At 71.0% G+C, this 55,526-nt stretch carries 55 protein-coding genes (2 of these 55 only partly in view); 26 read left to right on the top strand and 29 right to left on the bottom strand.

Annotated features, from left to right (window positions below):
* Positions 1–437 carry the 3' end of a glycoside hydrolase family 32 protein gene (locus tag ABH923_RS12740; protein ID WP_370057359.1) on the top strand. Its footprint begins 928 nt before the window's first position, so the window shows 437 of its 1,365 coding nt (coding positions 929–1,365); its start codon lies off the left edge, out of view; its stop codon occupies positions 435–437.
* A gap of 42 nt (positions 438–479) precedes the next feature.
* On the opposite strand, the gene ABH923_RS12745 is transcribed toward ABH923_RS12740, so the two are convergent.
* Entirely contained in the window at positions 480–1,118 is a 639-nt protein-coding gene (locus tag ABH923_RS12745; RefSeq protein WP_370055741.1) for a hypothetical protein, read from the bottom strand.
* Between the two features lie 54 nt (positions 1,119–1,172).
* Positions 1,173–2,354 carry an ROK family protein gene (locus ABH923_RS12750; protein WP_370055742.1) on the bottom strand — a complete coding sequence of 394 codons (1,182 nt, stop codon included), beginning with the start codon at positions 2,352–2,354 and terminating at the stop codon, positions 1,173–1,175.
* A 361-nt stretch (positions 2,355–2,715) separates the two neighbouring features.
* Here ABH923_RS12750 and ABH923_RS12755 point away from each other — a divergent pair, with 361 nt between their 5' ends.
* The 3 genes from ABH923_RS12755 (at position 2,716) to ABH923_RS12765 (ending at position 6,426) form a co-directional block, all read left to right on the top strand.
* Positions 2,716–3,717 carry an ABC transporter permease gene (locus tag ABH923_RS12755; RefSeq protein ID WP_370055743.1) on the top strand — a complete coding sequence of 334 codons (1,002 nt, stop codon included), beginning with the start codon at positions 2,716–2,718 and terminating at the stop codon, positions 3,715–3,717.
* The gene (locus ABH923_RS12760) at positions 3,711–4,661 is read left to right on the top strand and encodes a carbohydrate ABC transporter permease (RefSeq protein ID WP_370055745.1); all 951 of its coding nucleotides are present in this window, start codon (positions 3,711–3,713) and stop codon (positions 4,659–4,661) included. The genes ABH923_RS12755 and ABH923_RS12760 overlap by 7 nt, the downstream gene beginning before the upstream one ends.
* Positions 4,662–4,743: 82 nt before the next feature.
* Positions 4,744–6,426 carry an ABC transporter substrate-binding protein gene (locus tag ABH923_RS12765; RefSeq protein WP_370055746.1) on the top strand — a complete coding sequence of 561 codons (1,683 nt, stop codon included), beginning with the start codon at positions 4,744–4,746 and terminating at the stop codon, positions 6,424–6,426.
* A 76-nt stretch (positions 6,427–6,502) separates the two neighbouring features.
* Here the strand turns inward: ABH923_RS12765 and ABH923_RS12770 are convergent, their stop codons facing one another.
* From ABH923_RS12770 to ABH923_RS12780, 3 genes are all read right to left on the bottom strand, one after another.
* Complete coding sequence (locus ABH923_RS12770; protein ID WP_370055747.1) at positions 6,503–7,420, bottom strand: acetylxylan esterase; 918 nt, start codon at positions 7,418–7,420, stop codon at positions 6,503–6,505.
* A gap of 131 nt (positions 7,421–7,551) precedes the next feature.
* Positions 7,552–10,140, bottom strand: coding sequence for a X2-like carbohydrate binding domain-containing protein (locus ABH923_RS12775; protein WP_370055749.1), 2,589 nt, complete (start codon positions 10,138–10,140; stop codon positions 7,552–7,554).
* 89 nt (positions 10,141–10,229) lie between these two features.
* On the bottom strand, positions 10,230–12,440 hold the full coding sequence (locus ABH923_RS12780) for an alpha-galactosidase (RefSeq protein ID WP_370055750.1): 2,211 nt from the start codon (positions 12,438–12,440) through the stop codon (positions 10,230–10,232).
* Between the two features lie 146 nt (positions 12,441–12,586).
* Here ABH923_RS12780 and ABH923_RS12785 point away from each other — a divergent pair, with 146 nt between their 5' ends.
* Both ABH923_RS12785 and ABH923_RS12790 read left to right on the top strand, forming a co-directional pair.
* Entirely contained in the window at positions 12,587–15,004 is a 2,418-nt protein-coding gene (locus ABH923_RS12785) for a glycoside hydrolase N-terminal domain-containing protein (protein WP_370055751.1), read from the top strand.
* A 7-nt stretch (positions 15,005–15,011) separates the two neighbouring features.
* On the top strand, positions 15,012–16,184 hold the full coding sequence (locus ABH923_RS12790) for an ROK family protein (RefSeq protein WP_370055752.1): 1,173 nt from the start codon (positions 15,012–15,014) through the stop codon (positions 16,182–16,184).
* 33 nt (positions 16,185–16,217) lie between these two features.
* Here the strand turns inward: ABH923_RS12790 and ABH923_RS12795 are convergent, their stop codons facing one another.
* The 9 genes from ABH923_RS12795 to ABH923_RS12835 form a co-directional block, all read right to left on the bottom strand.
* Entirely contained in the window at positions 16,218–16,643 is a 426-nt protein-coding gene (locus ABH923_RS12795) for a GNAT family N-acetyltransferase (RefSeq protein ID WP_370055753.1), read from the bottom strand.
* Between the two features lie 34 nt (positions 16,644–16,677).
* Entirely contained in the window at positions 16,678–17,595 is a 918-nt protein-coding gene (locus tag ABH923_RS12800) for an NADP-dependent oxidoreductase (RefSeq protein WP_370055754.1), read from the bottom strand.
* Positions 17,596–17,667: 72 nt separating this feature from the next.
* Complete coding sequence (locus tag ABH923_RS12805; protein WP_370055755.1) at positions 17,668–18,294, bottom strand: TetR/AcrR family transcriptional regulator; 627 nt, start codon at positions 18,292–18,294, stop codon at positions 17,668–17,670.
* A gap of 78 nt (positions 18,295–18,372) precedes the next feature.
* The gene (locus tag ABH923_RS12810) at positions 18,373–18,969 is read right to left on the bottom strand and encodes a TetR family transcriptional regulator (RefSeq protein ID WP_370055756.1); all 597 of its coding nucleotides are present in this window, start codon (positions 18,967–18,969) and stop codon (positions 18,373–18,375) included.
* Between the two features lie 272 nt (positions 18,970–19,241).
* Entirely contained in the window at positions 19,242–19,769 is a 528-nt protein-coding gene (locus ABH923_RS12815; protein ID WP_370055757.1) for a putative immunity protein, read from the bottom strand.
* A gap of 47 nt (positions 19,770–19,816) precedes the next feature.
* Positions 19,817–20,137 (bottom strand): ATP-dependent DNA ligase, encoded by a 321-nt coding sequence (locus ABH923_RS12820; protein WP_370055758.1) that lies wholly within the window; start codon positions 20,135–20,137, stop codon positions 19,817–19,819.
* Positions 20,138–20,391: 254 nt separating this feature from the next.
* On the bottom strand, positions 20,392–21,486 hold the full coding sequence (locus tag ABH923_RS12825) for a fatty acid desaturase (RefSeq protein WP_370055759.1): 1,095 nt from the start codon (positions 21,484–21,486) through the stop codon (positions 20,392–20,394).
* Between the two features lie 145 nt (positions 21,487–21,631).
* Positions 21,632–21,838, bottom strand: a complete 207-nt coding sequence (locus ABH923_RS12830) for a cold-shock protein (RefSeq protein ID WP_369961448.1) — start codon at positions 21,836–21,838, stop codon at positions 21,632–21,634.
* A gap of 635 nt (positions 21,839–22,473) precedes the next feature.
* Complete coding sequence (locus tag ABH923_RS12835; protein WP_370055760.1) at positions 22,474–23,955, bottom strand: PQQ-binding-like beta-propeller repeat protein; 1,482 nt, start codon at positions 23,953–23,955, stop codon at positions 22,474–22,476.
* 54 nt (positions 23,956–24,009) lie between these two features.
* Between ABH923_RS12835 and ABH923_RS12840 the strand changes: the two genes are divergently transcribed.
* Both ABH923_RS12840 and ABH923_RS12845 read left to right on the top strand, forming a co-directional pair.
* Positions 24,010–24,651 carry an NADPH-dependent F420 reductase gene (locus tag ABH923_RS12840; protein ID WP_370055761.1) on the top strand — a complete coding sequence of 214 codons (642 nt, stop codon included), beginning with the start codon at positions 24,010–24,012 and terminating at the stop codon, positions 24,649–24,651.
* 80 nt (positions 24,652–24,731) lie between these two features.
* Entirely contained in the window at positions 24,732–26,582 is a 1,851-nt protein-coding gene (locus ABH923_RS12845; protein WP_370055762.1) for an alpha-amylase family glycosyl hydrolase, read from the top strand.
* Positions 26,583–26,597: 15 nt separating this feature from the next.
* Here the strand turns inward: ABH923_RS12845 and ABH923_RS12850 are convergent, their stop codons facing one another.
* From ABH923_RS12850 to ABH923_RS12860, 3 genes are all read right to left on the bottom strand, one after another.
* Complete coding sequence (locus ABH923_RS12850) at positions 26,598–26,891, bottom strand: DUF2277 domain-containing protein (RefSeq protein WP_370055763.1); 294 nt, start codon at positions 26,889–26,891, stop codon at positions 26,598–26,600.
* Positions 26,892–27,152: 261 nt separating this feature from the next.
* The gene (locus ABH923_RS12855) at positions 27,153–27,638 is read right to left on the bottom strand and encodes an FBP domain-containing protein (RefSeq protein WP_370055764.1); all 486 of its coding nucleotides are present in this window, start codon (positions 27,636–27,638) and stop codon (positions 27,153–27,155) included.
* Between the two features lie 296 nt (positions 27,639–27,934).
* Complete coding sequence (locus ABH923_RS12860) at positions 27,935–28,369, bottom strand: hypothetical protein (protein WP_370055765.1); 435 nt, start codon at positions 28,367–28,369, stop codon at positions 27,935–27,937.
* 137 nt (positions 28,370–28,506) lie between these two features.
* Between ABH923_RS12860 and ABH923_RS12865 the strand changes: the two genes are divergently transcribed.
* The 3 genes from ABH923_RS12865 to ABH923_RS12875 are packed head-to-tail and all read left to right on the top strand — an operon-like array spanning position 28,507 to position 31,216.
* The gene (locus tag ABH923_RS12865) at positions 28,507–30,066 is read left to right on the top strand and encodes a phospholipase D family protein (RefSeq protein WP_370055766.1); all 1,560 of its coding nucleotides are present in this window, start codon (positions 28,507–28,509) and stop codon (positions 30,064–30,066) included.
* Positions 30,067–30,108: 42 nt separating this feature from the next.
* The gene (locus ABH923_RS12870; RefSeq protein WP_370055767.1) at positions 30,109–30,624 is read left to right on the top strand and encodes a GNAT family N-acetyltransferase; all 516 of its coding nucleotides are present in this window, start codon (positions 30,109–30,111) and stop codon (positions 30,622–30,624) included.
* A gap of 31 nt (positions 30,625–30,655) precedes the next feature.
* Positions 30,656–31,216, top strand: a complete 561-nt coding sequence (locus tag ABH923_RS12875; RefSeq protein ID WP_370055768.1) for a GNAT family N-acetyltransferase — start codon at positions 30,656–30,658, stop codon at positions 31,214–31,216.
* A gap of 22 nt (positions 31,217–31,238) precedes the next feature.
* Here ABH923_RS12875 and ABH923_RS12880 read toward each other — a convergent pair whose 3' ends face one another.
* From ABH923_RS12880 to ABH923_RS12895, 4 genes are all read right to left on the bottom strand, one after another.
* Positions 31,239–31,970 carry a hypothetical protein gene (locus ABH923_RS12880; protein WP_370055769.1) on the bottom strand — a complete coding sequence of 244 codons (732 nt, stop codon included), beginning with the start codon at positions 31,968–31,970 and terminating at the stop codon, positions 31,239–31,241.
* A 104-nt stretch (positions 31,971–32,074) separates the two neighbouring features.
* Positions 32,075–32,761 (bottom strand): SDR family oxidoreductase, encoded by a 687-nt coding sequence (locus ABH923_RS12885; RefSeq protein ID WP_370055770.1) that lies wholly within the window; start codon positions 32,759–32,761, stop codon positions 32,075–32,077.
* 9 nt (positions 32,762–32,770) lie between these two features.
* A complete protein-coding gene (locus tag ABH923_RS12890) occupies positions 32,771–33,433 on the bottom strand; it encodes a GntR family transcriptional regulator (RefSeq protein ID WP_370055771.1) in 663 nt (220 codons plus the stop codon).
* Entirely contained in the window at positions 33,433–34,107 is a 675-nt protein-coding gene (locus tag ABH923_RS12895) for a GntR family transcriptional regulator (protein ID WP_370055772.1), read from the bottom strand. The genes ABH923_RS12890 and ABH923_RS12895 overlap by 1 nt, the downstream gene beginning before the upstream one ends.
* A gap of 295 nt (positions 34,108–34,402) precedes the next feature.
* Between ABH923_RS12895 and ABH923_RS12900 the strand changes: the two genes are divergently transcribed.
* Positions 34,403–35,347, top strand: a complete 945-nt coding sequence (locus ABH923_RS12900) for a helix-turn-helix domain-containing protein (protein ID WP_370055773.1) — start codon at positions 34,403–34,405, stop codon at positions 35,345–35,347.
* 32 nt (positions 35,348–35,379) lie between these two features.
* Here the strand turns inward: ABH923_RS12900 and ABH923_RS12905 are convergent, their stop codons facing one another.
* On the bottom strand, positions 35,380–36,099 hold the full coding sequence (locus ABH923_RS12905) for a GntR family transcriptional regulator (protein ID WP_370055774.1): 720 nt from the start codon (positions 36,097–36,099) through the stop codon (positions 35,380–35,382).
* 136 nt (positions 36,100–36,235) lie between these two features.
* Between ABH923_RS12905 and ABH923_RS12910 the strand changes: the two genes are divergently transcribed.
* The 7 genes from ABH923_RS12910 (at position 36,236) to ABH923_RS12940 (ending at position 45,044) form a co-directional block, all read left to right on the top strand.
* On the top strand, positions 36,236–37,588 hold the full coding sequence (locus ABH923_RS12910) for an ABC transporter substrate-binding protein (protein WP_370055775.1): 1,353 nt from the start codon (positions 36,236–36,238) through the stop codon (positions 37,586–37,588).
* Positions 37,589–37,592: 4 nt separating this feature from the next.
* Positions 37,593–38,567, top strand: a complete 975-nt coding sequence (locus tag ABH923_RS12915) for a carbohydrate ABC transporter permease (protein WP_370055777.1) — start codon at positions 37,593–37,595, stop codon at positions 38,565–38,567.
* Positions 38,564–39,376: a carbohydrate ABC transporter permease gene (locus ABH923_RS12920; RefSeq protein WP_370055778.1), complete on the top strand. Its 813-nt coding sequence runs from the start codon at positions 38,564–38,566 to the stop codon at positions 39,374–39,376. The genes ABH923_RS12915 and ABH923_RS12920 overlap by 4 nt, the downstream gene beginning before the upstream one ends.
* Positions 39,377–39,429: 53 nt before the next feature.
* The gene (locus ABH923_RS12925) at positions 39,430–40,236 is read left to right on the top strand and encodes a 6-phosphogluconolactonase (protein WP_370055779.1); all 807 of its coding nucleotides are present in this window, start codon (positions 39,430–39,432) and stop codon (positions 40,234–40,236) included.
* Positions 40,237–40,302: 66 nt separating this feature from the next.
* On the top strand, positions 40,303–41,604 hold the full coding sequence (locus ABH923_RS12930) for a hypothetical protein (RefSeq protein ID WP_370055780.1): 1,302 nt from the start codon (positions 40,303–40,305) through the stop codon (positions 41,602–41,604).
* 2 nt (positions 41,605–41,606) lie between these two features.
* On the top strand, positions 41,607–42,626 hold the full coding sequence (locus ABH923_RS12935) for a BadF/BadG/BcrA/BcrD ATPase family protein (protein WP_370055781.1): 1,020 nt from the start codon (positions 41,607–41,609) through the stop codon (positions 42,624–42,626).
* 45 nt (positions 42,627–42,671) lie between these two features.
* Positions 42,672–45,044, top strand: coding sequence for a beta-glucosidase (locus tag ABH923_RS12940; protein ID WP_370055782.1), 2,373 nt, complete (start codon positions 42,672–42,674; stop codon positions 45,042–45,044).
* Between the two features lie 15 nt (positions 45,045–45,059).
* On the opposite strand, the gene ABH923_RS12945 is transcribed toward ABH923_RS12940, so the two are convergent.
* Positions 45,060–45,203 (bottom strand): hypothetical protein, encoded by a 144-nt coding sequence (locus ABH923_RS12945; protein WP_370055783.1) that lies wholly within the window; start codon positions 45,201–45,203, stop codon positions 45,060–45,062.
* Between the two features lie 48 nt (positions 45,204–45,251).
* On the opposite strand from ABH923_RS12945, the gene ABH923_RS12950 reads away from it, so the two are divergent.
* The 3 genes from ABH923_RS12950 to ABH923_RS12960 all read left to right on the top strand — a co-directional run bounded on the left by ABH923_RS12950 (position 45,252) and on the right by ABH923_RS12960 (position 47,486).
* Positions 45,252–46,052, top strand: a complete 801-nt coding sequence (locus ABH923_RS12950; RefSeq protein WP_370055784.1) for a thioesterase family protein — start codon at positions 45,252–45,254, stop codon at positions 46,050–46,052.
* Positions 46,053–46,404: 352 nt separating this feature from the next.
* Positions 46,405–46,839, top strand: a complete 435-nt coding sequence (locus tag ABH923_RS12955) for a VOC family protein (protein WP_370055785.1) — start codon at positions 46,405–46,407, stop codon at positions 46,837–46,839.
* 5 nt (positions 46,840–46,844) lie between these two features.
* Entirely contained in the window at positions 46,845–47,486 is a 642-nt protein-coding gene (locus tag ABH923_RS12960; protein WP_370055786.1) for a winged helix-turn-helix transcriptional regulator, read from the top strand.
* A gap of 98 nt (positions 47,487–47,584) precedes the next feature.
* Here the strand turns inward: ABH923_RS12960 and ABH923_RS12965 are convergent, their stop codons facing one another.
* A complete protein-coding gene (locus ABH923_RS12965) occupies positions 47,585–48,121 on the bottom strand; it encodes a dihydrofolate reductase family protein (RefSeq protein ID WP_370055787.1) in 537 nt (178 codons plus the stop codon).
* Between the two features lie 84 nt (positions 48,122–48,205).
* Between ABH923_RS12965 and ABH923_RS12970 the strand changes: the two genes are divergently transcribed.
* Positions 48,206–48,526 carry a hypothetical protein gene (locus tag ABH923_RS12970; RefSeq protein ID WP_370055788.1) on the top strand — a complete coding sequence of 107 codons (321 nt, stop codon included), beginning with the start codon at positions 48,206–48,208 and terminating at the stop codon, positions 48,524–48,526.
* Positions 48,527–48,783: 257 nt separating this feature from the next.
* On the opposite strand, the gene ABH923_RS12975 is transcribed toward ABH923_RS12970, so the two are convergent.
* Entirely contained in the window at positions 48,784–49,566 is a 783-nt protein-coding gene (locus tag ABH923_RS12975) for an alpha/beta fold hydrolase (RefSeq protein WP_370055789.1), read from the bottom strand.
* Positions 49,567–49,683: 117 nt separating this feature from the next.
* On the opposite strand from ABH923_RS12975, the gene ABH923_RS12980 reads away from it, so the two are divergent.
* Complete coding sequence (locus ABH923_RS12980; protein ID WP_370055790.1) at positions 49,684–50,712, top strand: alpha/beta fold hydrolase; 1,029 nt, start codon at positions 49,684–49,686, stop codon at positions 50,710–50,712.
* Between the two features lie 54 nt (positions 50,713–50,766).
* Positions 50,767–51,474, top strand: a complete 708-nt coding sequence (locus ABH923_RS12985) for a class I SAM-dependent methyltransferase (RefSeq protein WP_370055792.1) — start codon at positions 50,767–50,769, stop codon at positions 51,472–51,474.
* Here ABH923_RS12985 and ABH923_RS12990 read toward each other — a convergent pair.
* Positions 51,434–51,829, bottom strand: coding sequence for a hypothetical protein (locus ABH923_RS12990; protein ID WP_370055793.1), 396 nt, complete (start codon positions 51,827–51,829; stop codon positions 51,434–51,436). The two genes, ABH923_RS12985 and ABH923_RS12990, sit on opposite strands and share 41 nt — an antisense overlap.
* A gap of 108 nt (positions 51,830–51,937) precedes the next feature.
* Between ABH923_RS12990 and ABH923_RS12995 the strand changes: the two genes are divergently transcribed.
* The gene (locus ABH923_RS12995; protein WP_370055794.1) at positions 51,938–53,125 is read left to right on the top strand and encodes an MFS transporter; all 1,188 of its coding nucleotides are present in this window, start codon (positions 51,938–51,940) and stop codon (positions 53,123–53,125) included.
* 12 nt (positions 53,126–53,137) lie between these two features.
* Here ABH923_RS12995 and ABH923_RS13000 read toward each other — a convergent pair whose 3' ends face one another.
* The 3 genes in view from ABH923_RS13000 to ABH923_RS13010 are tightly spaced (each overlapping or abutting the next) and all read right to left on the bottom strand, a layout consistent with a single transcriptional unit that may run on beyond the window.
* Positions 53,138–54,766 (bottom strand): CDP-alcohol phosphatidyltransferase, encoded by a 1,629-nt coding sequence (locus ABH923_RS13000; protein WP_370055795.1) that lies wholly within the window; start codon positions 54,764–54,766, stop codon positions 53,138–53,140.
* Positions 54,763–55,458, bottom strand: a complete 696-nt coding sequence (locus ABH923_RS13005; RefSeq protein ID WP_370055796.1) for a RibD family protein — start codon at positions 55,456–55,458, stop codon at positions 54,763–54,765. Before ABH923_RS13005 ends, ABH923_RS13000 begins: the two co-directional genes overlap by 4 nt.
* Positions 55,455–55,526 carry the final stretch of a lysylphosphatidylglycerol synthase transmembrane domain-containing protein gene (locus tag ABH923_RS13010; protein ID WP_370057361.1) on the bottom strand. Its footprint extends 918 nt past the window's final position, so the window shows 72 of its 990 coding nt (coding positions 919–990); the start codon falls outside the window, past its right edge; it ends in the stop codon at positions 55,455–55,457. The genes ABH923_RS13005 and ABH923_RS13010 overlap by 4 nt, the downstream gene beginning before the upstream one ends.

The following is a 55,526-nucleotide window of genomic DNA, read 5'->3' on the forward strand; positions in this document are numbered from 1 at the left end:
TGGGGCCCGCGCGTGCGGCGGACGGCGCGAGGATCGGCGCCCAGGCCGAGATCGTCGTCCCCGCCGTCTCCGGAACCGTCCGCGTGCAGTACGGTGACGGCGCGTGGCTCGACGTGATCCTGGACCTCGAAGCGGGCACGCTCACGCTCGACCGCACCGCGGCCGGCCAGGACAGCGGCATCGACACCGAGCCGGCGACGAGCGTACAGGCGTTCAGCGACCGGGCCGACTGGGCCGCGCGGATCTTCCTCGACGGCTCCGTCGTCGAGGTCTTCACGAGCGCCGGGCGCTCGATCACCAGCCGCGTGTACCCGACGACACCGCCGCCGTGGCGCATCCACGCACCGGCCGGCGTGGTCGCATGGGAGCTGGCGAAGGCGATGTCCACTGCGGATGAGGAAAGGCCCGTTCGGATGGAGTCGCTCCCCGTCGGCTAGGCGACCGGCGGCGCCGACCGCGGCCCGCGTCGACCACATCGCCTAGCGCGGATCCGGCAGGTCGAGGTTCCAGTGCCGCGACACGACGATGACCCACTCCTCGTCCCGCTCACCATGCCCCGGAGGCCCGTGCGAGATGAAGAACCGCGACACCACGCGTTGCGAGCCCTCGGCATCGCCGTAGAGCACGTCGACGCAGAACCCCTCGCCCGAAGCCCCGGAGCGGGCAACCTCGAAGTCGGACGACTCGGGTTCGCGGATGGCCACCTGGCAGAAACCGGGGTCGTTCGTCGGCACGTAGATGTCGCGGGTGAGCCGGTGGAAGTCGTCGACGGAGGGGACGGGCGCCCGCGCATCCGCGGTCAGGCACCAGCCGTGCAGGATCGCGACGCCGGCCCCGGCGTTGCGCACGGACATCACGAGGTAGACGGCCTCATCGGTGATCTCGAGGGCCGCCCGGCCGCCCTGCACTGTCAGCCACCTGCCGTCCGCGAACCGCACCTTCTGGGGTGGGTCGGACCAGTTGGAGGGAAGCAGGATGGGGCGGATCCCCTCCAGGAGCGCCCGTTCGGCGACGCGGGCGGACCGGTTGGCGGAGCGCGTCGAGGCGAAGGTCGCGACCGCCAGCACGGTGGTTCCCACAGCGGTGCCGAGGTCGGCGACGAGAACCCAATCGAACACAGGCGACATTCAACGCCTCCGGGAGTCGCCTTCGGAAGGGGGTGATCCGACCGCTCAGTCGCCAACCCCGCCGGGCGCCACGCTGATCGCCTCCCGCAATGCCGCGACCGCCGCCCCGCGCGCCCAGTCCACGAACGTGTGCCGCCGCACGATCAGGCGGCAGTTCGCCGCGGTCCCGAAGACGTGTGCCAGGAACTCTTCGCGGAAGCGGCGCTCGTAGAGGTCGTAGTCCATGACCCCTTCTCCGGCGATCACGACGACCTCCGGGCCGAAGAGGTTCACCGTGGTGGCGACGGCGGCGCCGATGGCCGTGCCCGCCCGCTCGAAGGCGTCGACCGCGACGCGGTCGCCTTCGTGGGCGAGGCGGATCGCGTCGGCCAGGGTGAGGGTCGGGTCGTCGTGGCCCTGCCGGACCGCGTCGCGGATGGCGTGGGAGGAGGCGACGGCCTCCACGCAGCCGCGGCGGCCGCAGACGCAGACCGCGTCCTTCGGGCCCAGGGGGAGGTGGCCGATCTCGCCGGCGACGCCGTGGGCGCCGACCACGACGTCGTCGTTCACGTAGATTCCGCATCCAATTCCTGCGCCGATCGTGATGATGGCGAACGAGTCGGCGTCCGTTCCCACGCCGAACCACTGTTCCGCCTTGGCGAGGGCGCGCACGTCGTTCTCGACGATGACGGGGAGGCCGAGCCGGGCGGAGAGCAGGCTGCCGAGCGGGACGTGCGTCCAGCCGAGCAGGGGGGAGTCGCGGACGACTCCGTCGGTGTTGTCGATGTCGCCGGAGACCGAGACTCCCACTCCGGTGAGGAAGCGGGCGTCGTCGCCGAGCTGGTCGATCAAGGTCTCCACCGACTTCGCGATGGCGGTGATCGTCGCGTCGGGGGCGTGGCTCGTGAGGCGACGGCGGGTGGAGGCGATCACCTCGTTGCCCAGGCTGACCGTGACGGCGAAGATCTCGTCGGCGTTCACCTTCACCCCGACGGCGATCATGGAGCGGGGGACCACGCTCAGCGGGCGGACGGGCCGCCCGGGGAACGCGTGCTCGGCGTGCTCGCCGACGGTGACGAACCCGTCCGCGATGAGCGGGCTGACGGTCTTGGTGACCTTCGCCTGCGACAGGCCGGTGAGGCGTCCGATGTCGAGTCTGCTGACGGGGCCGTGCGTGATGATGCGCGTGAAGATCTCGGCGGACGCCGCCGTGCCCAGCACAGGTCGGCGTGCTGTGTGTTCGGACATGCTCAAGCTCATCGTGCACCTGATCTGTGTGGCGGGTCGTCAACCGGGCCCCGCACCCCCGTACGTGCCGACAGTGCTGTTCGGCGTGCGACAAGGCTAGTACACATCCGGGCTCTTCCGTGCGCTGATTTGGATATCTTGTTTCCGCTGTGTTGTAACTCCTACCAGTGCTTTCTGCCGTCTTTTCAAGGGACTATGGCGGTTGGCGCGCGACGAGAGCGACACAAGTGGCAGAGATTATTGACAGCGGCAAAGAAATAGGTTTTGCTATAGACCACCCCCTCGGGACCGCTGTTCCGACCGAGGCGAGGAACCAGATCATCTCTTGTTGGGAGTCTTCGATGACGAAGGATGCGGCCTCATGACGAGCGCGCCGCCCGTGGCCCCGGCGCCGCCGGCCGCCCGAGTCGCCGACGCGGCGACTCCGCGACGGGTGCCGCGCAACCGGCTGACCCTCGGGCAGCGCTGGCGGGTCGCCCTCCGCCGCCACTGGCAGCTCTACCTGCTCACGATCCTCCCGCTCGCGTACTTCGTGATCTTCAAGTACGTCCCGATCTCCAACGCGATCATCGCGTTCAAGGACTACAGCCCGGTGCTCGGCGTCTGGGGCAGTCCCTGGGCCGGCTGGACCAACTTCGCCACGATGCTCCAGAACCCGGTGTTCCCGACGCTGGTCCAGAACACCCTGCTGCTGTCCGGCTACGCGATCCTGGCGAGCTTCCCCATTCCGCTGATCCTGGCTCTCGCGCTCAACGAGGTCCGGCACCGGTGGTTCCAGAAGACCGTCCAGATGGTCACCTATGCCCCGTTCTTCATCTCGACCGTCGTCGTGGTGTCGATGCTGATCCTGATCATGGCCCCGCGGCTCGGCGTCCTGAGCCAGGTGTTCGGCTTCTTCGGGGTCCAGTCGCCCGACTTCCTGGGCGACCCGAACTACTTCCGGCACATCTACGTCTGGTCGGACGTCTGGCAGACCGCCGGATACTCCGCGGTGATCTACATGGCGGCTCTCTCCGGGATCGACCCGGCGCTGTACGAGGCGGCGCGAGTGGACGGCGCGTCCCGGCTCCGCAAGATCTGGCACGTCGACATCCCCGGCATCATGCCGACGGCGATGATCGTCCTGATCCTCAGCGTCGGCAACATCATGTCGATCGGGTTCGAGAAGGTCTTCCTGCTGCAGAACCCGCTGAACCTCGGTCAGTCCGAGATCATCGCGACCTACGTCTACAAGCTGGGCATCCTCAACGCCGACTTCGGCACGGCGACCGCCGTCGGCCTCTTCAACTCTGTGATCAACCTTGTGCTGCTGCTCGTCGTGAACTGGGTGGCAAAACGTATCAGTGGGAGTGGACTGTGGTAACCATCGAGAGCTCGAGAGTGCGCCGCCGCACCCGCCCCGCCGCTGCATCCAAGAAGACGCGTCGCATCCGGGAGTCCGCATCGGACCGCGCGCTCCTGGTCGTCATCTACCTCGGACTGACGCTGGCCGTCCTCGTCGTCCTCCTGCCGCTGCTGTTCATCCTGGCCAGCTCCTTCTCCTCGCCCCAGGCCGTCACGGCCGGGCGCGTCCTGCTCTGGCCCGTCGACTTCACGCTCAAGGGGTACCAGACGGTGCTGGCCGACCCGCAGGTGCTCCTGGGTTACGCCAACTCGCTGTTCTACATGGTCGCGGGCACACTCATCAGCACCACGCTGACGGTCTGCCTCGCCTGGCCGCTCTCGCGCCGCACCTTCATGGGACGAAACGTGATCATGGGCCTGCTGCTGTTCACGATGCTGTTCAGCGGTGGACTGATCCCCACGTACATGGTCGTCCAGAACCTCGGGATGCTGGACACCCGGTGGGCGCTGCTGCTGCCCCAGGCCATCGCGGTCTGGCAGGTCATCATCGCCCGCACCTTCTTCAAGTCGGCGATCCCGGAGGAGCTGGTGGAGGCGGCGTCGCTCGACGGCTCCAGTGATCTGCGCTTCCTCTGGAGCGTCGTGCTCCCGCTGTCGAAGCCGCTGATCGCCGTCATCGCGCTCATGTACGCGATCGGCCAGTGGAACGGCTTCTTCGACGCCCTGCTCTATCTGAAGAGCTCCGACCTGTTCCCGCTCCAGCTCGTGCTCCGCAACATCCTCGTGCTCAACGCCACCAACGGCGGCACGAACGACCTGGCCGCGCAGGCGCAGAACCAGGAGCTGGTCAACCTGCTGAAGTACTCGCTCATCGTCATCACGAGCGTCCCGGTCCTCGTCATCTACCCGTTCGTCGCGCGCTACTTCAACAAGGGCGTGCTCATCGGGTCGGTCAAGGGCTGACCCGCTGCCGGTCGCACCGGCCCCACAGACCCACCACGCGCACCATTCGCTTTGCACTGCATTTCCAAAGGAGGAAAGACACATGCTACCCATCACCGACAGTCACACCCGTCGTCGGCGCCGGCTCATGCGCACGATCACCGCCGCGGCGAGCGGCCTCGCGCTGCTGGCGATCACGGCCTGCACCAGCACGCCCACGAACGCCGACGACAAGGTCGGAGGCACTGCGAACATCTCGGTGTTCGCTCAGCAGGGCACCGGGCAGGACCTCGCCACGAACGCGTTCACCAAGCAGCTCGAGAAGAAGTTCAACATCAAGTTCTCCTGGCAGACGACGACGCAGGACTCCTCCGTCGCGCCCGAGAAGCGCCAGATCCTGATGGCCAGCGGCGACTACCCGGACATGTTCCTGCTCATACCGTGGGTGGACCAGTTCAACCCGGTGGATGTCGAGAAGCTCGCGCAGCAGGGCGTCGCGCTGCCGCTGAACGACCTGATCAAGCAGTACGCCCCCGACATCCAGAAGGTGATCGACACCAACCCGGACTACAAGGCGATGGTGACGTCGCCGGACGGCAAGATCTACGGCCTTCCCCAGCTCGCCGAGACGCTGCACATCCAGTACCCGTCGAAGCTCTGGATCAACACGGACTGGCTGAAGAAGCTCAACCTCCAGATGCCCAAGACCACGGCCGACATGACCAAGGTCCTGCAGGCGTTCAAGACCGGCGACCCGAACGGCGACGGCAAGGCGGACGAGATCCCGCTCAGCGGCGACTCCCACGACACGCTCATCCCGTTCTTCATGAACGCCTTCATCTACGACCCGCAGAACCCGGACAAGGGCATCCAGTCGACGACGGTGCTCAACAAGGGCAAGGTCGACATCCAGGCGAACAAGGAGGGCTGGAAAGAGGGCCTGAAGTACATCAAGTCGCTGTGGGACGCCGGCCTGATCGACAAGGGCGCCTTCACCCAGAACCCGGCGGCGCTCGCCCAGGAGGGCAACAACAACGGCTCGGTGCTGCTGGGAAGCGCCAGCGCGCTGCACCCGTACATCTTCGTGAGCCCCGGCGCCAAGGACGGCCGTGACAAGCAGTACGACGCCGTGCCGCCGCTGACCGGGCCGAACGGAGCGAACTTCGCGACCTATGCGTTCGGGAGCACGCCGGGTGCGACCTTCCTGCTGACCAACAAGGCGTCGAAGAACGACCAGGTGGCCGCGATCAAGATGGTTGACTACCTCTTCACGAACGAGGGTCAGCTCGACGGCAACTTCGGTCCGGAGGGCCAGGGCTGGTCCGCTCCCGCAGCGGGCGACCAGGCGCTCGACCCGGCCGACAAGCCGCTGTTCAAGAACCTGCAGCTCTCGCAGGACGCCGCCAACGCCGTCCAGTGGGGCGCGCTCTCGACCTACAACCAGAACGAGAAGTTCCGCGGAGCGCAGGTCGAGCCGACCGACATCTACGACCCGTCCGGGTACGAGCGCCGGCTGTTCCAGGCGACCCAGCTCTACAAGGGCCACGAGGACACCAGCGCGATCTACCCGACGTGGAAGGTCTGGCCGGACGCGGCGAAGGCGACGCAGGTCGCCACCGAGCAGACGAACATCGACAACTACGTGACGCAGAACGCGCTGGCCTTCATCACGGGCTCCAAGAACCTGGACACGGACTGGAACTCGTACGTTGCGGGCTTCAACGGTCTCGGGCTCAAGGACTACCTGAGCACGCTGCAGACGGCGTACGACAAGAGCAAGAAGTAGGAAGCTGACGAACTCCGGCCCGGTCCCGACGATGTCGGGGCCGGGCCGTAGTCGTTAAAAGAGGGGTGCTGGCGGCTCAGTGGATGGCGAACTGCTGACGCAGAGCGCGCAGGGCGGCCTCGACATCGCCGCTGCCGCCGGCCTCGTGCCCGGCGCCCGGCCACTCGCGGAACAGCACCGGAGCCGCGTACGCGGCGACCGCGGTGCGCGTCGTCTCGGGAGGGCAGATGTCGTCGGCCAGCCCGTCGGAGATCCAGCCGGGGGCGGTCGCGTGGCGCGCCGACGTGACACCGTCGACGTAGGAGAGCGTGCGGGCGACCGCGTCCGCGCGCTCGGGATGCTCGGTCAGGTAGCGGCGCAGTTCCGTCCACGGACCCTGTGCGGCGAGCTGCAGCGCGGTCGGCGCGTCGGTGAGGAACGGAGACTGGGCGAGTACGGCGGCCAGGCCCGTCGCGAGCGCTCCGACACCGAGGGCGATTCCGCCGCCCTGGCTGTTGCCGATCATCGCAACACGCGACGCGTCGACCGCGTCGAGCTCGCGCACCGCATCCACCGCGCGTGTCACGTCGACCAGTACATCGCGGTAGTAGTAGCGCCGGGGGTCCTCGATGCCGTCCAGGAGGTGGCCGGTGCTGCCTCCGCCCTGGCCGTGCGTGTTCACCACGAGGTGCGCGTAGCCGGCGGACGACCAGGTCAGGTCGTCGAGCGGGGAGAGCCGGCCGGCGCCGTAGCCGTTGGCATGGACGACCGCGGGGAGGGCTCCCTCCCGGAGTCGGGGGAGGCGCAGCCAGCCGGTCACGGTGCGTCCGCGGGAACCGGCGAAGGAGAAGTCGTAGACCTCGATCGTGGTCAGGAGGGTCTCGACCGGGACGGCGCGCGGCGCGACGCTGTGCCGCCGCGCGAGGTCGAGGGCATCCGCCCAGAAGTCGTCGTAGTCGTCGGGGGTCGGCAGCGGCTCGGTGCCGAGCGCGGCGGGGAACAGGGCGCCGGTCATCGCGGCAGCCCCGCTGTGCGTCCGGCGAGGCCTGCGGGGCCGGCGAGACCGGCGCGCCCGGCGAGGGCGTCCGCGATGAGGCGGACACCCCCGCCGAGCGACACGGGGTGGGGCATGGGACTCCTAGTTCGTCATCTGGCCGTGTACTGGAAGACGTCGTTCCGGAGGGCGTCCCCGGACACCTTCTTCACCAGGATGGTGTGCTGCCCGGCGCGCAGGCCCGTCGCGCTGAACAGCTTCTGCCCGGTGCGGCGGCTGTCCGAGTGCGTGTCGACCGTCGTAGCGAGCTTCCCGTCGACGTAGACCTCGGCCTTGCCCTGGTCGGGAGCGGTCGGTCCGATCCACGAGACGCCTGTTCCGGTGAAGGTCAGGCCGGCCGTGTCGCCGTTCGTGGTCGTCGCGTGGATGTCGTCGTGCGCGTCCCCGCGGAACTGGAAGCCCAGGGAGACGGTGCCGTCCGCGAGGCCCGCGAGATACGCCGAGGCGATCGTCACGGTCGTCCCGGAGACGCTGTAGTCCGTCCCGCGCTTCAGGGCCGTGCCGTCGCGCACGATGCCGGCGAGCTCGCTGCCATCGCGCTGCAGCGTCACCGTGACGTCGGCGGGCTTCGCCTTGTCGAACACTGCGGTGTCGGGGTCGAGCAGGCTCGCCAGCGTGACGTCGAGCTTGTCGAGCAGCATGAACTGACCCGACTTCTTGACGATGCGCAGGGTGTGCGAGCCGTTCGGGAGGCCGCTTGCGCTCCAGGCCACCTGCTGCGTGAGCCGCGGCTGCCCGGCGGCCCGGCTGGTGTCGACGGTCTTCTGGAACTGCCCGTCGAGGTACACGTCCACGCTGCCCTGCGACTGGTCGAGCTCGGTCACGTAGTCGACGCCGGTGCCGGTGAACGTGTACTGGAACGACGAGCCGTCGCCCTCGGTGTAGTGCACGTCGTCCTGGTAGTCGCCGAGGCCGCGGCCTCCGCTCTGCCCCCAGCTGCCGGTGTAGGTGATGCCGGGATCGCTGTCGTTGACGGCGACGATCCGTCCGGACGCGGGCGGCGTCGGCACGGTGCCGGTCGACGAGTCGCCCACCGCGACCGCCAGCGGCTGCGTGGTCGCGACGACCTCGTTGCCGCCGTTGCGCGTCCACTGACCCGCGTAGGTCACCCGTTGGGCGTCGTCGTTCAGCGCGACCGTCGTGCCGCTCTGCGGGGTCACCCGCAGCAGGCGGACGCCGTGGATCGGCAGGGTCTTGCCGGTGAAGCTCCCGGTGAACGTGCCGAGGTCCTTGCCGGCCCAGAGGTCGCGGACCTTCGCCGGCCCGCTGAGGCCGAGGTCGGACCAGTTCGCAGTGATGTCGGACTCGGTCGGGCTGAGGTTGAACAGGGCGACGGTGTAGCTGCCGTCCGCGTTCGGCGCGTACCAGACCTGCTTGGTGGTGGAGGTCGACACCGGCTGGGCTGGCGTGCCCGTCTGGTCGACGGCCACGACCTCCTTGTTGGTGAGCAGGTCGACGCCGAACTGGTCGAGCTTGGTCATGTCGTTGCCGATGTACATCGGCGCCGCCGAGATCGCCCACAGCGTGGTGGCGGTGCGGCGCTCGTCCTGGGTGAGGCCGTCCATCGTGCCGTTCCCGACGTCGAGCGAGTCGAAGTCGTTCCAGCCTCCGGGTCCGGCATAGCGCCACCAGTCCGCGGCCCGCGGGAACAGGCGGGCGATGTTGCTCCACTGCGTGAGCTGGACGCCCGGGGCGTACGCCTCGACGTCCCACTCCACGCGCCAGCCGTTCGCGTACTGCTTCCAGGTGTCGGCGTAGTTGATGTCGAGTGCCCAGGAGAGCTCGAACCAGATGCCCTTGGCCTTCAGCGCCTTCGACCAGGCGGCGACGTCGTCACGGGCGTCCAGCGACAGGTCGCTGATACCGGAGCCCGGGGTGACGCTGTCGAACTTGACGAAGTTGACGCCCCAGGACGCGAGCTGATCGACGATCGAGTCGATGTACTTCTGCGCGCACGGGTTCGAGAAGTCGAGACGGTACCCGATCTTCCAGTAGTCGGCCTGCTGCAGCGGCTGCTTCACGATGTCGTGCGTGGTGCAGCCCGGTGCGTTCGCGATCGGGTACGCCGCCTGGTACACCGCGGGAGAGATGCCCGGGATGAAATACAGGCCGAACTTCTGGCCGTTCGCGTGGACGTGGTCGATCACCTTCTTCAGCCCCTGCGGGTAGAGCGTGGCGCTCGGCACAGGCCGGCCGTTGGCGTCGACGCCGTCGTTCCAGCCGGAGTCGACGTTGATGTAGTCGTAACCGGCTTTGCCCAGCTTCGCCTTCATGGCGTCGGACTGCGCGATGATCTGGTCGGCGGTGATCCACTTGCCGTTGCCGCTGTAGACCTGCATGGAGTAGCTGCTCCAGCCCATGTAGGGCTTGGCGGCCCACGGGTCCACGGCCGGGGCGGGCGCTGGTGTCGCGCTCGTCGTGGGCTTCGCGGTGGAGGTGGGCGTGGCGGTGGAGGTCGGCGTCGCGGTGGAGGTCGGCGTCGCGGTGGAGGTCGGCGTCGCGGATGGCGTCCCGGTCGGCGTCGGTGTCCCGCTCGCCGCGGCGGTCGGCGGAGCGGTGGGGGTGGGCGTGCCCGTCGGGGTCGCGCCGGCGGGAGCCGCGGCAGCCGCCACGAGCCCCAGCGCCGCGATCATCGCGAGCAGGGCGGTGAGCCCCCGTCGCGAGCGTGTCTGGCCTGTCATACGTTCTTCCTCTCTGAGGCGCTCGAGCGCAACGATGCGCGCGGGCGATATGTGGTGGGCCGTCTGTGACTGGAGCGATCTCGCCGGGGTCAGGGCACCCGCACGAGATCGAACAGCATCGCTTGTTGGGGGTTGAGGGTCGGCAGCGGGACGCCGGCGACCGCGAGGACAGCGCCGGGGAGGACCACGGAGCCGTTCGCCGCGGCGACGAGCCAAGACGGGTCGGCGCTCTGGTGGCGGCTGGCCGGGCCGAAGTCGTCGCGGACCCGCACCGCGTAACGGGCGCCGGCGTCGAGGCCGGGGAGGCGTACGCGGCCGGACTGACCGGGTGCGGAGGTGCCGAGCCGCGCCCACGTGAAGATCGCGCGGCTCCCGTCGTCGGCGACGATGCCGGTCAGCAGGGTGGACTCGTCGGCGAGATCCGCGTTCACGACAGTGCCGGAGTGGATGAGGCCGCGCAGTTCGCGATACGCCGCGCCCCAGCTCGCGATCTGCGCGAGCTGCTCGTCGTCGGCCTCCTGGAGGTCCCACTCGATCCCGGCGTGCGCGGTCAGCGCGACGATCAGCCGGAACGCCAGATCGGTGCGCCGCGAGGTCGTGTGCGAGCGCTCGGCGCCGAGGTGCGACCCGATCAGCTCGGGCGGCAGCAGCATCCGGGTCCAGCGCTCGATCTGGAGGCGCTCGACCGGATCGTTGCAGTCGGACGCCCAGACCCTGTCCGTGCGGTCGAGGATGCCGAGGTCGACCCGGCCGCCGCCCCCGGAGCAGGTCTCGATCTCCAGGCCGGGGTGCCGCGCCCGCAGCGTGTCCAGCATCCGGTAGAGGGCGAGAGTCTGCTCGTGGACTGCGGGCCGGTCGACGCCGGCGTACCCGCTCACGGCCTCCGACAGGTCGCGGTTGTGGTCCCACTTGATGTAGTCGACGCCGTACTCGGTCACGATCGCGCTGATCCGCTCGAGCACGTAGGCATAGGCGTCGGGACGGGTGAGGTCGAGCACGTGCTGGTCGCGCGCGGTGGCGCCGAGAGCCTGCCGGGGCCCGAGCACCCAGTCGGGATGCGCACGGGCCAGGTCGGAGTCGAGGTTGATCATCTCCGGCTCGAACCAGAGCCCGAACTCCATGCCGTGTTCGCGGACGATGTCGACCAGCGGGCCGAGGCCGTCGGGCCAGACGGAGCGGTCCACGATCCAGTCGCCGAGCCCGGCGTTGGCGCCGCGGCGGCCGTGGAACCAGCCGTCGTCCAGCACCACGCGCTCCACACCCACCAGTGCGGCACGCTCCACGAGTGCGGCGAGCCGGTCCAGGTCGTGGTCGAAGTACACCGCCTCCCACGAGTTCAGGGTGAGTGGACGCGGCTTCGCCGGGTGCGAGGGCCGGGCGCGCAGGCGTCGGTGGAGGCGGTCGGCAAGCCCGTCGAGCCCGTCGGCCGACCACAGGAACAGTGCGGTCGGGGCGACATAGCTGTCGCCGTCCGCCAGCGCGATCTCGCCGGGACGGAGGCCTTCGCCCACGCCCAGCACGGACGAGAACGGGCCGGCGCCCTCGGTCAGCCGCTCCACCACGTATTCGGCGTCGCCGCTCCAGGCGAGGTGCGAAGCCCAGGCCTCCCCGCGCCGGAAGCCGAGGTCCTCGGTGCCGGCGACGACGAGGAACGGGGCGTCGTGGCCGGGCTTCCCGCGCCGGGCGCGGCGGACGTGGCTGCCGAAGAACAGCGGGCCGCGCTGCGGTGCGCGCTCGCGGCACCACTTGCCGGTGAAGTCGAGGATGTCGGTCGCGCGCTCCGGCACGGGCATCAGGACGCGGAGGGCGTCGAGCGTGTACGGCTCGGTCGTCGTGCCGCCGGAGAGCGCGGCGTCACGGGTGAGGGTGACGTCGACCGCCAGCACCCCGAACCGGTCGAGGGCGATCGACATGGTCGAGCGGAGCGCGGTGATCTCGTCCGCGAGGTCGAACTCGATGCGGCCGCCGAGCTGGCCATCGGGTCCGTCGGTCTCGTAGCGCACAGCGACGGTGTGCGGCCGCGGCGTCGTCGCGGAGCCGGCGGCGTGCCCCTCCTGCGCCGGCGTCCCGGCCCAGCCTTCGAACTCGCTGGGCCACAGGCTGAACGAGCGGGGGACGTCCGGTGAGTTGTTGAGCACGGCGGGGCCGCCGCTGTCGCGGAGGGCCTCCGACAGCGCCTCGTCGAGCGGGCCGAGGTCGGCGCCCCAGTGCAGCACGCGGGGCACTCGCCCGTCCGTGTCGAGGACGAGGGAGGTGCCTGCAGCGCGCAGGGCGAGTACGGCGCCGTAGCCGTCGAGCATGGGTGGCTCCTCGGGGGAATGGAATTGCTTGACAGTGTCAATAAACCATGTCTACTGTGTGATCTGCAACCCCGGCCGGCGATTTCCGCCCCAGCTCACGGACGTGGACCGGCCTCCTCCGAACGGTGAACGGACACTCGACTCGCATGACGAAGAACACGCTCCAGCTCGCCTGGTCGGCTCCCGCCGCCCACTGGGAGGAGGCCGTCCCGCTCGGCGACGGCCGCCTCGGCGCGATGGTGTTCGGCGGCGCGACCGGCCGCTACCAGGTGAACGACGCCCTGATCTGGTCGGGTTCCCCGGAGACGGCGGGGGAGGAGCTGCGCCGTGTCCTCGCGGGAGGCGCCGGTCCCGACCGGCTGCGCGCGGTCCGCGCCGCTCTCGCGAGCGGCGACCTCGATGACGCCGAGCGGTTGCTCATGACCTTCGAGGGCCGGTACTCGCAGGAGTTCCTGCCGCTGGCCGACCTGTTCGTCGGCCTCCCCGGGGCGACCCCGGCGGCGGGGGAGCCCGCGCGGGTGCTCGACCTCGACGAGGCGTACCTGGAGGAGCGGCTGGAGGTCGGCGGCGTCCCCGTCCGCCGCGTCTCGTGGGTCGCCGGGGGCGCGCTCGTCATCCGCATCGAGGCGGACGAACCGCTGCTCGAGGTGCGCGTGAGCGTCTCCACCCCGCTGCGGGAGCTCGCCCGGCGCAGCAGTGCCGGGGGGAGCGGTGACGGCGAGTTCGCTCTCGACCTGGCCGTCCCGGTCGACGGGGCGCCCCTGCACGAATCGTCCGTCGTCCCCGCCCTCCGCTATGCGGAGCCGGGCGACGGATCCTTTGACGGCTTCGCATCCACGGCCCTTGCGGTGCGAAGCGACGGCACGGCCGAATCCGACGACTCCGGTCTGACGATCCGTCATGCCAGTCGGTTGTCGATCGCCCTCTCGTCGTCGTCCCGCGCTGAGTCGTGGTGGGCCGGCGTGGACGACGAGTGGCGGAGCGTCTCCCATGAGACGATCCGGAACCGCGCGCGGGAGCGCGTTCTCGGCGCGCTTGGCGAGAACACGTCCCCCTCCACCGCCGGCGTGCAGCGCCGTGCGGCGGCGCGGTTCGCGATCGGCGGCCGGCGTGCCGGCCGGTGGGATGTGCAGAGGGATGTGCTCGACGGCAGCGACGACGGCCTCCGGGCGACGATCGCGGCCGAGTACGGGCGCTACCTCCTCCAGTCCTGCTCGCGGCCCGGTGGCCCTGCGGCCAACCTCCAGGGCATCTGGAACGGCGAGCTGCGGCCCGCCTGGTCCTCCAACTACACGATCAACATCAACACCGAGATGAACTACTGGGCGGCCGGCCCGCTCGGGCTCACCGCGGACGCCGAGCCGCTGATCTCGCTGGTCGAGCGCATCGCGCAGACCGGCCGCGACGTCGCCCGCGAGCTCTACGGCGCCCGCGGCTGGGTCGCGCACCACAACAGCGATCTGTGGGGCTGGAGCCTCCCGGTCGGCATGGGGCACGGCGCGCCGAGCTGGGCGATCTGGATGATGGGCGGCGTCTGGCTCTGCCACTCGCTCTGGGACCAGTACGAGTTCAGCGCCGACGTCGCGCTGCTGCGCGACCGGATCTGGCCGCTGCTGCGCGGCGCGACCGAGTTCTGCCTCGATTGGCTCCAGGTCGGCCCCGACGGCGTCGCGTACCTCGCGCCCTCCACCTCCCCGGAGAATCAGTACCTCGACGCGGACGGCCGGCCCCGGGCGCTCGGTCTCACGTCGACGATGGACCTCGAGCTCATCCGCGCCCTCTTCGAGCGGGCGCTTGTCGCGATCGACACGGTCGCGATCGACACGGACGCCGACGCCGACGCCGCTCTGCGCCGGGAGGTCGTGGCGGCCCTCCGCATCATCCCCGCGCTCCGGGTCGGCTCCGACGGCCGCCTGCTGGAGTGGTCGGAGGAGGTCGCCGAGCACGAGCCCGCCCATCGGCACCTCTCCGCCCTCGTCGGCGTGTACCCGCTGGAGCTCATCACTCCGGAGTCGGCCCCCGCGCTCGCGGACGGCGCCCGGCGCTTCCTCGACGCGCGCGGCCCCGGTGCGATGGGCTGGTCGTGGGCCTGGAAGATCGCGCTGCGCGCCCGGCTCGGCGACGGCGAGACCGCCCACGAGCTGCTGCGCGAGGCGCTCGCCCCCTACCGTGGCGACGCCCGCCGGCACGGCCCCGTCGACGGCTCCGAGTGGGGCGGCCTCCTCCCGAACCTGTTCAGCACGCACCCGCCGTTCCAGCTCGACGGCAACCTCGGGTTCCCCGCCGGGATCGCGGAGCTGCTGCTGCAGAGCCACGGCGGTCGCGTCCACCTGCTTCCCGCGTTGCCCTCGGCCTGGCCGGAGGGCCGCGTCGACGGCCTCCACGCCCGCGGCGGCATCGTCGTCGACCTGAGCTGGTCGGACGGTGCGCTGACGGAGGCCGTCCTCCACAACCCCGGCACGACGGAGCGCCGCGTTCCGGTCCGCTCCGGCGCCTCCGACCTCGTCGTGCTCGTCCCCGCCGGGGGAACGGCCGTCGTCACGATCCCGGAACCCGTATTCTGATCGGGGAATGGACATGAACGACGAGGTGCGGACTCGGACGGCGCTGCTCGGCTCGTCGTCCGACGCGGCGACCCGCGTCTTCACCACGATCCTCACCCGGAGCCCGATCAGCAGGATCGACGTGGCCAAGCTCACGGGGCTGTCGCAGGCGGCGGTGACCAAAGCCGTCGCTCCGCTCGTCGCCGTCGGACTCCTCAACGACACCCTCGGACCGACCTTGACGGGCCTGCCCGGCCGGCCGGTGAGTCCGGTCGCGCTCGTTCCGGACGCGGTCGTGACGCTCGGGATCAAGGTGAACGCGGACGAGCTCATCGGCGTCGCCACCGACCTCACGACCCGCGTCATCGCGTCCGAGCGGCTACCGCTCACCTCGCACGCGCCGGCCGAGGTCATCGACTCGATCGTCTCGCTCTGCGCGCTCCTCGAGCGGAAGCTCGACGGGCTCGGCTCACGACTCGCGTCCGTCGGCGTCGCCGTGTCGGGTGACGTCGACACGGGCAAGGGCGTCGTCCGCGACTCCGCACTGATGGGCTGGAAGGGCGTCGAACTGGGGACCGCGCTCGCGGAGCGGCTCGGCCGTCGCGTCGTGGTGGAGAACGACGTGCGGGCGCTCACCATCGGCGAGCACTGGTTCGGCGTCGGACTCGGGACGAGCTCCTTCGCGATCGTCACCATCGGCCGCGGCATCGGCTCCGGCCTGCACCTGAACGGGGAGGTCGTGGAGGGCGCCTACGGAGTGGCCGGAGAGATCGGCCACCTCCCGCTCACGTCGCCCGACAAGGTGTGCGCGTGCGGCCGCCGCGGCTGCGTGGAGGCGGTGGCGTCCACGACGGCGATCGCGGCCGCCGTCTCAGCCGCTCACGGACGCCCGGTCACGATGGGCGAGGCGGCGGAGCTCCGGAGGGCCGGGGACGCCGCAGCGATCGAGGTGTTCGACGAGGCCGGCAGGGTGATCGGCGCCGCGATCGCGAGCCTGGTCAACCTGGTCGGCCCCGAACTCGTCGTCATCGGCGGCGAGGGCGTGGCCGACTTCGACCTCATCGAGGAGCCTCTCCGCCGCTCGTACGCCGAGCACGTCTTCGCCTCCGCCGACCAGTGCCAGCTCGCCGTGCGCCCGCACACCTTCGAGGACTGGGCGCGGGGAGCCGCGGCCAGCGCGATCCGGGCGCTGGTGGTGTGAGGCCTGGAGCAGCGGTTCGACCTTGTGACTCCGCTACCTCGCGCGCAGCCCGGGGAGCGCCGGGTCGACCAGGTCGCCGTACTCGGGGTTGCGGTCGATGAAGGTCCGCACGATCGGGCACCGGACCGTGATGGTGTCGCCTCGCCTGCGGATGTCGTCCAGGACGCGCCGGATCAACTCCGTCGCCACTCCCTGACCCCGGAACTCGGGGTACACCGCGGCCGCGACGAGCACGCGCCGGTTCCCGCCGGCGACCTCGTAGGTCAGGCCGCCGATCACGGTGTCCCCGGAGATCGCCTCGTACGTCGAGCTCGGCTCGTTGTCGGTGACGAAGAAGGTGATCGTGGGGGAGTGGTCGTCCGACACCTCGCCGATGAGGACGACCTGGTCCTCCGTGAGGGTGCCGACGCCGTCGGGGTAGCCGGCCTCGTCGGGGTATTCGAAGTCTGCGGGGGTCATGCGGGATCCTTCCTTCTTACCGTGGGTGTGATGCTCAGGAGCGCACGCTGATGACGGTCTTCCCGTTGCGGCGCTGCGTCGGATTGAGGGCGGCGACGGCGTCCTCCAGCGCGGCCACCGCGTCGATGTTCGTCCGGAGCCGTCCGTCGCGGACACGCTGGACGAGCTGGGTCAGCTGAGACGGCACGGACTCGACCACGAAGTCGACGGAGCGACCGTCCACCGGCCGGACGTCACCGAGTCCCGTGATGGTGACCAGCGTGCCTCCGGGGCGGATCAGGCCGGCGGACGTCTCCTGGATCGTGCCGCCGATGACGTCGAAGACCAGATCGACCGCGCCGACGTCCGCGAGGTCGTCGTTCTCCAGGTCCACGAACTCGTGGGCGCCGTACTCCAGCGCCTTGTCGCGGTCGGCTTCGCGCCCGGTTCCGACGACGTGGGCACCCGCTTCCCGCGCGAGCTGGGTGACCATCGTGCCGACCGCGCCAGCTGCGCCGTGTGCGAGCACGGTCTGACCCGCCTCCAGCCGGCCGTGCTGGAACAGGCCCTGCCAGGCGGTGAGCCCGGAGATCGGGAGGCTCGCCCCTACCGTGAAGTCGACGTCGCCCGGGAGCGGCGCGAGGTTGCGGGACTCGACCGCCACGTATTCGGCGAGAGTCCCGTCGCGGTGCCAGTCGGTGATCCCGAACACGCGTTGCCCGATCGTGAGGCCGGTGGTGCCGTAGCCGAGGGCGGTGACCACGCCGGCGAGGTCGTGGCCCAGGATGGACGGCCTCCTGTCACGTCCCGCGCGGTCGACCCACGTCGACGGCCAGCCGACCTCGGTGGGGACGTACGCCGCGGCATGCACCCGGACGAGGACGTCGTTGATCGCCGCCGTCGGCTCCGGCCGCTCCGCCAGCGTCATCCCCGCCGCCCCCTCGGCCTCATCGGTCACCACTATCGCCTTCATTGCGACCTCCTTGCATCAGTCCAGGAACAGGTAAACACAAACGGGACTAAATAGTCCAGTTGTGGATGCTCGTCAGCCGGTGGTCAGGCTCTCGATGTGCGCGAGAGCCATGTCGAGGGAGGTCGCCATCGGCGTGACGTCGCGGGCGGTCTGGGCCAGCAGATAGCCGCCCTGCAGGGCGCCGAGCAGCCCCGTGGCGAGTCGTTCGACGGGCGCGTCCGCCGGGAGCGCACCGCTCTCCCGCAGGCGACGCATCGCCCCCGCGAGAAGCTCCTCCCACTCGGCGAAGAGCGCCAGCAGCGCGCTCCGTGCGACATCGTCGTGATCGGCGACCTCCGACGCGAAGGATCCGAGAGCGCAGCCGTAGGCGCCGTGGCGCAGCGCGTTGCCCTCGACGAGCGCGTCCCGCCACTCCCGCAGGTCGGCCATCGTCGAGACGCGGCCGAGCGTCCCCTGCTCGCGCTCGATCACCCGCTGGCCCATCAGCTCGACGACCGCTCGCACGACCTCGTCCTTGCCCGCGAAGTGCCGGTACAGCTGCGACTTGCTGACCCCGCCGGCCGCGAGCACGTCATCGAGGGTGGTGGCGCCGACGCCGCGGACGTACATGAGCTCCGCCGCAGCGGTGACGATCCGCTCACGGGTCTGCGCGCCGCGCGCGGTCAAACGCACGGTCGGCGAATCGGCGGTCGCAGTCACTCCTTCATGGTACGTCCCGGTCTCACAGGACCGCCGGTTCGGGCGAAACCCGACTCGATGACCAGGGAAAAAGGTCTGCTACCCCGCCCCTCCCGTACGCAGCCCAGGCGTCAAGAGCCTCCACAACGCCTCCAACTCCGCGTCGACCTCGTCCTCGGTCCCCGAGTCGATGGCCACCGACAGCACCCCGAACAGGCAGTTGACGATCGTCGCGGCTGCTCGAGCCCGATCGAGGGAGTCGGGTGCGTCGCCGTCGTCGACCGCTTCGTCCAGGAACGGGATGAAGCGCTGGGCCCAGACGTCATACGGGTTGACGCCCTGGGGGACGAGCCGGAGCTCTTGGCTGAGCCGCATGGCGGCGCGGGTGCGGATGTTGGCCGCCATCGTCCGCGTCACCCGCCAGGCGAGGAGCCGCATGCCGGAGAGGCCGCGGCCGCCGTGGTCTCTGACGTCCTGCACGAGCGCCGGCCACGCGTCGAAACGGCCGGAGAGCACCGCGTCCGCCATCGCCTTCTTCGACGCGAAGTGGAAGTAGACGGCTCCCTTCGTGAAGCCGGTCGCCGCGATGATCCGGTCCAACCGGGCGCCGCTGAAACCGTAGCGGGCGAACTCGGCGGCGGCGGCGTCGAGGATGGCCTCCCGGGTCTCGTTCGCCTGCCGAGTGCGTTCTGCCATCCGACGGACCTTCCTCGACAGGAGCGTGTGCTGCTCCGGTGCAGGATATCGCGGCCGGGGAGGTCCAGCAGCAAACCAGACGGTCGGAACGATCGGTCGACCTCGCTGATTGACGACGGCCGCACGACCCTCTAGGGTGAGATCAAACGCCAACCGGGATTTTAGTATGTTGGCGCGCAGTATCGGAGCCATGACCGACGGGGGAGCCGGTCACGGTCCCGGGAATGCACGCGTGAGGGCGGCGTGGGGGCGCCGCCCTCACCACTCCGCTCTCAGAGCTGCTCCTGGATCCTCCGGATGGCGACCCCGAGCACGCCCCTCGTGAGGAGCCCGGCCCCGAGCGGACCGGCGCGATCGTCGCCGAGGGCGGGCAACCGGGCGAGCGCCGATCGGGTCGGCTCGTCGAGCCGTGCGAGCTGCCAGGCGGTCTCCTGATCGGCGGCGGCCGGGTCGGCCTGCGGGGCCAGGCCGGCCGCCTTCACCGCGTACGCCGCGGCGCCGAGAGCATGGGCTCCCATGTGCGCGACCGCGGCGGCCTGTGCCGCCGATCGGGCGGCGGCGACGGCCGCGGGGGAGGAGACCGCGTGCGCGGCGCGTCCGGCGACGAAACGGTCGCGGATCTCGTGGGCCGCGTCGAGCTCGCCGCGGGCGAAGGCCCTTGCGCGGTCGATCGCTTCACGGGGCCTCAGATCATCCGGCGCCTCGGCTTCGAACAGCGCGAGCACCCGGGAGGCGCAGTCGGCCGCCCACGCGGCCGCCAGGCGTCGATCGGCGAGGCTCAGGGTCTGCGATGACGGCACACCGGCATGGTGCCACAGGTCGAAGACGCGGCGCGCCCGAGCTCGGCTCAGGCCGTCTCCAGCGCCCGCAGCGGCGCTCGTTCCTCCGCCTCGATGACCAGCCCGCGCGAGCTCTCAGCGGAGTCCGCGAGGTGCTGGAGCCAGTCCCCGTTGAGTGCGGGGGTGCGGGAGCCGTCGAAGTGGAAGCGCAGGTTGCTGGACGGGTGCAGCCAGATGCTGGTGCGTCCGCCGCCGACCTCGGCCACGTCCTTCCAGGACATGGCGAAACTCTGGCCCTGCCGGAGCTTGTTGACGATGACGATGTGCAGGTGAGCGAGGGTTCGGTCGTCGAACTGGTACTCGGTGTTCTCGTAGCTGAGGTAGCCCATGATGTTGCCCTCCTTCGGTTAGTCCGGAAGAAGGGCAAAGAATCGGGTGCCAAGCGAGGCTTCACGTCAACCGGAGGTGCCTGCCCAGTCTGACCCAGGCGCCTGAGGAAAGGCCATCGGACGGAGCCGATTGCCAGGTGTGCGGCGATCAGCGGCCGACTCCCGCGTGTTCCGGGATGTCTACGGCCTCAGCGTCCTCTCACACAGCGGGCGCATAGCCGCTTGACATCCGGCTCCGGGAGCGTAACGGGGACTTACGCTCGGCGGAACTGGTTGGCCGCCGGGCAGTCGAAGGGGTCGCGGGCGGCGAGGCCGACCCGGTTGAGGTAGCGGATGACGATGCCGTAGGAGTTCACGAGCCCGGTCTCGGTGTACGGGATGTCGTGGGCCGCGCAGTGCTCGCGGACCAGCTCACGGGCGCGGCGCAGGTGGGGACGCGGCATGTTCGGGAAGAGGTGGTGCTCGATCTGGTGGTTGAGGCCGCCCATCAGCACGCTCATCTCCCAGCCGCCGCGGATGTTGCGGGAGGTCAGCACCTGCTTGCTGAGGAAGTCCACGCGGGAGCCGGCCGGGAGCAGCGGCATGCCCTTGTGGTTGGGGGCGAACGAGGCGCCCATGTAGACGCCGAAGACCGCGAGCTGCACGCCGAGGAACGCGAACGCCATCCCGAGCGGCAGCATGAGGAACACGATCGTGATGTAGATCGAGAGCCGCAGCGCGATGGCGACCAGTTCGCTCTTCCGGCGCTCGACCGGGCCGCGCGCCAGCAGCGAGCGGATCGACGTGATGTGGAGGTTCACGCCCTCCAGCAGGAGCAGCGGGAAGAACAGGTAGCCCTGGCGCCGGGTGATGACCGCGAGGAGGCCGCGCTGACGGGCGGCGTCCGTGGTGGTGAAGGAGATCGTGTCGAAGGCGATGTCGGGGTCTTTGCCCTCGGTGTTCGGGTTCGCGTGGTGACGGGTGTGCTTCGTCATCCACCACTGATAGCTCATACCGACCAGCCAGGTGGCGATCAGACGGCCCGCGCGGTCGTTGCGGGGGCCGGAGGCGAACACCTGACGGTGCGAGGCCTCGTGGCCGAGGAAGGCGAACTGGGTGAAGATCAGGCCGAGCGCCGCTGCGATGAGGAGCTGGAACCAGGAGTCACCGAGCAGGATGAAGCCGGCGGCGGCGCCGAGCAGTCCGACGCTCAGGATGGCGAACATCGTGATGTAGAAGCCGCGGCGGCGCTCGAGGAGCCCTTCGCCACGGACGCGGCCGAGCAGTTCGTTGTACGTGCTCGTGACCGGGGGTCGTGATTCGTCCCGCTGCCGGGTTTTCAGCACGGGCCCGAGAATGGATGCGGTCATTCTTTCCTCCGCTGGTGCGACGACTTCCCAGCCGAGGATGTGGGCAGATCGCCCGAGATGCCGCAAGCGTAGGCGCGGTTCCTGGGTGTCGCCGGTGTGTAGCGAGAGAGTCGGTGCCCGGCCTTGCGGCCGGGCACCGGAACCATCAGGCCTGGCGGATGTTCGCGGCCTGGGGACCCTTGGGCCCCTGTGCGAGGTCGTACTCGACCTTCTGGTTCTCGTCGAGGTTGCGGTAGCCGCCGTTGGAGGCGATTTCGCTGTAGTGGGCGAAGACGTCGGCGCTGCCGTCATCCGGGGCGATGAAGCCGTAGCCCTTTTCCGAGTTGAACCATTTGACGGTGCCAGTGGGCATCTTTTCTTCCTTCATTCTTCGGGAGCCGAGAGGTCGGCTCCGGTCGCCGCGCGCGAATCGGCGCGGACGTCTGTGCGCACCGCGAGGAACGCGGTGGGTCGGGGTGCGCCGGAGGAGGGTCTCCGCCTCGGCGAGGGTGGGCGCGGCGCCGACGGCGTGCGAGCGGTCGTCGAGCACGAGGAACAGTCCGTCGTGGAGCTCGGCGATGCCGGCGTATTCGTCGTGCGCGGTGGCAACCCAGACGGTGTCGTCGGCTTGGCGCCAGGTGAGTGCGGCCACGGGCCGCGTCGTGCTGGTGATGGTAAGTCCTTTCGCCTCGTACGAGGCGGGTGTCGTCGCGGCAGCGCTGCTGCGACGGAAGATGATGGCCGGGTCATGGGCGGTGGAGGCGGACCTCTCGGTTCCCGTGGAGTTGTCGGGACCCCTTCGGGGATGTCGGAAGCCGGTGGAGGATGGCGGCCCCGCACGCGACACTCGGATGGGAAGGACCGGTTTCTGATGCGGGACCGTCACGGTCACACGATCAGAAACGCGTGATCATGCCCGGCGGATCAACGAATGCAGACTGCCGGACTCAACCCACCATACACGGTGCGCTTGGGAGCATGCTCAGCGACCGCTCCGGAGGCAGCGGCTCACCCGCCCCCGCGGAACGCGACCACCCCCGAATCCGTCCCCACCAGGAGCACCCCGAGCCCGGCGCTCGGGCTCACGAAGTGCGGCACGGAGTCTCCCACCGGCTGCCGTTGCAGCAGAGCGCCGCTCGACGCGTCGAACTGGCTGACCGTCCCGCCAGGGTACTCGACCGCCCACACTGCGCCTCCGATGACGATGGGCGCCCCGTTCGCGCCGGAGAGGCGCTGGCCCCGCTGGCTGGACGCGAGGTCCACCGTCTGGATACCCCCGCCGACGCAGGGGACGAACAGGCGGTTCGTCGCCTGGTCGTATGCGGCGCCGCCGTCGGGATCGCTGCCGCAGATCCCGCTGATGCTCGCGACCTCCGACAGGTCGGACTGGCGCAGGACGAAGCCGACGTCCGTCTTCCCCGCGACGAAGAGGAGGCCGCCGGGCAGCAGCACCGGATTGCCCGTCCCCAGGTCGTCGTCTCCTCCCGCTCCCTGGTCCTTGAAGGCGGCGAGCGGTCTCAGGTCGGGCGACAGCTTGACCACGCTCTCCGCGTACTGGACGGGATCGGGGCCGCCGGCCGGCGGGTCCGGGTTGGAGTTGCCCGTCGACACGTAGAGGTCGCCGGCCGCGTCGACCGCCGGCGCGCCACCGCCCTGCCAGATCGCGCCGCCCTGGCCGTCCGCCGCCGCCTCGAACGCGATGAGGCCGGGCGCGCCGGTCTCGTTCACCCCGACGACCCAGCCGTGGTACGCGCCGCAGTCGCCGTAGTTGCCGCCGTAGCCGATGTAGACGCGGCCGTTCGCCACCGCGAGCGACGCCCGCTGGAGGAGGTTGACCGGGTCCTCGCCCGCGGGAAGCGGCGGGTCGACGGTCTCCGAGAGCAGCACCTGACCCGTGGCGACGCTGAAACCCTCGAGCTGGTGGTGCACCGTCCCTCCGCCGGTGCTGACCTCGCCCACGACGTACACGGTTCCGGTGGCACTGTCCACGGCGGGGGTGCTGGTGACGCCGAGCGGGTCGATGTCGCCGCAGCCGGCGACCGAGCCGACGTCGGTCAGCGGTGTGCCGAGGGAGGCCGACCACACGACGCTCCCGCTGGCAGGGTCGAGCGCCACCACCCGGTTGGTCTCCGTGGCCGCGATCACGCGGCCGCCCGCAACGACGGGCTGGCCGAACACTGCGCCGCCGAGGTAGGCCGACCACGCCCGCGCGAGCGAGGCGAGCGACGCCCCGGCGACCACCGCCCCGGTGCGCGCCGGACCGGCGTGGTAGGACGACCAGGCCGTGACACCGGGCACCTGGACGGCGACCGGTGTGGACGACGCGGACGGCGTGGGACGGGAGGGCGACGGCGTGCTCGACGCCCGGGAGGTCGTCGGCGACGGCGGCCCCGACGCGGTGCAGCCCGCGAGCAGCAGCAGGCCCGCCAGCGCGGCCGCTCCGAGGCGGGCGCGCGTGCGGCCTGCGGGTCCCCGCGTGGCGCGGTGCATGGCGACAGCGTATGCCTCCCGGAATTCTCGGGGGCACCCTCGGTTGCACCCTTCATGACGAACGTAGGAATCATCGGAGCCGGCCACATCGGTCAGGCACTCGCCCGCACTTTCATCGCCCACGGCTACACTGTCACGATCGCGAACTCGCGCGGACCGGAGACGCTCGCGGAGCTCGTCGACGAGCTGGGCCCGTCGGCGACCGCGGCGACGGCCGCCGAGGCGGGAGCGGCCGGGGACTTCGTGGTGGTGACGGTCCCGCTCCGGAGCTACCGCGGCATCCCCGTCGAGCCACTCGCGGGAAAGATCGTGATCGACACGAACAACTACTACTTCGAGCGGGACGGCCACATCGCCGAGCTCGACGACGGGACGGCGACGGTCTCCGGCCTCCTCCAGGCCCACCTGCCGGAGTCCAGGGTGGCCAAGGGCTTCAACCACATCGCGGCCCGCGACATCCAGACCACCGGCTCGCCCGAGGGCACCGAGAACCGTCGTGCGCTCGCGACCGCGAGCGACCACGAGGACGCGGCTGCGCTGGTGACGTCGATCTACGACCAGTTCGGCTTCGACACCGTCAACCTCGGCCCGCTCTCGGAGAGCTGGCGGGTGGAGCGCGACCGCCCGGCCTACGTGGTGCGACAGAACCGCGAGGAGCTCGAGGCGAACCTGGCGAAGGCGCCCCGAACGATCTGACGCCGTCCGGCCCCTCCACCGCGCGCCGTCGGCGACGGAAACCTCTTGGTCAAACGGATGCCGCGTCCTACGTTGGGCACGTGAGCAGCGAGAGCAGCACGATCGAGGAAGACCGTCGCGATTTCGAGCGCAGGCTCGCGGTGGAGGGGGAGCGCCTGCGCCGCCTCCTCGGCGCGATCTACGGCGACCATCCGGGACTGCAAGCGGCGTTGGCGAGCACGCTGGAGCTCGTGGACGCCTCCTGGCGGGAGCGCACCGCCGAGCTCAAAGACCTCGACCGCCGGCGCTCGGAGCAGCCGGACTGGTTCCAGTCCAACGCCATGCTCGGCGGTGTCTGCTACGCCGACCTCTACTCGGGCGGCGTCCCCGGGCTCCAGGAGCGGATCCCGTACTTCCGCGAGCTGGGGCTGACCTACCTGCACGTGATGCCGCCGTTCCGCACCCCGGAGGGGAACTCGGACGGCGGCTACGCGGTCTCCAGCTATCGGGAGCTGAACCCGCAGCTCGGCACGATCGACGACCTCCGGGCCCTGGGCGAGGCGCTGCGCGGGAACGGCATCTCACTCGCCGTCGACTTCGTCTTCAACCACACCGCCAGCAACCACGAGTGGGCTAGGCGTGCGGTCGCCGGCGACCCGGCCTTCCGGGACTACTACTGGATGTTCGACTCCCGCGAGCAGCCGGACCGGTTCGAGGAGACGACGCGGGAGATCTTCCCGGACGACCATCCCGGCTCCTTCGTCCAGCTCGCGGACGGCACCTGGGTCTGGGCGTCGTTCCACACGTTCCAGTGGGACCTCAACTACTCCAACCCGGCCGTGTTCCGGGCGATGGCGGGGGAGATGCTCTTCCTTGCCAACCTCGGGGTGGAGGTCCTGCGGATGGACGCCGTCCCGTTCATCTGGAAGCAGCTCGGCACTTCCAGCGAGAACCTCCCCCAGGCCCACCTGCTGCTGCAGGCCTTCAACGCCGTCTGCCGCATCGCAGCGCCCGCGATGGTCTTCCTCTCGGAGGCCATCGTGCACCCGGACGACGTGCTCTCGTACGTGCGCCCGGACGAGTGCCAGCTCAGCTACAACCCGCTGCAGATGGCGCTCACCTGGGAGGCGCTGGCGACCCGCGACGTGCGGATGCTCCAGAGCGCGCTGGCCGACCGCCACCGGACGCCCGCCGGGACCGCCTGGGTCAATTACGTGCGCAGCCACGACGACATCGGCTGGACGTTCGCGGACGAGGACGCCGCCCGTCTCGGCATCGACCCGTACGGTCACCGCCGCTTCCTCAACGACTACTACACGGGCCGCTTCGAGGGCAGCTTCGCGCGCGGCGCCGCCTTCCAGTTCAACCCGAAGACGGGCGACAGTCGCGTCGCCGGGACGACCGCCTCCCTGGCGGGGTACGAGTCGGGCGACGCGGGAGGGCCAGGCCGGGTGCTGCTCGCCTACTCCCTCGCGCTGTCGACGGGCGGCATCCCGCTGATCTACCTGGGCGACGAGGTGGGCCAGCTCAACGACTACGGGCAACTGGAGGACGAGGGCCGCCGAGAGGACTCCCGGTGGGTCGGCCGGCCGTCGTATCCGGCGCGGTTGTACGAGGAGCGGACGGATGCGTCCACGCCCGCCGGGAGCCTGTACGAACGGATGCGGTGGCTCATCGCGCTGCGCCGGCGGTTCGGTGAGTTCGGGGGTGGCGAGCTGGTCGCGCTCGACACCGGGAACCCGAAGGTGCTGGGGTACCTCCGGCCGGGACAGGACGGGCGCTCGCTCCTGGTGCTGGCGAACTTCGGCGATTACCCGGAGCGGGTCGAGCCGTGGGCGCTCGACGGGCATGCTGCGGAGCGGACGGACCTCGTGACGGGTGGCGCCCATGACCTTCGGGAGGGCGTGACGCTCGGCGGGCACGCGTTCGTGTGGTTGGTCCCCGCGGAGTGAGCGGTCGCCCTAGGCTCACACCGCAGTGCGGATCCGCACCTCCCGCTCCATCCGCTTCTCGTGTCGCTCCCGGCCCTTCAGCGCCTCGGCCTCGCGGCTCTTCGGCGGCGCGTTGGTGACGAGCTGGTCGAGCATGCGGCGCGTGGCCTCGGCGATCTCGGCGATCGCCTGGTCGAAGGCGGCCGCGTTCGCCCGGGAGGGGCGCGTCGAGCCGCTGACCTTGCGGACGAACTGGAGGGCGGCCTCCCGGACCTCGTCGTCCGTCGTGGGCGGTTCGAAGTTGTGGAGGCAGCGGATGTTCCGGCACATGCCGCGACGATACCGCCATTCAATCCCGGGTGTTGTGCGTCTTCTCAGGTTGAATGGCGGAAGATTTCCCGGTTACCCCCACAGCAGGATAGGAACCACCCCATGAGCTCGCTCCGCGATCACATCGAGCGCACCCTCCCCGAGACCGAGGGCATCGCCGCCGAGGTCGACGGCCTCACGAACACCGGCGCCATCACGCTTCCGCAGGTCTGACGCCACTCGAAGCTCCGACACCCGTCGCGGGGCCGCGGCCTCCCGGACTCAGCCCTCGGCGACGCGTCGGACGAAGGTCGTGACGTGCTCCCGCAGCGCCTCCATGCGCTGGAGGCGCGCGGCCTCCACGTCGAAGCCGACGTAGGCGAGCGGCGGTCGCTTGCGGACGTTCGCCGAGCACTCGAAGCCCGCGCACACGAGCGTGCCCAGCGTGTTCCCGTTGCGGCCCGCCGCGCCCGCGCGCTTCGCGATGAAGAAGACGACCTCGTTGGGCAGGTGCACGTCCTCGCACCACGAGCACTGCGGCCGGCTGCGGACGCCGCCGTCGGCCTTCCGCAGCAGGACGCCGACGAGCTCGCCGTCGACCTCCGCGATCACATAGCCCTGGTTCGGGTTCCTGCGGTCGCGCCAGCCGAGGTAGTCGAGGTCGTCCCAGCGCGTGTTCGCCAGATCGGGGAGGGTGAGCTCCTTGCGCTCGCGCTGGGAGGCGTTGACGAAGGAGGAGCGGAGCTGCTGCTCGTTCACGGGAAGCATGGATGGGTGTCCTGTCTGTCTGCGGACCGCGGACGCCGGGGACGGCGACGGGTCCGGCGTGATGGGGTGCTCGCGGGGCCGGCGAAAAAATGGCCGGGCAACGGCGCGTAAGCGCGCACGAACGCGGGCGGGAGCGCGCGGAAAAGGGCGCGCGGGATCACGGGAAGAGAGGCGGGGCTATCTCACGCCGGCGATGAGGACGCCGACGACCTCCAGACGCCCGACGGGCTGAGACGCGATGAACCGATCCACCCGGGTAGTCTACGACACGCCCGGGCGGCGGCAGGGGACTGCGGCTACGCCCGCGAGGTGCTGCCGATCCCGTACGACGCGAAGAACGTGCCGCCGTAGAGGGCGGCCGCGACCAGGAACCCGGCCGCCATCACGTACGACGCCCACTCGTTGCCGGTGACCATCGTGCCGACGCCCGCGAGGAACGTGATCACGATGACGATGAGGCCCCACAATGCCAGGCGCTGGCCGACACCGGCCGTGCGGGCGGCGAGGAGCAGCCGGATGCTGATCACGACCAGGCCGATCGCGACCAGGATGTGCAGGATGACGATGATCGTGTCCACGACGATCGCGAAGGTGCCCTTCGGGTCGCCGATGAGGTTGGCCGCCATCCCGAGCAGGAACTGGAGGGCCAGGGCGGACAGCGCTTCCCGCGAGCGACGGCGCAGGCTGTCGGTCGGGCTCGGTGAGGCGGACGGTGCGGCGGATTCGGACATGGTCTCCCTGCCTCGAGATACGGCTCGTCGAGATGCGGATCGTTGAGATGCGGCTCGGACGGGACCATTCTGCTCCCGCGGGCGTCCGCCGGTACAGAGGCGCGGCGATCGGCGTCCGTCGGCGTAGAGTGCCTGACGTGCCGACAGACGCGTCCGACTGGTTCCTGAGCCGAGCCGAGCGGGGGAACCCGGCGTCCGCCGTGCAGGCCGGGCCCTCCGGGACCGCGTCCTGGTCGGAAGGCAACCGGGTGCGGCCGCTCGTCCACGGCGCGACCTACTTCGCGCGGCTGCACGAGGAGCTCTCGGCGCTGGAGCCGGGCGACCGCGTGTTCTTCACCGACTGGCGCGGCGACAAGGACGAGCGGCTGCTGCCGGACGGCCCGACGATCGGGGAGCTGCTGGCGGACATCGCGCGAGCCGGTGTCGAGGTGCGCGGCCTGGTGTGGCGTGCCCACGGCCAGAGCGTCCGAGGGCCGATGAGCGGTTTGACGAACGCGCTGCTGGGCCGCGAGATCAACGACGCCGGTGGCGAGGTCCTGCTCGACCAGCGGGTGCGCGCCTTCGGGTCGCACCACCAGAAGCTCTTCGTGGTGCGGCACACGCACGACCCGGCCCGGGACGTCGCGTTCGTCGGCGGGATCGACCTCTGCCATAGCCGGCGGGACGACATCCGGCACGCGGGCGACCCGCAGGCGGTGGGCATCGATCCGCGGTACGGCGAGCGTCCGCCCTGGCACGACGCGGCACTCGAACTGCGCGGACCCGTGGTCGGCGACCTCCTCGACACGTTCTCGGAGCGCTGGGACGACCCGCACCCACTGGACCATCGCAACCCGTACCGGATGCTCGTGCAGCGCCTCGCCGACATGCCGCGGCACCCGAAGCCGCTCCCGGAGGCCGCGCCTCCGCCTCCGGTGGCCGGGACGCACGCCGTGCAGGTCCTGAGGACGTACGCGCCGAAGCGACCGGGGTTCCCGTTCGCGCCGCACGGGGAGCGCAGCATCGCGCGCGCCTACCTCAAGGCCTTCGCGCGCGCACGCTCCCTCATCTACATCGAGGACCAGTTCCTCTGGTCGAGGGAGGTCGTCGCCGGGATCGCGAAGGCCCTGCGGTCGAACCCCGCACTGCAGGTGATCGTGGCTGTGCCGCGGTACCCGGACGACGACAGCGGAGTCTCCGGCCCTCCCGGACGCCTCGCTCAGCATCGGGCCGTGTCGACGCTTCGCCGTGCGGCGCCCGACCGGGTGGGCGTCTTCGACCTCGAGAACGACGCGGGCACTCCGATCTACGTACACGCGAAGATCTGCATCATCGACAACACCTGGATGACCTGCGGCTCCGACAACTTCAACCTGCGTTCCTGGACCAGCGACAGCGAGCTCACCTGCGCCATCGTCGGAGGGGACGTCGCGCGCGACCTCCGCACGCAGCTCTGGGCCGAGCACCTCGGCCTGGACCGGGACGACCCGCGCATCGCGGACGCAACCGACGGGCTGGCGCTGTGGGCGGAGAGCAGCGACGCGCTCGACGCCTGGCACCGATCGGGGCGGCGGTCGCCCCGGCCGCGCGGCCAGGCCCGACGCCACCGCATCGAACCGGTGACGTGGCTGCAGCGCGTCTGGGCGGAACCGCTCTACCGGTTCGTCGTAGACCCCGACTCGCGGCCGGGGCGACTGCGGGGGACGGGGCGGTTCTAGGGGCCGAGTAGCGAAGGCGCCGCCCGCGTGTAGTGTCGCGGCGTGGATGGTGACCGAGTGCGGCTGCAACCGTGGACCGAGGCCGACCTGACCGTGGAGCTGCGGAACGATGCCGCGGACATGACGGTGTTCCTGGGCGGCCCGCAGGGCGAGGAGGTCGTGCGCCGGCGTCACGAGCGGTTCCTCGTCGGGCAGGCGGACGGGACCATCGCGCCGTTCACGGTGTGGTCGGACGCGGCGGACGAGCCGGTCGGCGCGGCGGCCTACTGGCAGATCGAGCATCACGGCGACGCCGTGTACGAGTGCGGCTGGTTCGTGTTCGTGCCCCACCAGCGCCACGGGTACGCGCAGGCGGCCGTGCGGCTCCTGCTCGAACATGCCGCGGCCCGGGCCGACCGCGACACCGTGTTCGCCTTCCCGCGCGTCGACAATGCGGCCTCCAACGCGCTCGCCCGCTCGGTGGGATTCGTGAACACCGGGGTCGAGGACTCGGAGTACCCGAAGGGCGTGCCGATCACGGTCAACGCGTGGGCGTTCGACCTGCGCGCGCTCCGCTGAGGGGGTTCGACGCCCCTGTAGCGTTGCCCTCATGTTCTCGAAGACCCTCGCCTCCGGCGCCCAGTTCCGTCCCCTCGAGCCCTGGATGGCGGAGGAGTTCGCCGCGCACCTCGACCGCGCCAGGGAGCACATCCGCCCGTGGGTCGGCCCCTCGTTCGTCACCGACGACGTCGCGGGCGCCCGCGCGACGCTCGGCCGGTACGCCGAGCGCGCGGCCAAGGAGGGCGCGGGCATCTACGGCATCTGGTCGGACGGCACGCTCGTCGGCGGAGTCATGTTCGTGGACTTCGTGCCGGCGACGGGCGGCTTCGAGGTGGGCTGCTGGCTGGAGCCGGGCGCCGAAGGCCACGGGCACATCACCAGCGCCGTCCGCGAACTGCTCGCCTACGCGTTCGACGAGCGCGGGATGCACCGGGCGGAGTGGCGCTGCCGGAACGACAACGAGCGCAGCTCGGCCGTCGCGCGCCGACTCGGGATGACGCTGGAGGGCGTGCTCCGGGAGGCGTGGCCGGTCGGTGGGGTGTTCCACGACAAGCAGGTGTGGTCGCTGCTCGCCTCCGAGCGGGAGGGCGCCGGCGCGGCGTCGGTCTGACCACCGCGCTCGGCCTCCGCCCCTACTTCTTCAGCGCCTGCCTGACCGCCTTCGCGTCGGCCTGCGCCTTCTTCACCGCCGCGCGCGCGGACGTGAGCGACGACTTCGAGGACGACAGCGCCGAGTGGTTGGAGTCGTAGGAGGCCGGGGTCACGGCCAGGGCCGCGGCGGCGACTCCGCTCGCGTCGTGGGACGCGGTCGACAGCTGCGCGCTCAGGTCGCTGAGGTCGGACTGCAGCGCGGAGGTCGACTTCGCCTTGTCCGTGCCCGACAGCAGGCCGGCGAGGGTGGACTGCTCCTTGGTGAGCTTGGGGATCGTGGTGCCGGTCAGACGGTCGGCGTCCGAGGCGAGGCGCGCCTGGGGGAGGGCGACGGCGTCGACGCGGTAGGAGGTGAAGACCTTCTTGAGGTCGGCGGCCGCCTGGGTGGTCGTGGTGTCGGCGGCGATGGCCGAGGCCGAGGACTTCATGCCGGCGAGGTCGGCGTTGAGGGTCGCGAGGATCGTGGACTTGTCGCCGGAGGCCAGGGTCGTGTCGGCGTTGACCTTCGCGATCGCTGCGGTGAGCTTGGTCTCACGGTCGCTGGTGGCCTTCGCACCGGCGGCCTGGAGCTGCGCCAGCGTCTTGGGGGCGTGCGAGGCGGACGGGGTCGGGGTCGGCGTCGGGGTGTCGGCGAAGGCCGGGCCGCCGATGAGGGCCGCGCATGCGATTCCCGTGGTCGCCGCCGTGATGATGCCGATGGATCGTCTGGACATGGTTCTCCCGTTCAGAGGTAAGCCGCCGGGGTTTTCCGGCTGAGTCCAGCCTCGTCGGGGAATGTTCGGGGATGGTAAAGGACGGGTTCGGGACGGGTACGCGCTCAGCGCCGCCGCACCGGGCGCACCGTCAGCGCCTCCACCATCCCGGTGCTCGGCAGGTCGACCGCCACGCGCACGGTGGCCGCGACCATCTCCGGAGCGATCGTGAACGCGGCGTCGTACTCGTGCCCTTCGCGGGCCACGAGCGCGCGCTGCATGTCCGTGTCGACCCGGCCGGGGTGGATGCTGGTGACGCGGACGCCGTTCGGGCGCTCCTCCTCGCGCAGCGCGTCGGTGAGCGCGCGCAGGGCGAACTTCGAGCCGGAGTAGACGCCGCCGCCCGCCCCGCTGCTCAGTCCCGAGCCGCTGTTGATCGCGACGACCAGCCCGCCGGCCTCCCGGAGTGCGGGGAGGGTCGCCCGCAGCAGGGCCGCGACCGCGAAGACGTTGACCTCGAACACGTGCCGCCAGGTTGCATCGTCCGTCTCGGCGACGGTGCCGCCGTCCTCCACGCCGGCGGACAGCACGAGCACGTCGAGCCGGCCCGGGAGGGCGGGCAGCGTGTCGCCGGTCAGGTCCGCGACGAACGGCTCGGCTGACGGCAGCTCCGCCACGACGGACGCGACACCTGTGGCATCCCGCCCGCCGACCAGGATGTGGTGGGTGCTTCCCAGCTCGACGGCGATCGCCCGGCCGATGCCGCGCGACGCTCCGGTGATCAGGGCGACGGGACGGGAGTTCTGGGTCATGCTCCGAGCCTAGGCGGCGCTCCCGCTCCCCAGCAGGAAGATCCGCTTCGTGACATCGACGACCCGCTCGTCGTCCCCGTCCAGCAGTGCCGCCGACAGCTCGGTGTAGTCCTGCGCCAGCCTCCCCTGATCGGCGTCGAGCGCATGGTGGGTGACGGTGACGTGATAGCTCAGCGACGGTCCGGTCTGCGCCACGACCTCGATGAACACCGGGTTCCGGCACGCTTGCACCATCGACCCGAAGTACGCCCCGGCGGCCTTCGTGATGGCGGGGACGTCGCCGCTCCGATGCCGGACGGTCACGTCGCGGGCCAGCGCCGCAAGGCGCGTCCGATCCTCGACGGTCAGGTGCGGCAGGGCCAGGATGGTCGCACCCGTCACGAGCACGCCGATGGTCTGGAGGGTGTCGCGCGCCTCCTCGGGCCGCGGCGCGATGACGGCGGAGTGCGACTGCGGCGCGGTCTCCACCAGGCCCTCCAGGCTGAGCGTGTGCAGCGCCTGCCGGATCGGCGTGCCGGAAACGCCGAGCCAGCCGCGCAGCTCGGCCTCGTCCAGGCGCTCACCCGGCAGCAGCACGCCGGAGAGGATGGCCTCCTTGAGCTGCCCGTAGACGCGTTCGCGGACGAGCTCGCGGGGGGTGGTGGTCTTCTCGGGGGAGCGGGGGATCGGCATCAGTCGCGCCCCTCCCCGGCGGCCGGCGGAGCATCGATGCGGAAGATCTCGCGCTCCGCCGCGGCCACAGCGCGGGGGTCGGCCGACGCGAGCGCCGAGCGCAGGGCGGCATACGATTGCGCGGCCTCCGGCCAGTCGATACCGAGCGCCCGGTAGGCGACCCCCACGTAGTACGCACGGGCGGCGAGCGTCCGCGCGGCCAGCCGGAGCAGGACGAGGTTCGGGCACAGCGACATCAGCCGCCCGTAGTACCGCTGGGAGGCCGCGAGCGACGCGTCGAGGTCGGCGGCGTCCAGCGCGGCGATCAGGAGGTCGACGTCCCCGACGAGGGCGTCCCGGTCGGCGTCGGTCAGGCGTTCGAGGGTGAGGTCGAGCACGCCGAGGACGAACACGCCGATGGTCTGCAGGTGCAGCACGGCGTCCTCCACCCGCGGCTCGACCACGCGGGTGTACGACTGGGCGGCGGTCTCCACGAAGCCCTCGACGGTCAGCGCGTGGAGGGCCTGACGGATCGGCGTCGTCGACATCCCGAGCCAGGCCTGGAGCTCGGCGTCGTCCAGGCGCTCGCCGGGCCGGATCGTGCCGTCGAGGATCGCCGTCCGGAGCGACTCGTAGGCGCGGTCACGCGCCAGCACACGTGTCTGCCGGACCTCCGACACCCCCGGGACGGGCATCTCCCCCACCTTCTCTCGCGCGCACGCGAGTTGCTCCGACTCCGATCGTAACGGTAGGGGCGGAGGGGTGGAACTGGAGCCTGGATTAAAGTTCCAATCTCGACGTATACTCGCGGCAGGAAGACGATTCCGACGTTTCAACCCCCAGGGAGGGCCCGCCCCCAGTGGTCCCTCCGCCCGACGGGCTCCCGCATTCGGGTGTCGGGTGCCCGTCGAGGGGTCCTGCGTTTCGGGTACGCAGGACCCCTCAAACTTTCCCCGACGCCGGCCCGGCCGAATGGAGGAGGTTCCCGCGATGGGATCCGCGGTCGACCAGCCATCGCCGACGTACTTCGAGCGCCGGTTCCGCTCGCGCGACCGCGACGAGACGCAGGCGTACCTGGCCGGCCAGTACGGCCGTGTCCTCCTCGGCCGTCGCTTCTCCGGCTACGCCGAGCACGTGGTCGGCGACGGTCGCTTCCTCCTGGCCGACGCCGTGATGCTCGGCGAGCTGCGCTGCGTGGTCGACCCGGACGTCCTCCTCATCTCGACCGGCACGCCGGGCAGTGGCTGGGAGGTCGGCGACGAGACCGGCAGTTTCGCGGCCGACCCGGTGATCTTCCAGCCGGGCGAGCAGTCCGTGCACAGGATGTCCGACCTGCAGGGTCGCGCCGTCGCGTTCCGCGTGCCCGACCTGACCCGCACGGCCCGGCTGCTCTACGCGCAGGACGACCTGGAGCTCCGCTTCGACGGTCCCCGTCCGGTCAACGCCCGACGCGCCGCCTACTGGCTGGCGACCCTGGAGGTCGCCAGGCGCGAGTGGAGGACCGGCGCGCTCACGAACGACACGGTGCGCGCGACCACCTACCGTCAGCTCGCCGTCTCAGCGCTGGAGACCTTCCGGCTGGTGGCGGACCGGCGCGAGCTCCGCATGTCCGCCGAGCGCCGGGCGCGCGTGTTCCACGTCGGCGCACGGTACCTCCGCGACCACGCGGCGCTGCCGATCACGATCGAGGACGCCGCCCACGCCGCCGGCGCGTCCACCGGAGAGCTCGTGCTCGCCTTCCGCTCCCAGCAGGACGGCCTCGGACCCACCACCTACCTGCGGCGATCCCGGCTGAACGGCGCGCACGACCAGCTCACCAGCACGCCCATCACGGTGCGCGCGGCCGCGGAGCTGTGGGGCTTCTCGTCGGAGGAGGTCTTCGTGCGCCACTACCGCACGGAGTTCGGCGCGGACCCGGTCGGCTCCGACGCCTAGGCGGAGGCAGGCGGCCGCTGGGCCGGCGGGTGTCAGCCCGCCCGGTACAGGTCCGCCTCGAACCGGTACGCGTCCCCGCGGTAGGTGTTCAACCCCAGCAGCACCGGCCCGCCCGCCCGCTCGTACGCGATCTCGCGCCCGATCAGCACAGGGCTCCCCGCCGAGATGTGCAGCAGCCCGGCGATGTCCGGCGTCGCCGCGTCGGCCTGGACGCTGTACGCGCTGCGGTAGATGTCGACCGAGCACAGCGTCTGCAGCGACTCGTACAGTGACGCGTCGGTGAGGTCGGCCTCCACCAGCGGCGCGGCGACCGAGAGCGGGATGACGTTGGTGTCCACGCAGATCGGCGTGGAGTTCATCCCGCGCAGGCGCACCAGCACGAGCACGTCGGCGCCGGCGACGATGCCGAGCCGTTCCGCCTCGTCGATGGTGGCCGACCGGACGCTCTTCTCGAGCACCTGTGCCGTCGGCGTGTGGCCGCGCAGCCGGGCCATCTCGCTGAAGCTCTGCAGCGTGCTCGGCGGCTCCCCGACCGTCGGGCTGGGGACGAACCAGCCGCGCTGGGCCGAGCGCGCGATGCGGCCCTGGCGCTCCAGGTCCTCCAGGGCCGTGCGGATGGTGCTGCGGCTGACATGGAGGCCCTCGGCCAGCTGCCGTTCGCCGGGCAGCCGGGTGCCGGGCGGGTACACGCCGTGGTTCAGGGACGTGTTCAGGTCGCGGGTGACGCGCTCTGCGATCGTCGGAGTCTTCACAGGAAGTGACCATACCAGTTCGACCGATGGCTGTTAATACGTTCTCGAATGGACTATCTGGTTTGGTTATGGTTACGGTTGGTTCCGCGCCGGTCATCGGCGCCACCCCCATGCTCACGAGTTAAAGGAGACTCGCATGAAAAAGAGGCACCTCGTAGGAGCCCTCGCGCTCACCGCTGGACTGGCCCTCGGCCTGACAGCGTGCGCACCAGGAGGCTCCAGCGCTGCGGGCTCTTCGCACGCCGTCTCGAAGGATGTTTCCGGCAAGCCCGTCACCCTCAAGATCCTCGACTTCTGGCAGGGCGACGAGGGCAAGTGGATGGACTCGGTCGTCTCGGCCTTCGAGAAGCAGCACCCGAACATCACCATCAAGCGCACCACGCAGGACTGGGGCCAGGTGATGAACACCCTCAACCTGCGTCTCGCGGACCCGAACGGTCCCGACATCGCGCTCGTCAACAACGGCTGGCAGTCGATGGGCACGCTCGCCAAGGGCGGCCGCATCCTCAACCTGGACGCCTACTCCGACCTGTACGGCTGGAAGAAGGAGATCCCGGACACGATCGCCCGCCAGCTCGAGTTCACCCCGGACGGCAAGCAGATGGGCACCGGCTCGCTGTACGCCACCCCCGCGGCGCGCTCGTCGCTGATCGGCCTGTACTACAACAAGGAGATCCTCGACAAGCTTGGGCTCCCGGTGCCGAAGACGCTCGCCGACTTCGAGAAGGACGCGGCAGCGGTCAAGGCCGCCGGCATCACCCCGATCGCGTACGGCTCGCAGGACAAGGGCTCGGCGACCTCGATCCTCTTCGCGACCCAGGACCTGTATGCGACCTCCGCCAACATCGGTGACTTCGTCTACTCCAGCGGCAAGGTCCCGATCACCTCGACCGGTATCGTCGACGCCGCCAAGGACGTCAAGAAGTGGGCCGACGACGGCTGGTTCACCGCCAACTACCCCGGCGTCCAGTACGCCGACGCGCAGGCCGAGTTCCTGGGCGGCAAGGCGGCCTTCCGCTTCGAGTACACCGGCTCGCTCGGCTTCTCGGACGCGCAGAAGCAGACCATGGGCTACGTGCAGCTCCCGCAGGTGCAGGGCGGCAAGGTGGTCGGCACGGGCTCGACCGCGGCCAACCTGTCCATCTCGGCCAAGTCGAAGCACCCGGACGCCGCGGCGGCCTTCCTCGACTTCATGGCGTCGAAGACGGCGGCCCAGCAGGCAGTCGACCACGGCTTCCTCCCGCTGCTGCACTCGGGCCTCAGCACCCCGAGCGGCAACCCGGAGCTCTCCACCGAGATCTCGGCGCAGCAGAAGCTCGACACCGGCAACGGTTACGTGCCCTACTTCGACTGGTCGACCCCGACGATGATCGACACGATCGGCGGACAGCTCCAGCAGCTCTACGCCGGCCAGGTCACGCCCGACCAGCTCGCGGCGGCCGGTCAGAAGGACTACGACGCCTTCCAGGCCACGCGGAAGCAGGGCTGACGGGATGACCTCGTCCCAGGTGGTGCAGCGGCCGGAAGCTCCGGCCGCTGCACCGGCGGCCCCCGGCCGCACCGCGCCGAAGAAGGCTCCGCGGCGTGCGGTCTCGCCGCGCGTCCGCCGCCGCCACTGGCTCGGTCTGGCGTTCGCGGCGCCCGGCCTGCTGTTCTACGGCTTCGTGGTGATCATCCCGATCCTGCAGAGCCTCAACTACTCGTTCTACCGCTGGGACGGCGTGACCACCGCCACGTGGGTCGGCCTCAGCAACTACGTCTCCTTCTTCACCGACCCCGCCCTGGTCGAGTCGCTCGGCCACGTGCTCGTGCTGGTCGTCTTCTTCGCCATCCTGCCGATCGTGCTCGGGCTCCTCTCGGCCGCGCTGCTCGGCCGCGGCAAGCTGCGCGGCGGCGGGGTGTACCGCTGGCTGCTGTTCCTGCCGCAGGTACTGACCAGCGTCGTCGTCGCGGTGATCTGGAAGCGTATCTACGGGCCGGACGGCCCCCTCAACGAGGCGCTGCGCGCCGTGGGCCTCGGCGACCTGGCCAAGAACTGGCTCGGCGACTTCAACTGGGCGCTGCCCGCGCTCGGCGTCATCGGCACCTGGACGGCGCTCGGCCTCTGCATGGTGCTGTTCGTCGCCGGGGTCGCGGCCATCCCGACCGAGCTCTACGAGGCGGCTCGCATCGACGGCGCCGGCCCGATCCGCGAGTTCTTCTCGATCACCCTCCCGAGCCTCCGCGGCCAGGTGGCGGTCGCGCTCACGCTCACCGTGACGGGAGCGCTCCGGGCGTTCGACCTGGTGTGGATCACCACGCAGGGCGGCCCGGGCACCTCCACGACCACGCCGGCGCTGATCCTCTACCGCAAGGCGTTCCTCAACCCCGATGTGGGCATGGCCGCGGCCATCGGCATCGTCATCGCGATCGTCTGCCTGGGCGTCGCGCTCTTCATCACCCGACTCTCCGAGGAGAAGGACGCATGATCTCGCGCACCGAGCGCACGCTCAACCACGCCATCCTCGCGTTCGTCACGATCCTCGTGCTCTTCCCGGTCGTCTGGTTCGTGTTCACGGCGCTCAGCCCGAGCCGGAGCGGTCAGATCGACCTGCTGAACCTGCACTTCGAGAACTTCGTCACCGCCTGGAACGTGGGCAACTTCGGGTCGGCCATGATCGCGTCGGCCGTCATCACGATCGGCGCCGTGCTCGGCCAGACCCTGATCGCCATCCTCTCCGGCTTCGCGTTCGGCGTGCTCGGCGTCGTCGGGCAGAAGGTCCTCTTCCCGCTCATCCTGTTCGGGCTGATGATCTCGGCCGAAGTCTTCATCATCCCGCTGTACTACACGTTCCAGTCGCTCGGGCTCACGAACTCGTGGCTGGGCCTGATCATCATCCAGATCGGGATGGGCGTGCCGTTCGGCGTCTTCTGGATGCGGGCGACCTTCCGGGCCGTCCCGAAGTCGCTCATCGAGGCGGCGGAGATGGACGGCGCGCGGAGCTGGCGGATGCTGTGGCAGATCCTGCTGCCGATCTCGCGGCCCGCGGTGCTCACGCTCGCGCTGCTGTCGTTCATGTGGACGTGGAACGACTTCTTCCTCTCGCTGGTCTTCATCGCCGACCCGACCATCCAGCCCGCGACGCTGGCGCTCGGCGTCTTCCAGGGCCAGCACACCCTCGACGTCAACATGCTCGCGGCCGGATCGCTCATCGTGGCGCTGCCCGTGCTGATCCTCTACGCGTTCTTCCAGCGCCACTTCATCCGCGGCGTGCTCAACGGCGCGCTCAAAGAGTGACCTGGGCTCGCGCCCTCTTCCCGCACTGCACCAGAAGCAACAAAGGAGTACCCATGCGCATCGCGCCCGAAATCCTCGACACGGCCGACGACGTCGGCCGCGAGGCCGCCGTCCAGCTCGCCGACGGGATCGCCCGGGCGGCGGCCGAGGGACGGACCTTCGTCCTCGGCTGCCCCAGCGGACGCAGCCCGATCGCCACCTACGCGAACCTCGCGACGCTCGTCGCCGAGCGAGACCTCGACCTCTCCCGCGTCGTCGTCGCTCTGATGGACGAGTACGTGGAGGAGGCCGGCGACGGCTACCGCGCGATCGACGCCGACCTCCCGCACAGCTGCGTCGGCTTCGGGAGGCGTGAGATCCTCGGCCTCCTCAATGCCGCGGCGACGCCGGGCCACCGCATCCCGGAGGCCAACCTCTGGCACCCGGACCCGGCCGCGCCCGCCGGAGAGTACGACCGCGCGCTCGCCGAGGCCGGCGGGATCGACGTCTTCCTGCTCGCCTCGGGCGCGTCGGACGGCCACGTCGCCCTCAACCCCGTCGGCGCCGCCGCCGATACCGTGACGCGCGTCGTGCCGCTCGGCGAGGACACCCGCCGCGACAACCTCGGCACCTTCCCGACGCTGCGCAGCCTGGACGAGGCGCCGCGCTTCGGCGTGACCGTCGGCATCGCGACCATCCGGGAGCTCTCCCGTTCGGTCGTCATGGTCGTCACCGGCGAGCACAAGCAGGACACCGTGCGCCGGCTCGCCGCCGCGGACTCGTACGAGCCCGACTGGCCCGCGACCATCCTCTCCGAATGCTCCGACGCGCGCTTCCTCGTGGACCGCAGCGCCGCCGAGCTGCTCCAGACCACCCGCTGACCTCCATCGCCGACCCCGGCTGACCCCACCAGCCGGCGCCCGACCAGAAAGGCACCACCCACACCCATGGCTTCCATCAAGCTCGTCTACATCGGCGGGGGATCGTCCCGCGGCGCGGGGACCATCGCGTCCATCCTCGAGCACGGCGAGGAGTTCAACGGCTCGGAGATCGTCATCCAGGACGTCGATCCGGCGCGCCTGAAGGCCGTCGAGACCATCGGCCAGAAGATCGCGGAGTCCAAGGGCCTCGACATCACCATCACGTCGACCACCGACCGCCGCGCGGCGCTGACCGACGCGGACGCGGTGCTGTCGAGCTTCCGCCCCGGCAACTTCGCCGCCCGCGCGCTGGACGAGCGCATCCCGCTCAAGCACGGCGTGATCGGCCAGGAGACCCAGGGCCCCGGCGGGTTCTTCATGTCGCTGCGGTCGATCCACATCTACGAGGACATCATCCGCGACCTCGACGCGGTCGCGCCGAAGGCGATCCTCTTCAACTACACGAACCCGGTCAACATCGTCTCGCAGGCGGTCACCCGGTTCACCGACCGGACGATCTGGTCGATGTGCGAGGGACCGATCGTCTTCCCGAAGACGGTGCTGCGGGCAGCGGGCCTCGACCCCGAGCGCGCGAACGTCGTCATGGCCGGCGTCAACCACAACGTCTGGTCGACCGAGCACACCTACGACGGCCAGGACCTCATGCCGCTGCTCGACGCCGCGTGGGAGGCCCGCAAGGACGACCCGACGCTCGGCACGCTGGAGAAGCGGATGCTGCAGCTCGCGGTCACCATGCGCTCGGTGCCGGCCGACTACTTCCAGTACTACTACTTCCGCGAGGAGATCCTCCGCGAGCTGCAGGGCGCGCGTACGACCCGCGCCGAGGACCTGCTCGCCGCGCTGCCGGGCTACTGGGAGCACTACGACGAGCAGTCGCAGGCGGCCGTCCCCGAGCTGGACCCGCGCCGCTCGCGCGGCGGCATCCACGAGCTGGAGCTCGCCATCGACGTGATGAGCTCGTACTACAACGACGCTCCCGCCCGGCTGCCTGTCAACCTCCCGAACACCGGCGGCGTTCTGCCCGGCTTCGACGAGGATGTCGTCGTGGAGATGTGGTGCGATGTCGACGGCTCCGGCGTGAAGCCGCTGCCGCAGAAGCCGCTGCCGCACGCGGTCCGCGGGCTCGTGCAGCAGCTCGCGGAGTACCAGTACCTCGCTGCGGAGGCGGCGTGGAAGGGCACGCGGGCCGACGGCATCCGCGCGCTCGCCGCGAACCCGATGGTGCCGACCCTGCGGGTCGCGGAGGAGCTGTACGACGAGATGGCGTACGCGCACCGCGCATACCTGCCCGAGCGCCTGCTCCGCTGAGCATGGCGGTGCGTGCGGAGTCCGGGCCGCTCTACCTCGCGGTCGACGCGGGCAACTCCAAGACGGTCGCGCTGGTGGTCGACGGCTCGGGCATCGTGCTCGGCCGCGGCCGCGGCGGCCGCGGCGACATCTACGGGGCCGAGCGCATCGAAGTGGCCGAGGAGGCCGTCTTCGGCGCGGTGGAGGCGGCGCTCGCCGAGGCGGGCGCCGCGGTCACGGACATCCGGTCCGCGGCCTTCCGCCTCGCCGGGGTCGACTACCCGGAGGACGCGTCGTTCTGGGAGGAGCGCATCGCCGACCGGCTCGCCGGGATGGGCGGCTGGAGCGTCAAGAACGACGGGTTCGCCTCCCTGCGGCTGATCGACGGCACTGGCGTCGGGCTGTCGATCACGGTCGGCACCGGGCCCGCGGTCGCTGCGCGGTCGGCCGACGGGCGCGAGCAGTGCTCGGGCTGGTACGTCTTCGACGACCTCGGTGGCCAGGGCCTCGGCAACAGCGCGCTCAAGGCGGCGTGCCGCGAGTGGATGGGCCTGGGACCGGCGACGCGGCTCACAGAGGCGCTCTGCGCTCAGTACGGCGTGGCCGACCCGGGAGAGCTGCGGCACGTGTTCACCCGCCGCTTCGGCGCGTTGCCGGGGACCGAACTGTGGAAGTCCTCCCGGATCGTGCTCGCGCTGGCGGGGGAGGGCGACGCGGTCGCCCAGCGGATCGTCGACGACCAGGCCGAGGCGTTCGTGCGCTACGCGCAGTGGTGCGCCCGGCGCGTCGGCGCGGACCTCGCGGCCGGTGACCTCCCGGTGCTGCTCAACGGGTCGGTCGCGACCTCCGAGCACCCCTCGATGCGCGACGCGATCACCGCGGAGCTGGCCCGGGTCGCTCCGGCCGCACGCGTCACGGTGGCGTCGGACTCACCGCTGCACGGCGTGGTGCTCGACGCGCTGGCCGAGGGTGGCGTGGCCGTCACCCCCGAGCTGATCGCACGCCTCCGGCAGGAGCATCCCGAGGCCTTCCTCGCGACCTGACGCGCTCTTTCTTCACTGACCTGGTTCCCGAAAGGCCCCACCCTCATGCAGACCCCTCCGTTCGTCGTGGACGACGTCCTCGCTGCCCTCACCCTGGAGGAGAAGGCGTCGCTGCTCTCCGGCGTCGACGACTGGTTCACCCAGGCGATCGACCGGCCGGGGCTGCCCGCGCCGGTCCCCGCGATCGAGGTCGGCGACGGCCCGCACGGGCTCCGCAAGGAGACCGGCGTGGACATGGTGTGGGTGCCGGCGACCGGGTTCCCGACCGCCTCCGCGATGGGCGCGTCCTGGGACCGCGACCTGATGCGCCGGGTCGCCGCCGCCATCGGCGCCGAGGCGCGGGCGGAGGGCGTGCAGGTCGTGCTCGGCCCTGGCGTCAACATGAAGCGCTCGCCGCTCTGCGGGCGCAACTTCGAGTACTTCTCCGAGGACCCGCTGCACGCGGGCGAGCTCGGCGTCGCCTACGTCGAGGGCCTCCAGTCGGCCGGGGTCGGGGCGTCGCTCAAGCACTTCGCGGCCAACAACCAGGAGATCGAGCGCACCCGGATCTCGGTCGTGGCCGACGAGCGGACGCTGCGCGAGACGTACCTCCCTGCGTTCGAGCGCGTCGTCCGTAAGGCCGAGCCGTGGACCGTGATGTGCTCGTACAACCGGCTGTTCGGCGTCCACGCGTCGCAGAACCGCTGGCTGCTGACGGAGGTGCTGCGAGAGGACTGGGGCTACACGGGCGCCGTCGTCTCGGACTGGGACGCCGTGCACGACCGGGTGGCCGCGCTGCGGGCCGGGCTCGACCTGGAGATGCCGGGCACCCACGGCCGGACGGTCGCCGAGGTCGTGGCGGCGGTCCGCGCCGGCGAGCTCGATGAGTCCGTTGTGGATGCGTCCGCCCGGCGCGTGCTGGAGCTGGTGGCCCGAACCTATCCCGGCGCCGACCTGGTGAACGGGCCCGTCATGGACCTCGGTCACGCGGCGGGGGACCGGCTCACCCCGGCCCAGCTCCACCTCCTGGACGCCGACGCGCATCACGCGCTCGCCCGGGAGGCCGCGGCCGCGTGCATCACCCTGCTGCGCAACGAGGTCGCGGGGGGTTCTTGGCCGGTGCTCCCCTTGGCGGAATCCGGCGGCACGATCGCGGTTGTCGGTGCGTTCGCCGAGCACGCCCGCATCCAGGGCGGAGGGTCGTCCGGCGTCGATCCGACCCGAGTGAACGCGCCGCTCGACGCCCTTCGCGCCATCGCGGGGGAGCGCGTGGTCTACGCCCCCGGATACATCGACATCCCCAAGAACGCTTACCAGGACGACAACGCGGCGGTGTTCGCCGCGCACGGGGTCACCGCAGAGTCGGATCGCCCGGCCGTGGCGCGGCGCTCCGAGTACCTCGTCGAGGAGCTGCGGATCGCCGAGTCGGTGCAGCGCCTGCGTCGCGGCCCGCTCTCCGACACAGCCCGACGGCTCATCGACGAGGCGGTCGCCGTCGCTGAGACTGCGGAGTCGATCGTCGTGTTCGCCGGCCTCCCGCTCTCGCACGAGCAGGAGGCCAACGACCGGTTCACCCTCGACCTCCCCGCCGACCAGGTCGCCCTGATCGACGCCTTGGCTGACCTCCGCGAGCGCACCGGCGCCACCCTCACGGTCGTCCTGTCCAACGGCTCTCCCGTGACGATGGACCCGTGGCACGACCGCGTCGACGCGATCGTGGAGGCCTGGCTCGGCGGCCAAGCCGTCGGTTCGGCGGTCGCCGACGTGCTCTTCGGCCGGGTCAACCCGTCCGGGAAGATCGCGGAGACCTTCCCGCTGGCCATCGAGGACACCCCCGGCTTCCCGAACTGGAACGGCGAACGCGGCACGGTCGTCTACGGCGAGGGCGTCTTCATCGGCTACCGCTGGTACGACGCCCTCGGGCGGGCGGTGCGCTACCCGTTCGGGCACGGGCTCTCGTACACGGTGTTCGCCTACTCCGACCTCCGGGTGGAGGTCGTCGACGCCGCAGCGGGTCGCGTGTCTGTGACCTGTACGGTCGCCAACATCGGTGCGGTCCCGGGCGCCGAGGTAGTACAGCTCTACGTCGGCGACCCCGAGGCGGAGGTTCACCGACCGCTGCGCGAGCTCCGCGGCTTCGAGAAGGTCGCGCTCGAACCCCGCGAGACGGCGACGGTGTCGTTCGACCTGGAGAGCCGGGACTTCGCCTACTGGGATGCAGCGTCCACCCGGCCCGACGGCCGCTCGGGCCTGTGGCGGCGCGAGGGCGGCGGCTTCACGATCGAGGTCGGCGCGTCGTCGCGGGACATCCGGCTGTCCGCCGTGATCGAACTCCCGGACGACCCGTCGATCCCGCCGCTGGTGCGCGACTCGGACCTGCGCGGGGCCGAGGAGGGCGGCGCGCCGACGTCGCGGTTCGTGTCGGGGCACGCGGGGTGAGGCGCTGACCCGGGCTCAGCCCGGCTCCTCCTCCGACTCCAGCGTCTCGTCCGCGTCCACCGCCGTGTCGTCGGTCTCGGTCGCCTCGATCGCTGCCTCCGCCTGAGCCCGCTCCTGGGCCTCGGCCGCGGCCTCCCGCCTGCGTTCGTGTCTGCTCATACGCTCTAGTGTCGCTCGGGAGGCCCTCCTGCGCCTACGTTGGAGGGGATGAACGCCGACACCACCATCCCCGACGCCTACTTCGTGCAGCGGAGCGAGAACGTCTTCACCCCCACCCCGCGCGCCGGCGGCGCGTGGGCCGACGACGAGATGCACTTCAGCCCGCTCGGCGGCCTGATCACGCACACGATCCTGCGCCACGCCGCCGAAGCGAGCGCCTCGCTCCAGCTCGCCCGGATCAGCTTCGACATCCTCGGCTTCCTCGCCCTGGACGAGGTCTCGCTCTCGGTCGAGACGATCCGCCCCGGCCGCACGATCGAGCTGGTGGAGGCCACCGCCGTCATCCGCGGCCGCACCGCCGTCAAGGCGCGCGCCTGGCTGCTCGCCGACTTCGACACCGCCGAGGTGGCAGGTGGCGCCGCCGGCCCGCTGCCGTCGCCCGAGTCGGCGACGCCGTGGTCGATGATGGAGGCCTGGCAGGGCGGCTACGTCGCCTCCCTCGACACCCGCGCGGTGCACTCCCCGGAGGCGGGCCGCGCGACCGTCTGGCTGTCGACCGGCTGCGCGCTCATCGAGGGCGTGGAGGTCGACCCGGTGACGGCCTGGATCACGCTGGTCGACACCGCGAACGGCGTCGCGGTACGCGAGCACCCGACGCGGTGGATGTTCCCGAACGTGGACCTGACCATCCACCTCCACCGCGCGCCGAGCGGCGGCTGGCTCGGTCTCGACACGGAGGTCGTCTTCGGGACGACGGGCCTCGGGATCACGCGCTCGGTGCTGCACGACTTGGCGGGGGCGGTGGGGTTCGCGGAGCAGTCGCTGACGGTGCGGCGGTTGACGGAGTAGAGGCGGCCCTCTGCCTGGGTCAGTAGGTCAGCCAGAGCTTGTCGACCGGGATGACGTGGAGGCGGTCCTCGTAGGTGTAGGAACGCTCCCCGAGATAGAGGGCCACTCCGGCGACGAAACGGTCTCCCAGCCGAAGTCTGTTTCAGATTTTCGAGCCAGTCTATTTTTGATTTTCGAGCCAATCTGTTTGAGGTTTTCGAGGCTCTCTGTTTGAGATTTTCGAGGAGTCCCGCTCGAGGTCTTCGCGTATGGCGGGGGTTCGAGGCCATGGTGCAAAATCACCCCTTGACGCCGCACTTGTTTTTTGCAAGTATCAACACATCAACAGCGGACCATGACAAGGGAGACCACGATGACCGCCATGTTCGTCAACCTGCCCGTGACCGATCTGGAGCGCGCCAAGGCGTTCTACTCGGCCGTCGGCTTCACCATCAACCCGCTCTTCACCGACCACAACGCCGCGTGCGTCGTCGTCGAGGAGGACCACAACTACTTCATGATCGTCACGCGCGACTTCTTCCAGAGCTTCACCGACCTCCCGGTCGGCGAGCCCACGAAGAACGTGTCCGCGTCCACCTCCGTCATGCTCGACAGCCGCGAGATCGTCGACGCCACCGTCGCGGACGGCCTGGCAGCGGGGGGCACCGAGACCAAGGAGCCGGCGGATTACGGCTTCATGTACCAGCGCCAGCTCACCGACCCGGACGGCAACATCCTCGAGTTCGGCTGGATGGACCCGGTCGCCGCCGCCAAGGGCCCCGAGGCGTACCTGAGCCAGCAGGCCTGAGGTCGATGGTCGCGCGCGACTACGGGCAGTACGACGGGATCACCCAGGCCCTGGAGCTGGTGGGGGAGCGCTGGGCGCTGCTGATCGTCCGCGACCTGCTCGTCGGGCCGCGCCGCTACGGCGAACTCGCCGCGGGGCTTCCCCGCATCCCGAGCAACATCCTGGCGGCGCGGCTCAAGGAGCTGCAGGCGGCCGGCATCATCCGCCGGGCGCCGCGCTCACGCATCATCCTCTACGAGCTCACGCCGTACGGGCGGGAGCTCGAACCGGTCGTGCTCGCGTTCGGCGCCTGGGGGTTCAAGGCGCTCGGCGATCCGCGGGACGAGCAGATCATCACCCCGGACTCGATGACGATGTCGCTGCGCACGGCGTTCCAGCCTGCCGTGGCCGCCGAGCTTCCTGCCACGGCCTACGGCGCGCGGTTCGGGGACGACGGCCTCCTTATCCACGTGGAGGGGCCGCGCCTGGTCGTCGCCCGCGGCGACGGGCCCGCCGACCTGGCGTTCGCGAGCGGCCCCGGTATCCGCCGGCTCATCTCGGGCGAGCTCACGCCGGAGGCCGCCATCGATGCCGGGGTGGTGGAGGTCCTGCGCGGCCCCCGCACGCTCCTCACGCGCTTCGCCACCACCTTCCACCTCGCCGCCTGACCCCGCGCGCAGCTGCCGAGGGGCACGTTGTTGTCACTTTTCGCGCCGAAAAGTGACAACGACGTGCCCCTCGGAGGGAAGTCGGAGGCGGGAGAGGTTCAGGGGAGGACGCGGTAGCCGAGCAGGACGTAGCCGGTGGAGGAGACGCCGCTCGCGATGGTCTCGAACCGCAGCGCGGGCACGCCCTCCAGGAGCCGCCGGCCGCCCTCCGCGACGCCGGGCGCGATCACGAGTCGCAGCTCGTCCACGACGCCTCCGGCCAGCAGCGCCTGGGCGACCGAGATGCTGGCGTGCACGCCGATGTCGCCGCCGTCGCCCTCCTTCAGCCGCCGCGCGAACTCCACGATGTCGCCGTCCACCGCCTCCGCGCCGGGCCACGCAGGCTCCAGCGGCGCCGACGTCGCGACGTACTTGGTCACCCCGTTGATGAAGGCCGAGAACGGCTGGATGTCCTTGCCCGGCCAGAACCGCGCCCACTCGTCGTAGCTGCGGCGGCCCAGGATGACGGCGTCCTGCGACCCGATCACCGCGCCCAGGTTCGCGTCCATGTCCTCGTCCCAGTCCGGGATGAAGGCGTCAGGGTCCTCCGCGACCCCGTCCAACGACACCAGTTCGTAGACCACGATCTTCCGCATGCGCACCCTCCTGTCGAACGGGGCACTGTGCAGCGCCCCGCGCATCCGCTTGTATAGAACCTAGGCCGACCGAGAGGATCCGCAATGACCGACCCCGTCGTCTCGTACGATCTGCTCACCACCCAGCTGCTGCAGGACCCCGACCTCGACGTGTCGGAGACCGCCACCGGGCTGCACGTGCGCGGGGCGCTGTTCGCCTACCTCGACGACGGCGAGCTCGTCGTCGACCTGCCGGAGGCGCGCGCCCGCGACCTCGTCGGGCGGGAGGTGGCCGCGCCGGTCGCGGCCGGGCGAGCGGAGGCGAAGGGGGTCTGGGTCAGCGTCGCCGACGCGGACGACTGGCCGGAGCTCGCGGCGGAGGCGCACCAGTTCGTCGGTGAGCCCGCCGTGGGCATGGACTCCTGAGCCCGGACGCTCAGGCCGCGCGACGCCGGCGTGCCCGACGCGGTTGCTGCCGCGCGGTCGCCAACTCGGTGACCCGGGCGGTGCTGCGCACGGCCGCACCCCTCGCCTCTACCAGCACGAGCGGCACGCAGGCGCGCTCCCGCACCCAGACGGCGGTTCGGTTCAGCGGCGGACGGCTCACGTCGTGAGACGGTAGTAGGACGTCGGCGGGAGGTCAACCCGCCCGGCCGCGATTTCACCTGCGCTTAACCCGCGGCTCAGGCCAGGAACGCCTCCACCCGGTCGGGCCAGGTGTCCGCGTCCGCGGCGTTCTCCGCGACGAAGAGCTCCGATCCGGGGATCAACTCATGCAGCCGGTCGGCGCTCGACAGCGGGTGGCCCGGATCCCCGGCCCAGGGGAGCAGGAGCACCGGCATCCGCAGCGCGGCCACTTGTTCCGGGCTCGGCAGGTCGGACAGCGCCGCTCCGCGCAGCACGGCCGGCGCGGTCGCGGGCTGGAGCTGCGGTTCCAGCGTGAGCCCGCGTTCGGCGAGCACCGGAGGCATCGCCAGCGTGGAGGCCGCCATCAGCTCCAGGAGCGCGTCCCAGCCGTGCGCCTCCAGGAGGTCGGCCATCTGCCCGTAGATCACGGCCTGCGCCGCGCGCGTCTCCCACGCGGTCGGCGGCAGCGCGAGCACGAGGCGGCGGAAGCGCTCCGGATGCCGGACCGCTGCGGTGAGGATCGTGCCGGTGCCCATCGAGATCCCCACGGCGTCCACCGGCTCGGTCGCGCCCACGGCGTCGAGCAGCGCCAGCAGATCGTCGGCGAGCACCGTCCAGCGGTAGCGCTCCGCGTCGTCCGGCCCGGCGGAGCGGCCGTGGCCGGCGGCGTCGTAGCGGACCAGGCGGCGGCCGCGCGCGGCGAGCGGCCGCAGGTCGAGCAGTGCCAGCTCGGCGTCTCGGCTGGAGGTGAGCCCGTGCGCCTGCAGGACGGTCGGGCCGTCGCCCGCGACGTCGTAGCTGAGGGTCGCACCCTCCCGGGTGAGCGTGAGGTCGGCCATGGCCGCTCCTTCCTGCGCGCGCCCGGTTCAGCGGGGCGCGCGTCGGTCGTCATGGTATTCCCGGCGGCTGACGCCGCCAGTGGTGCGGCGGCCGCCCGCGCGCCGCACAATGTACGCATGCAGCAGCGCATCAGCAGGCTGACGACCGAGGGCGGCGCCGAGCTGGCGATCGCGACGGCCGGTGCCGGCCGCCCGCTGCTGTACGTGTCGGGATGGGTGAGCCATCTGCAGCTGAGCTGGGAGATCCCGGAGGAGCGCGCCTACCTGGAGGGTCTGGCGCAGGGCTGCCTGCTGGTGCGGTACGACCGCGCGGGGTGCGGGCTGTCCTCTCCGTCGGACCGACAGCCGTCGCTCGCGTTCGAGCTGGAGGAGCTGGATGCCGTGGCCGCGGGGGTCGGCCCGGCGCCGTTCGACCTGATGGGGTCGTCGATGGGCGCGCCGATCGCGGTCGCGTGGGCGGCGGCGCACCCGGAACGGGTCAGGCGGCTGGTGCTCTACGGGGGCTGGCGGTCGGGCGCCGAGCTGTCGCCGCCGAGCGCACGCGATCACATCCTCGCGCTGGTGGAGTCGCACTGGGGCCTCGGCTCCGACGTCCTCACCGACATCTTCGCGCCGGACGCCCACGCCACGACGCGCGAGGAGTTCGGACGGTATCAGCGCGCCTCGTCGGACGCAGCGACGGCCAGGGCGCTGCTGGACCTCAGCTACCGGCTCGACGTCGGCGACCTCCTCAGCCGGGTACGCGCACCGACCCTGGTCGTGCACCGCGACCGCGACCGCGCGGCGCCGCTCGCACAGGCGAGAGCGCTGGCGGCGGGCATCGCGGGCGCGGAGCTCGTGGTGCTCCCCGGACGGTCGCACCTGCCGTACGCCGGGGACGCCCACGCTCTGGTCACGACGATCCGCCGTTTCCTCGGCCTCCGCTCGTCGCGACGCGGAGCGGGGACGCTCACCGAGCGGCAGACGGAGGTCGCCGCGTTGATCGCCGACGGTCGCACGAACCGGGAGATCGCCGACCGCCTCGGCATCGACGAGCGGTCGGCGGAAGGCCACGTCGAGCGCATCCGGCTGCGGCTGGGCTTCCGGTCGCGCGCACAGGTGGCCGCCTGGTATGCGGCGCAAAGGGAGGGCGGGGTTCGCCGCTGAAGTTGGGTAGTTCCCCGCCTGGATCGACGCGCGGCGTCGTGGAGGCTGACCTCCATGACCCGAACCATCAGCGTCCCTCCGGCGCAACCAGCCATCGTCGGCTTCGAGCAGCACGCCCTCCGCGGCCCGTTCAACGCTGCCTTCTTCCGCGTCATGGACCCGTACATCGAGCGGAAGCTCCGGCCGCACAAGCTGCGCGCCTTCGCGGGCCTCCCGGCGGAGGTCGTCGAGCTCGGCCCCGGCGTCGGCGCGAACCTCCGCCACCTCCCGCGCGGCGCCACCCTGATCGCGGTGGAGCCGAACCGCCACATGCACGCCCGGCTGCGCGCCGCGGCCGACCGCGCGGGCGTGCGCCTCGACCTCCGCGAGCGCCTGGCCGAACGCACCGGCCTGGCGGACCAGAGCGTCGACACGGTGATCTCGTCGCTCGTACTCTGCACCGTGCAGGACCCGGACGCCGTGCTCGCCGAGGTCCGCCGCATCCTGAGACCGGGCGGCACGTTCCGGTTCGTGGAGCACGTCGCCGCGCCGGACGGGACCCGGACCCGGCGGGTCCAGCGCCTCCTGCGCCGGCCGTGGGCGTGGACGTTCGAGGGCTGCTCGTGCGAGCGCGACCTGGAGGGCGCCCTCCGCGCGTCGGGCTTCGCCCGCGTCGACGTGGAGCGCTACCGCATCCGCACGCCGTTCCTGCCGTTCAACACGCAGATCGCGGGGGTGGCGGTCACGCCACCCGAGCCCTCCGGAACGCGACTCCCGACGTGATCCCCAGCACCACGATCCCGATCGCCTCGATGATGACGGTCTCCGGGACGAGGGTGAACGTCCACACCTCCCGGATGCCGAACAGGCCCACCGTCAGCGCGAGCAGGAGGGCGGCCAGGCTGGCGATCACGAAGAGCAGGCTGAGCGTGGTGGCCAGCCGCAGCCACGCGCCGCGCAGCACCAGCATCCCGATCGCCAGCACGATGGCGGCGATGGAGTTGAGGACGAACAGCACGCCGAGCAGGCCGCCGACGCCGTCGAAGATCAGGAAGAGATGGATCCCGCCGATCAGCACGAGCACGATCGCGCTCAGGATGCGCATGAGCCACAGGGGCCCCTGGCTGCTCTCGGTCATGGCACTACCCGCTTCCGTCTCCTGGCCTCCACCGCTGAAGGCCTCACAGGGAACACGAACGAGCCTCAGTATCGGTTCAATCGGCGGCGCAGGGCTAGCATCGCAACCATGCCTCACGCGTCGGACCGGAGCCCGGGCACCGTGCGCGAGGCGGCGGGCGGGCTCGTCGCGCTGACGGTCGCGACCTTCCTCGCGGTGACGACGGAGATGCTGCCGGTCGGGCTGCTGCCGGCGATCGGCGGCGACATGCGGGTGTCCGACTCGGTCGCCGGGCTGCTGGTCACCGTCTATGCGTTCATGGTCGCGGTGCTTGCGGTGCCGCTGACGCTCTCGACCTCCCGGTTCTCGCGCAAAGGGCTGCTGCAGGCGACCCTCGTGGCGTACACGGTGAGCAACCTCGTCGTCGCGGTGGCTCCGAACTTCGGCGTGCTGGCGGCGGGGCGCGCCTTCGGCGGGATCGCGCACGCGCTGTTCTTCTCGGTCAGCATCGGGTACGCCTCCCGGCTGGTCACCTCCGCGTTCACCGGACGCGCGCTGGCGCTGGTCACCGCGGGAGCCTCGGCCGGGTTCGTGCTCGGCGTGCCGCTGTCGACCTCCCTCGGCACAGCGCTCGGCTGGCGGGCGGCGTTCGGCGTGCTGGCGGGGGTGTGCGCGATCACGGTCGTCGTCGTCGCGGTGCTGCTGCCGGCGGTCCCGGGAGGCGGGACCGGGCACACCGGGGAGGGCGCGGGCGCTCGCCGCGTGCGGCTGGGGGTCGTGTCGACGACGAACGCGGTCGTGTACCTCGGGCAGTTCACGGTCTACACGTTCGTGTCGGTGATCCTGCTAGCGACCGGGCTCCCTCTCGCCGGGGTCGGCCCGGTGCTGCTCGGGATCGGCGCGGTCGGACTCGCCGGGACATGGTTCGCGGCTGCCACCCTCGACCGGAGGCCGCGCGCGACCGTGCTGACGCTGCTCGGCGCGGTGACGGTCGGGCTGGTCGGAGTCGGGATCGCCTTCCCGGCGCTCGCCGGCGTGCTCGTGGCAGCGGTGGTGTGGGGCGCGGGCTTCGGCGGGGTGGCGTCGGTGTTCCAGACGGCGGCCATCCGCACGCGCGGCGCGACACCGGAGGTCATCGGGGCGCTCGTGAACTCCACGGCCAACATCGGGATCGGGGGAGGCGCGGCGGTCGGCGCGGCGGTCCTGGCCGGCCCGGGGCTGGGGTGGCTGCCGTTCGCGGGGGCGGCACTGGTGGTGGTGGGGCTCGTTGTCATCCTGGTGGCGCGCCGCTCCTTCCCGTCGTCGCCGGGGGAGTGAGCCCGGCCGGGCTCAGGGGCCGTAGGCCGTCAGGAAGCGGTCGCGGAAGGCGTCCATCCGCCAGACCGGCGCGCTCGGCGACGGCAGCAGCCCGGGCTGCCACCCCCACGACGCGATCCGTTGGGTGACGGCCGGGTCCTTCGCGATGATGCTGATCGGGACGTCGTGGTTGGCCCCCGGCCCGCTGACGACCGTCGCCGGCTGGTGGTCGCCGAGCACCACGAGCACCAGGTTCGGGTCGTTGTACGTGGTCAGGAAGGAGGTCAGCGCGCCCATCGTGTACTCGACCGACTGGCCGTACAGCTGCTGGACGTGGTGCGGGTCCTGCCAGACGACGCTCGGCGGGAGGCCCTCCGCCGGCTGCGGGTCGTAGACCGAGCCGTCGCCGAGCTGGTCCCAGGGCAGCAGCTTCGGCAGCGGCGTCCACGGTGTGTGCGACGAGACCAGGTCGATCTCCGCCATCAGCGGCTGGTGCGGGCCGGAGAGCTCGTGCTGCTGGAAGTACGCCAGGCTGTACTGGTCGGGTACCTGGGCATAGCTGAAGGTCGGGCCCCGGTAGCCGACGTTCGTCGCGTTGAGTTCCTGCTCGTAGTGGTAGAAGGAGGTCCCGACCGGCCACGGCTTCGAGTCGGAGGGGACATCGCTGAGGGTCCGCCAGCCGGCCTTGCGGAAGGCGGCGCTGAGCGTGAAGCGGGTGCCGGAGGTGACCTGGTCATAGCGCTGCTGGGAGTCCACCCACAGCCCGCTCTGCAGCGTGGAGTGCGCGAGCCAGCTGATCCCGCCGAACGTGGACGAGGTCAGGAAGGCGCTGCGCTCGGAGTAGCCGTGCGCGGCGAGGGCGGTGTTGCCGCTGCGGAGGACGGCGTCCACCCCCGGCGAGAAGGAGGTGCCCTGCACGGCGACCTGCCCGTAACTCTCCACGAAGACGATGACGACGTCCTTGCCCTTCAGCCCGGTGAGCAGGTCGGAGGCGGGCAGCGCCGCGTACGGGTCGCTGGACGCGGCGCGGTTGAAGACGGCCTGGTCACGCGCGGCGACCTGCACCTGGTTCACCGTGGAGGCGGCGGCGGAGAGCCCGTCCGCCGCCGCGACGGGTTGGCCGGGCACGAGCTGCGCGCCGACCAGGGCGAGGACCAGCCAGCCGGCTGTGACCGCGGACGCCGCGATCAGGCTCGGCCGGCGCCGCGGGGCGAGGACGCGCGCCAGGCGCAGCAGCGACGCGGCGACCGCGGCGACGGCCGCGACCGCGAGCAGCGCGACGAGCGCCAGGAGGGCGATCGCCCCCGCCGTCCCTGTCGAGTCGCGGACCACACCGTACCCGTCCACCAACTCGGACCAGCCCGACACCACGTCGAACGGGCGGCCGACCGTCGCCTCGAACACGCGGTCGAGCGCGGCCACGATCGTCGCGAGGACGAGCAGCAGGGCGACCAGGATCGCGAGCGTTCGGCGCGCCCACCGCCACGGGAGCAGGATGAGCACGGCCAGAGCGAGGACGCACTCCAGCGGGACGCGCACGAGGGCGAGCGCCGAGTCGGAGGCGACCAGGCCGGGGGAGAGGGAGACGACGAAGAGGGTGACGGCGGCCAGGGTGGTGGCGACGGCGCTCCAGACCCGGCGACCCCGGCGCTGACGGGTCACGGGAAGCCTCCGAACCGGTCGGACAGCGCGTAGCGGAGCAGCACGACGTCCCCGATCGGACGGGCCTCCACGAGCGCGGCGCGGCTGTCGCTCGTCCACGGGTACGCGCCCTCGCCGACGAAGCGCGGCGCGTCCCTGTCGCCGACGAAGAACGGCGCCACCGCGAGGTGCAGCTCGTCGGCCAGCCCGTCCGCGAGGAACTGGGTCAGCGTCGTCCCGCCGCCCTCCACCATCAGGCGCCGCACGCCGCGCTCGCCGAGGTCGGCGAGCAGGTCGGTCATCCGCACGTCGTCGCCGAGCGGCACGACGGTGGCGGCCTCGCCGAGGCGGTCGGTGATCCGGCTGTGCTGCGCGCGCGGGCAGTAGACGAGCTTCATGGTCTCGCCGAGGGTGAAGAAGTTCGCGTGCGGGTCGAGGTCGCCCGTGGAGGTCACGGTCGCCTTCCACGGTGTGCGGCACTTGCCGGAGGCCTCCCGCCGGTCCTGGCGCTCGGCGCTGCGGACGAGCAGCCGCGGGTTGTCGCGGCGCACCGTGCGGGCGCCGACGAGGATGACGTCGTGTCGCGCGCGGACCTCATCCACCCGGTCGAAGTCGGCCGCGTTGGAGAGCGCGAGCTTCGGCGGTCGCGCGGTGTCGAGGTAGCCGTCGAGGGAGATGGCGCAGCTCACGGTCACATACGGTCGCTCGGTCATGCCCGCATCCTCCTCCGCTGCAGCACGGCCGCGGACTGCACGATCAGCGCAGCCGGGGCGAAGCACAC

The organism is Leifsonia sp. EB41 (assembly GCF_041262565.1).
Classification (GTDB): domain Bacteria; phylum Actinomycetota; class Actinomycetes; order Actinomycetales; family Microbacteriaceae; genus Leifsonia.

Coding starts and splice junctions, on each gene's coding strand:
- ABH923_RS12750 (WP_370055742.1), bottom strand. CDS start 2,354: ATGTCCGAACACACAGCACGCCGACCTGTGCTGGGCACGGCGGCGTCC.
- ABH923_RS12755 (WP_370055743.1), top strand. CDS start 2,716: ATGACGAGCGCGCCGCCCGTGGCCCCGGCGCCGCCGGCCGCCCGAGTC.
- ABH923_RS12765 (WP_370055746.1), top strand. CDS start 4,744: ATGCTACCCATCACCGACAGTCACACCCGTCGTCGGCGCCGGCTCATG.
- ABH923_RS12770 (WP_370055747.1), bottom strand. CDS start 7,420: ATGACCGGCGCCCTGTTCCCCGCCGCGCTCGGCACCGAGCCGCTGCCG.
- ABH923_RS12775 (WP_370055749.1), bottom strand. CDS start 10,140: ATGACAGGCCAGACACGCTCGCGACGGGGGCTCACCGCCCTGCTCGCG.
- ABH923_RS12780 (WP_370055750.1), bottom strand. CDS start 12,440: ATGCTCGACGGCTACGGCGCCGTACTCGCCCTGCGCGCTGCAGGCACC.
- ABH923_RS12785 (WP_370055751.1), top strand. CDS start 12,587: ATGACGAAGAACACGCTCCAGCTCGCCTGGTCGGCTCCCGCCGCCCAC.
- ABH923_RS12790 (WP_370055752.1), top strand. CDS start 15,012: ATGGACATGAACGACGAGGTGCGGACTCGGACGGCGCTGCTCGGCTCG.
- ABH923_RS12795 (WP_370055753.1), bottom strand. CDS start 16,643: ATGACCCCCGCAGACTTCGAATACCCCGACGAGGCCGGCTACCCCGAC.
- ABH923_RS12800 (WP_370055754.1), bottom strand. CDS start 17,595: ATGAAGGCGATAGTGGTGACCGATGAGGCCGAGGGGGCGGCGGGGATG.
- ABH923_RS12810 (WP_370055756.1), bottom strand. CDS start 18,969: ATGGCAGAACGCACTCGGCAGGCGAACGAGACCCGGGAGGCCATCCTC.
- ABH923_RS12820 (WP_370055758.1), bottom strand. CDS start 20,137: ATGGGCTACCTCAGCTACGAGAACACCGAGTACCAGTTCGACGACCGA.
- ABH923_RS12825 (WP_370055759.1), bottom strand. CDS start 21,486: ATGACCGCATCCATTCTCGGGCCCGTGCTGAAAACCCGGCAGCGGGAC.
- ABH923_RS12830 (WP_369961448.1), bottom strand. CDS start 21,838: ATGCCCACTGGCACCGTCAAATGGTTCAACTCGGAAAAGGGCTACGGC.
- ABH923_RS12835 (WP_370055760.1), bottom strand. CDS start 23,955: ATGCACCGCGCCACGCGGGGACCCGCAGGCCGCACGCGCGCCCGCCTC.
- ABH923_RS12840 (WP_370055761.1), top strand. CDS start 24,010: ATGACGAACGTAGGAATCATCGGAGCCGGCCACATCGGTCAGGCACTC.
- ABH923_RS12850 (WP_370055763.1), bottom strand. CDS start 26,891: ATGTGCCGGAACATCCGCTGCCTCCACAACTTCGAACCGCCCACGACG.
- ABH923_RS12855 (WP_370055764.1), bottom strand. CDS start 27,638: ATGCTTCCCGTGAACGAGCAGCAGCTCCGCTCCTCCTTCGTCAACGCC.
- ABH923_RS12860 (WP_370055765.1), bottom strand. CDS start 28,369: ATGTCCGAATCCGCCGCACCGTCCGCCTCACCGAGCCCGACCGACAGC.
- ABH923_RS12875 (WP_370055768.1), top strand. CDS start 30,656: ATGTTCTCGAAGACCCTCGCCTCCGGCGCCCAGTTCCGTCCCCTCGAG.
- ABH923_RS12880 (WP_370055769.1), bottom strand. CDS start 31,970: ATGTCCAGACGATCCATCGGCATCATCACGGCGGCGACCACGGGAATC.
- ABH923_RS12885 (WP_370055770.1), bottom strand. CDS start 32,761: ATGACCCAGAACTCCCGTCCCGTCGCCCTGATCACCGGAGCGTCGCGC.
- ABH923_RS12890 (WP_370055771.1), bottom strand. CDS start 33,433: ATGCCGATCCCCCGCTCCCCCGAGAAGACCACCACCCCCCGCGAGCTC.
- ABH923_RS12895 (WP_370055772.1), bottom strand. CDS start 34,107: ATGCCCGTCCCGGGGGTGTCGGAGGTCCGGCAGACACGTGTGCTGGCG.
- ABH923_RS12900 (WP_370055773.1), top strand. CDS start 34,403: ATGGGATCCGCGGTCGACCAGCCATCGCCGACGTACTTCGAGCGCCGG.
- ABH923_RS12910 (WP_370055775.1), top strand. CDS start 36,236: ATGAAAAAGAGGCACCTCGTAGGAGCCCTCGCGCTCACCGCTGGACTG.
- ABH923_RS12915 (WP_370055777.1), top strand. CDS start 37,593: ATGACCTCGTCCCAGGTGGTGCAGCGGCCGGAAGCTCCGGCCGCTGCA.
- ABH923_RS12920 (WP_370055778.1), top strand. CDS start 38,564: ATGATCTCGCGCACCGAGCGCACGCTCAACCACGCCATCCTCGCGTTC.
- ABH923_RS12925 (WP_370055779.1), top strand. CDS start 39,430: ATGCGCATCGCGCCCGAAATCCTCGACACGGCCGACGACGTCGGCCGC.
- ABH923_RS12930 (WP_370055780.1), top strand. CDS start 40,303: ATGGCTTCCATCAAGCTCGTCTACATCGGCGGGGGATCGTCCCGCGGC.
- ABH923_RS12935 (WP_370055781.1), top strand. CDS start 41,607: ATGGCGGTGCGTGCGGAGTCCGGGCCGCTCTACCTCGCGGTCGACGCG.
- ABH923_RS12940 (WP_370055782.1), top strand. CDS start 42,672: ATGCAGACCCCTCCGTTCGTCGTGGACGACGTCCTCGCTGCCCTCACC.
- ABH923_RS12945 (WP_370055783.1), bottom strand. CDS start 45,203: ATGAGCAGACACGAACGCAGGCGGGAGGCCGCGGCCGAGGCCCAGGAG.
- ABH923_RS12950 (WP_370055784.1), top strand. CDS start 45,252: ATGAACGCCGACACCACCATCCCCGACGCCTACTTCGTGCAGCGGAGC.
- ABH923_RS12955 (WP_370055785.1), top strand. CDS start 46,405: ATGACCGCCATGTTCGTCAACCTGCCCGTGACCGATCTGGAGCGCGCC.
- ABH923_RS12960 (WP_370055786.1), top strand. CDS start 46,845: ATGGTCGCGCGCGACTACGGGCAGTACGACGGGATCACCCAGGCCCTG.
- ABH923_RS12965 (WP_370055787.1), bottom strand. CDS start 48,121: ATGCGGAAGATCGTGGTCTACGAACTGGTGTCGTTGGACGGGGTCGCG.
- ABH923_RS12970 (WP_370055788.1), top strand. CDS start 48,206: ATGACCGACCCCGTCGTCTCGTACGATCTGCTCACCACCCAGCTGCTG.
- ABH923_RS12975 (WP_370055789.1), bottom strand. CDS start 49,566: ATGGCCGACCTCACGCTCACCCGGGAGGGTGCGACCCTCAGCTACGAC.
- ABH923_RS12980 (WP_370055790.1), top strand. CDS start 49,684: ATGCAGCAGCGCATCAGCAGGCTGACGACCGAGGGCGGCGCCGAGCTG.
- ABH923_RS12985 (WP_370055792.1), top strand. CDS start 50,767: ATGACCCGAACCATCAGCGTCCCTCCGGCGCAACCAGCCATCGTCGGC.
- ABH923_RS12990 (WP_370055793.1), bottom strand. CDS start 51,829: ATGACCGAGAGCAGCCAGGGGCCCCTGTGGCTCATGCGCATCCTGAGC.
- ABH923_RS12995 (WP_370055794.1), top strand. CDS start 51,938: ATGCCTCACGCGTCGGACCGGAGCCCGGGCACCGTGCGCGAGGCGGCG.
- ABH923_RS13005 (WP_370055796.1), bottom strand. CDS start 55,458: ATGACCGAGCGACCGTATGTGACCGTGAGCTGCGCCATCTCCCTCGAC.